The 51055-nt window shown below is 73.5% G+C and carries 38 protein-coding genes and 1 other RNA gene; 20 read left to right on the top strand and 19 right to left on the bottom strand.

Translation table 11 applies throughout. The features are described from left to right. Positions 1–431 precede the first annotated feature (431 nt). Positions 432–1025 carry an ABATE domain-containing protein gene (locus AB0E62_RS05090; RefSeq protein ID WP_362188233.1) on the bottom strand — a complete coding sequence of 198 codons (594 nt, stop codon included), beginning with the start codon at positions 1023–1025 and terminating at the stop codon, positions 432–434. Between the two features lie 299 nt (positions 1026–1324). Here AB0E62_RS05090 and AB0E62_RS05085 point away from each other — a divergent pair, with 299 nt between their 5' ends. Both AB0E62_RS05085 and AB0E62_RS05080 read left to right on the top strand, forming a co-directional pair. Then, positions 1325–2695, top strand: coding sequence for a nitrate/nitrite transporter (locus tag AB0E62_RS05085; RefSeq protein ID WP_362188231.1), 1371 nt, complete (start codon positions 1325–1327; stop codon positions 2693–2695). A gap of 87 nt (positions 2696–2782) precedes the next feature. Beyond that, positions 2783–3934 carry a uroporphyrinogen-III synthase gene (locus tag AB0E62_RS05080; RefSeq protein ID WP_362188228.1) on the top strand — a complete coding sequence of 384 codons (1152 nt, stop codon included), beginning with the start codon at positions 2783–2785 and terminating at the stop codon, positions 3932–3934. Positions 3935–4203: 269 nt separating this feature from the next. Here the strand turns inward: AB0E62_RS05080 and AB0E62_RS05075 are convergent, their stop codons facing one another. After that, positions 4204–4563 carry a hypothetical protein gene (locus AB0E62_RS05075; RefSeq protein ID WP_362188225.1) on the bottom strand — a complete coding sequence of 120 codons (360 nt, stop codon included), beginning with the start codon at positions 4561–4563 and terminating at the stop codon, positions 4204–4206. Here AB0E62_RS05075 and AB0E62_RS05070 point away from each other — a divergent pair. Beyond that, positions 4554–5009, top strand: coding sequence for a Scr1 family TA system antitoxin-like transcriptional regulator (locus AB0E62_RS05070; RefSeq protein WP_362188222.1), 456 nt, complete (start codon positions 4554–4556; stop codon positions 5007–5009). The genes AB0E62_RS05075 and AB0E62_RS05070 overlap by 10 nt on opposite strands. Before the next feature lie 64 nt (positions 5010–5073). Then, a complete protein-coding gene (locus AB0E62_RS05065; protein WP_362188219.1) occupies positions 5074–5409 on the top strand; it encodes a hypothetical protein in 336 nt (111 codons plus the stop codon). Here the strand turns inward: AB0E62_RS05065 and AB0E62_RS05060 are convergent. Beyond that, on the bottom strand, positions 5324–6376 hold the full coding sequence (locus AB0E62_RS05060) for a LysR family transcriptional regulator (RefSeq protein WP_362188217.1): 1053 nt from the start codon (positions 6374–6376) through the stop codon (positions 5324–5326). The two genes, AB0E62_RS05065 and AB0E62_RS05060, sit on opposite strands and share 86 nt — an antisense overlap. A gap of 83 nt (positions 6377–6459) precedes the next feature. Between AB0E62_RS05060 and AB0E62_RS05055 the strand changes: the two genes are divergently transcribed. Further along, on the top strand, positions 6460–7677 hold the full coding sequence (locus tag AB0E62_RS05055; RefSeq protein WP_362188214.1) for an MFS transporter: 1218 nt from the start codon (positions 6460–6462) through the stop codon (positions 7675–7677). Positions 7678–7741: 64 nt separating this feature from the next. On the opposite strand, the gene ssrA is transcribed toward AB0E62_RS05055, so the two are convergent. The 5 genes from ssrA to ftsE all read right to left on the bottom strand — a co-directional run bounded on the left by ssrA (position 7742) and on the right by ftsE (position 11743). Further along, positions 7742–8111, bottom strand: a transfer-messenger RNA (tmRNA) gene (ssrA, locus tag AB0E62_RS05050). Positions 8112–8221: 110 nt separating this feature from the next. Next, positions 8222–8761 (bottom strand): SsrA-binding protein SmpB, encoded by a 540-nt coding sequence (smpB, locus tag AB0E62_RS05045; protein ID WP_362189147.1) that lies wholly within the window; start codon positions 8759–8761, stop codon positions 8222–8224. A gap of 82 nt (positions 8762–8843) precedes the next feature. Next, entirely contained in the window at positions 8844–10031 is a 1188-nt protein-coding gene (locus AB0E62_RS05040) for a S41 family peptidase (protein WP_362188212.1), read from the bottom strand. 68 nt (positions 10032–10099) lie between these two features. After that, positions 10100–11017 carry a permease-like cell division protein FtsX gene (ftsX, locus tag AB0E62_RS05035; RefSeq protein WP_362188209.1) on the bottom strand — a complete coding sequence of 306 codons (918 nt, stop codon included), beginning with the start codon at positions 11015–11017 and terminating at the stop codon, positions 10100–10102. A 36-nt stretch (positions 11018–11053) separates the two neighbouring features. After that, complete coding sequence (ftsE, locus tag AB0E62_RS05030) at positions 11054–11743, bottom strand: cell division ATP-binding protein FtsE (RefSeq protein WP_030610589.1); 690 nt, start codon at positions 11741–11743, stop codon at positions 11054–11056. A 272-nt stretch (positions 11744–12015) separates the two neighbouring features. Between ftsE and AB0E62_RS05025 the strand changes: the two genes are divergently transcribed. Continuing rightward, positions 12016–12216: a hypothetical protein gene (locus tag AB0E62_RS05025; RefSeq protein WP_362188206.1), complete on the top strand. Its 201-nt coding sequence runs from the start codon at positions 12016–12018 to the stop codon at positions 12214–12216. A gap of 82 nt (positions 12217–12298) precedes the next feature. Here AB0E62_RS05025 and AB0E62_RS05020 read toward each other — a convergent pair whose 3' ends face one another. The 4 genes from AB0E62_RS05020 to AB0E62_RS05005 all read right to left on the bottom strand — a co-directional run bounded on the left by AB0E62_RS05020 (position 12299) and on the right by AB0E62_RS05005 (position 17774). Next, positions 12299–13234 carry a hypothetical protein gene (locus tag AB0E62_RS05020; protein WP_362188203.1) on the bottom strand — a complete coding sequence of 312 codons (936 nt, stop codon included), beginning with the start codon at positions 13232–13234 and terminating at the stop codon, positions 12299–12301. Between the two features lie 301 nt (positions 13235–13535). Further along, on the bottom strand, positions 13536–14642 hold the full coding sequence (gene prfB, locus AB0E62_RS05015) for a peptide chain release factor 2 (protein WP_362188200.1): 1107 nt from the start codon (positions 14640–14642) through the stop codon (positions 13536–13538). 60 nt (positions 14643–14702) lie between these two features. After that, on the bottom strand, positions 14703–15929 hold the full coding sequence (locus tag AB0E62_RS05010) for a serine/threonine-protein kinase (RefSeq protein ID WP_362188197.1): 1227 nt from the start codon (positions 15927–15929) through the stop codon (positions 14703–14705). Between the two features lie 111 nt (positions 15930–16040). Next, positions 16041–17774 carry a protein kinase gene (locus AB0E62_RS05005; RefSeq protein ID WP_362188194.1) on the bottom strand — a complete coding sequence of 578 codons (1734 nt, stop codon included), beginning with the start codon at positions 17772–17774 and terminating at the stop codon, positions 16041–16043. A gap of 415 nt (positions 17775–18189) precedes the next feature. Between AB0E62_RS05005 and AB0E62_RS05000 the strand changes: the two genes are divergently transcribed. The 6 genes from AB0E62_RS05000 to AB0E62_RS04975 all read left to right on the top strand — a co-directional run bounded on the left by AB0E62_RS05000 (position 18190) and on the right by AB0E62_RS04975 (position 30501). After that, positions 18190–21831: an FtsK/SpoIIIE domain-containing protein gene (locus AB0E62_RS05000; protein WP_362188191.1), complete on the top strand. Its 3642-nt coding sequence runs from the start codon at positions 18190–18192 to the stop codon at positions 21829–21831. 178 nt (positions 21832–22009) lie between these two features. Continuing rightward, the gene (locus AB0E62_RS04995; RefSeq protein WP_362188188.1) at positions 22010–23389 is read left to right on the top strand and encodes an ABC transporter substrate-binding protein; all 1380 of its coding nucleotides are present in this window, start codon (positions 22010–22012) and stop codon (positions 23387–23389) included. A 7-nt stretch (positions 23390–23396) separates the two neighbouring features. Further along, positions 23397–24740, top strand: a complete 1344-nt coding sequence (locus AB0E62_RS04990) for a sugar ABC transporter permease (protein ID WP_362188185.1) — start codon at positions 23397–23399, stop codon at positions 24738–24740. After that, positions 24737–25645: a carbohydrate ABC transporter permease gene (locus AB0E62_RS04985; RefSeq protein WP_362188182.1), complete on the top strand. Its 909-nt coding sequence runs from the start codon at positions 24737–24739 to the stop codon at positions 25643–25645. The genes AB0E62_RS04990 and AB0E62_RS04985 overlap by 4 nt, the downstream gene beginning before the upstream one ends. Before the next feature lie 449 nt (positions 25646–26094). After that, entirely contained in the window at positions 26095–28296 is a 2202-nt protein-coding gene (locus tag AB0E62_RS04980) for a CDP-glycerol glycerophosphotransferase family protein (protein ID WP_362188179.1), read from the top strand. Positions 28297–28302: 6 nt separating this feature from the next. After that, complete coding sequence (locus AB0E62_RS04975) at positions 28303–30501, top strand: CDP-glycerol glycerophosphotransferase family protein (RefSeq protein ID WP_362188176.1); 2199 nt, start codon at positions 28303–28305, stop codon at positions 30499–30501. 6 nt (positions 30502–30507) lie between these two features. Here AB0E62_RS04975 and AB0E62_RS04970 read toward each other — a convergent pair whose 3' ends face one another. After that, a complete protein-coding gene (locus AB0E62_RS04970; protein ID WP_362188173.1) occupies positions 30508–30921 on the bottom strand; it encodes an organic hydroperoxide resistance protein in 414 nt (137 codons plus the stop codon). Between the two features lie 104 nt (positions 30922–31025). Here AB0E62_RS04970 and AB0E62_RS04965 point away from each other — a divergent pair, with 104 nt between their 5' ends. Beyond that, positions 31026–31484, top strand: coding sequence for a MarR family transcriptional regulator (locus AB0E62_RS04965; RefSeq protein WP_362188170.1), 459 nt, complete (start codon positions 31026–31028; stop codon positions 31482–31484). Here the strand turns inward: AB0E62_RS04965 and AB0E62_RS04960 are convergent. Further along, a complete protein-coding gene (locus tag AB0E62_RS04960; protein WP_362188167.1) occupies positions 31438–32931 on the bottom strand; it encodes a glycosyltransferase family 39 protein in 1494 nt (497 codons plus the stop codon). The two genes, AB0E62_RS04965 and AB0E62_RS04960, sit on opposite strands and share 47 nt — an antisense overlap. Before the next feature lie 219 nt (positions 32932–33150). On the opposite strand from AB0E62_RS04960, the gene AB0E62_RS04955 reads away from it, so the two are divergent. Further along, entirely contained in the window at positions 33151–34422 is a 1272-nt protein-coding gene (locus AB0E62_RS04955; protein WP_362188164.1) for a glycosyltransferase family 87 protein, read from the top strand. A gap of 34 nt (positions 34423–34456) precedes the next feature. Here AB0E62_RS04955 and AB0E62_RS04950 read toward each other — a convergent pair whose 3' ends face one another. Then, positions 34457–35092, bottom strand: a complete 636-nt coding sequence (locus AB0E62_RS04950) for a TetR/AcrR family transcriptional regulator (RefSeq protein WP_362188161.1) — start codon at positions 35090–35092, stop codon at positions 34457–34459. Between the two features lie 200 nt (positions 35093–35292). Here AB0E62_RS04950 and AB0E62_RS04945 point away from each other — a divergent pair, with 200 nt between their 5' ends. From AB0E62_RS04945 to AB0E62_RS04930, 4 genes are all read left to right on the top strand, one after another. Next, positions 35293–36207, top strand: a complete 915-nt coding sequence (locus AB0E62_RS04945) for an ABC transporter permease (protein WP_362188158.1) — start codon at positions 35293–35295, stop codon at positions 36205–36207. Next, positions 36200–37009, top strand: coding sequence for an ABC transporter ATP-binding protein (locus AB0E62_RS04940; RefSeq protein WP_362188155.1), 810 nt, complete (start codon positions 36200–36202; stop codon positions 37007–37009). The genes AB0E62_RS04945 and AB0E62_RS04940 overlap by 8 nt, the downstream gene beginning before the upstream one ends. A gap of 110 nt (positions 37010–37119) precedes the next feature. Further along, on the top strand, positions 37120–39333 hold the full coding sequence (locus AB0E62_RS04935) for a CDP-glycerol glycerophosphotransferase family protein (protein ID WP_362188152.1): 2214 nt from the start codon (positions 37120–37122) through the stop codon (positions 39331–39333). Continuing rightward, a complete protein-coding gene (locus AB0E62_RS04930; RefSeq protein WP_362188149.1) occupies positions 39330–40979 on the top strand; it encodes a glycosyltransferase family 2 protein in 1650 nt (549 codons plus the stop codon). The genes AB0E62_RS04935 and AB0E62_RS04930 overlap by 4 nt, the downstream gene beginning before the upstream one ends. 116 nt (positions 40980–41095) lie before the next feature. Here the strand turns inward: AB0E62_RS04930 and AB0E62_RS04925 are convergent, their stop codons facing one another. Together AB0E62_RS04925 and AB0E62_RS04920 are read right to left on the bottom strand one after the other, a co-directional pair. After that, complete coding sequence (locus AB0E62_RS04925) at positions 41096–42610, bottom strand: hypothetical protein (RefSeq protein ID WP_362188146.1); 1515 nt, start codon at positions 42608–42610, stop codon at positions 41096–41098. A 94-nt stretch (positions 42611–42704) separates the two neighbouring features. Beyond that, positions 42705–47651: an NAD-glutamate dehydrogenase gene (locus tag AB0E62_RS04920; protein WP_362188143.1), complete on the bottom strand. Its 4947-nt coding sequence runs from the start codon at positions 47649–47651 to the stop codon at positions 42705–42707. Positions 47652–48325: 674 nt separating this feature from the next. On the opposite strand from AB0E62_RS04920, the gene AB0E62_RS04915 reads away from it, so the two are divergent. Further along, the gene (locus AB0E62_RS04915) at positions 48326–48892 is read left to right on the top strand and encodes a DJ-1/PfpI family protein (protein WP_362188140.1); all 567 of its coding nucleotides are present in this window, start codon (positions 48326–48328) and stop codon (positions 48890–48892) included. A gap of 15 nt (positions 48893–48907) precedes the next feature. Here AB0E62_RS04915 and AB0E62_RS04910 read toward each other — a convergent pair whose 3' ends face one another. Further along, a complete protein-coding gene (locus AB0E62_RS04910; protein WP_362188137.1) occupies positions 48908–49576 on the bottom strand; it encodes an HAD family hydrolase in 669 nt (222 codons plus the stop codon). Positions 49577–49624: 48 nt separating this feature from the next. Further along, on the bottom strand, positions 49625–50137 hold the full coding sequence (locus AB0E62_RS04905) for a hypothetical protein (protein WP_362188134.1): 513 nt from the start codon (positions 50135–50137) through the stop codon (positions 49625–49627). A 330-nt stretch (positions 50138–50467) separates the two neighbouring features. Between AB0E62_RS04905 and AB0E62_RS04900 the strand changes: the two genes are divergently transcribed. Further along, positions 50468–50947, top strand: a complete 480-nt coding sequence (locus tag AB0E62_RS04900) for an Rv3235 family protein (RefSeq protein WP_362188131.1) — start codon at positions 50468–50470, stop codon at positions 50945–50947. Positions 50948–51055 lie beyond the last annotated feature (108 nt).

Genomic DNA, 51055 nt, shown 5'->3' with positions numbered 1-51055 from the left:
AAGGCCGGTGCCCGCGCGTGCCCGAGTCCGCGCGTGCCCGGGGTCCGCGCGTGCCCGGAGTCCGCACATGCCTGCCCCCATCCGCGCGTGACCGGTGCCCGCACATGCCTGCCCCCATACGCACGTGACCGGCGCCCGCGCCTGACCGCCATCCGCACGAGGCCGGTGCCCGCGCCTGACCGGCGTCCACACGAGGCCGGTGCCCGCACATGCCCGCCATCCGCACGGGGCCGGTGCTCGCGCGTAACCGGCGTCCACACGAGGCCGGTGCCCGCGCCTGATCGGCGTCCACACGGGGCCGGTGCCCGCGCCTGACCGGCGTCCGCACGGGGCCGGTGCCCGCACATGCCCGCCATCCGCACGGGGCCGGTGCTCGCGCGTAACCGGCGTCCACACGAGGCCGGTGCCCGCGTGTGACCGGCGTCCGTACGTCAGGGGCGGGCGTGCGCGGCCCGTCGCCGGTGCCGGGCGACCCGTTCGCGGTTGCCGCACACCTCGCTGGAACACCAGCGCCGGCGCCGCCCCCGGGAGGTGTCGAGGTACACGAGGGGGCAGTCGTCCCCCGCGCACTGCCGTACCGCGGCCCTCGCGACGGGATCGGTGAGCAGTTCCACGGCGTCCCGGGCGACGACGGCGAGCAGCGCGGCACACCCGGGCGGTCCGGCCAACTCCCGCCTCAGGCACCCGTCTCGTCCGGGTACGGCGACGGGCGCGGGCGGCACGGCCCGGGCCGCCTCGTTGACCCGCCCGAGCACACCCCCGTACCCGACCGCCTCGCCGCGCAGCAGCCCCCGCACCAAGTGACCGACGTCCGCGCGCAGTTCCCGGAAGGCGGCCGGCCAGGAGGCGTCGGCGTGCCCGAGCGGCGTCCCGGCCGGCACCAGCCCCGCACCGGCGATCCACGCGCACAACTCGCCCACCGTGCCCAGGCGTTCGGCCGGATGCGGGGTGCCGAGCAGGTCCAGACACACCCGCCCGGCATCGAACCGCAGCGGGTGCGCGGGCGTGCCTCCACCGAGTGCCATGTGCCAGTCACCGCCTAGGCAGAAACCGCGCGGAGGGTACGACCCCGGGCGCGGACGGCATACGGGACCACCACGTCCCGCGTCCTCCACAGTGCCTGGCGCGGGGTGGGGCCGGAAGCCCCTGTACCGGGCGAACGACGCGCGCGCGATCCCGGCCCCCTCACCGGCCACCCCCCGCCCGAGTGAGAGCAACGTTCCCTTCCGGTCACCCGCTGCCACAGGGCGGAAACGCGCCCTTCCTACCTTCGGACCGAGTCAGTGGTCGGCAGACCGAGCAGCCGGAGCACCGTGGAGGCGTGATGACAGCCCCAGCCCCAACCCGTCGAGGCCGCTGGATCGAGCGCTGGGATCCGGAGGACGAGGCGTTCTGGAACGCGGCCGGGCGGCGGATCGCCCGCCGGAACCTGTGGTTCTCCGTGCTCTCGGAGCACATCGGGTTCTCCGTGTGGACCCTGTGGTCCGTGCTGGTGCTGTTCATGGGCCCCGAGTACGGGCTGACCCCCGCCGACAAGTTCCTGCTCACCTCGGTGGTCACGCTGGTCGGCGCGGTCGTCCGGGTGCCGTACACCTTCGCCGTGGCCGTCTTCGGCGGCCGGAACTGGACGGTGATCTCGGCGAGTCTGCTGCTCGTCCCGACCCTCGCCGCGTTCGCGGTGATGAAGCCGGGCACCTCCTTCTCCACCTTCCTCCTGGTGGGCCTGCTGGCCGGCATCGGCGGCGGCAACTTCGCCTCCTCCATGACCAACATCAACGCCTTCTTCCCCCTGCGGGAGAAGGGATGGGCGCTCGGGCTCAACGCGGGCGGCGGCAACATCGGCGTCCCCGTCATCCAGCTCGCCGCGCTCGCCATCATCGGCGCGAGCGGCGGCCCGCGCGTGTTGCTCGGCATCTACATCCCGCTGATCGTCCTGGCCGCGGTACTCGCCGCGCTGTGCATGGACAACCTGGCCACGGTGAAGAACGACACCGGCGCGGCCAAGGACGCGGCCCGCGACGGCCACACCTGGATCATGGCCTTCCTCTACGTCGGCACCTTCGGCTCCTTCATCGGCTACAGCTTCGCCTTCGGCCAGGTGCTGACCAGCCAGTTCGGCCGGACCCCGCTCCAGGCGGCCTACCTCACCTTCATCGGCCCGCTGCTCGGCTCGCTGATCCGCCCGGTCGGCGGCCGGCTCGCCGACCGCTACGGCGGCGCCCGCATCACCCTGTGGAACTACGTCGGCATGGCCGCCGCCACCGCCGTGCTGATCGGCGCCGGGATGCGCAGGTCGCTGCCGCTGTTCGTGTCCGTCTTCGTCGTGCTGTTCGTGCTCAGCGGCCTCGGCAACGGATCGACGTTCAAGATGATCCCCGGCATCTTCCAGGCCAAGGCGCTGGCCCGGGGGCTCCGGGGCGAGGCGGCCGTCGCCCACGGCCGGCGGCTGTCCGGCGCGGCCATGGGGCTGATCGGCGCGGTCGGCGCGCTCGGCGGAGTCGCCATCAACCTCGCCTTCCGCCAGTCCTTCCTCTCGTACGGCTCCGGGACCGGCGCGTTCGTCGCGTTCCTCGGCTTCTACGCTGTCTGCTTCGTGATCACCTGGTCCGTATACCTTCGCCGCCCGGCCGGGCAGGTCACGGCCACGGCGACCCCATCCGAGGAGAAGGACCGGCTCAGCTATGCCGAGGTGTGACGTAACACCGGTGACATAGAGCCGAACCGAGCCTGTCACGCAGGGTTGACAGGCTCGTCCGGCGCGCCGGTCAGCTAGGAGAGCCTCATGTACGACGAAGAGCAGCAACCCGAGCACGGACCCCTCGCCGGGTTCACCGTGGGCGTCACCGCCGCGCGCCGGGCCGAGGAACTGGGTGCCCTGCTCCAGCGGCGCGGCGCCACCGTCCTGCACGCTCCCGCGCTGCGGATCGTGCCGCTCGCCGACGACAGCGAACTGCTCGCCGCGACGAAGGAGATCATCGACCGGGTGCCGGACGTCGTCGTGGCCACCACCGCGATCGGCTTCCGGGGCTGGGTCGAGGCCGCCGACGGCTGGGGCCTCGGCGAACAGCTGGTGGGCCGGCTGCGCGGGGCACGGCTGCTGGCCCGCGGCCCGAAGGTCAAGGGCGCGATCCGGGCGGCGGGCCTCACCGAGGAGTGGTCGCCCTCCTCCGAATCCCTGGCCGAGGTGCTCGACCGGCTCCTGGAGGAGGGCGTCGACGGCCACCGGGTCGCCGTACAGCTGCACGGCGAGCCCCTTCCCGGCTTCGTGGAGTCCCTGCGGGCGGCCGGGGCGGAGGTGCTGCCGGTGCCGGTCTACCGCTGGATGCCCCCGGAGGACACCGGCCCGCTGGACCGCCTGCTGGACACGGCCGTCGGCCGCGGACTGGACGCCCTCACCTTCACCAGCGCCCCCGCCGCCGCCTCCCTCCTGTCCCGCGCGGAGGAGCGGGGCCTGCTGGACGAGCTGCTGTCGGCGCTGGCCCACGACGTCCTGCCCGCCTGTGTCGGCCCGGTCACCGCGCTGCCGCTCCAGGCCCGCGGGGTGGACACGGTCCAGCCGGAACGCTTCCGCCTGGGCCCCCTGGTCCAGCTGCTCTGCCAGGAACTCCCGGCCCGCGCCCGGGCGTTCCCCGTCGCCGGGCACCGGATGGAGATCCGCGGCCACGCGGTCCTGGTCGACGGCGAACTCAAGCCGGTCCCGCCGGCCGGCATGTCCCTGCTGCGCGCCCTGTCGCGCCGCCCCGGCTGGGTGGTCCCCCGCGCGGACCTCCTCAAGGCCCTGCCCGGCGCGGGCCGCGACGAGCACGCCGTCGAGACGGCCATGGCCCGCCTCCGCACGGCCCTCGGCACCCCGAAACTGATCCAGACGGTGGTCAAGCGGGGCTACCGGCTGGCCCTCGACCCGGCGGCGGACACCAAGTACGCGGACATGTGAGCGGAAGCCTCCGGGGGTCGGCTCACGGATACGTGGTCTGGCGGATGTACAGGCACTCGTGCCGGGGGACGGTCAGATACAGGAAGAATCCGCCGGGGACATGCGTGACATTCCCCTTCGGTCCCGCCTCCTGGTACGAGGCCCCGTCGAGGCAGAACGCGGCCGCGGCCCGGACCAACTCATCGGCCTGCTTCTCGACCCCGGCGACGAAGGCCGGCGGCGCCCCGCCGATGACGTACCCCTCGTCCGGGTCATACTCCCACCCCAGGTCACGCGGACACCGCCTGCCGGGCCTCCGACTCGACGGCGCGGAGTTCCGCCCTGGCCGCGCGGAACTCGGGAGCGTCGCTGCCAGTCGTGCTCTGCACGGCGCCGAGGGCTGCCTGGTAGCGCGAGCGCAGGCCGGGGCGCCGTTCGATCTCCACCTGTGCCTGCCAGTAGGTCAGCCAGTACTGGAGGTGGCCGAGCTTGCCGTCCTGGAGGGCCGCCCCCAGGGCCTGCTCCTTGTGCTGTTCCATCTCGCTCAGCCGGTGCGGAGCGAGGGGCGCCAGCGCGACGCGGACCGCCGCCGGGGTGCGTTCGGGGCGGGGAACCAGCTCATGCCCGTGGTGATCCGGTTGTGTGGTCACGTCTCGGCTCCCGGGAAGCCTCTCCTCCGTACACGGGGATCGTCCATGAAGCAGCGCTCCGCACGGGGTTCGGCGGTCCGGCCGTGGCCCGTGAACAGCTCGGGCATCTGCTCGACATGAGTGAACTGGCCCACGTCACCATCCGGGTCGTTCCGTGCGGCGCGGAACACTTCCCGACCACCGGCCGGTCCTTCGATTACGTCGAAGGCCCCGTACCGCAGCTCGACACCGTGCAAGTACCGGGCCGTTCTGGACCGCATGGAGTCGTGCGCGCTCACCCCGTGGAGACAGAGACAGCCACCACGCCCACCGCCGTTCACATCCGCGACTCCACGCACCCGGCCGGGCCCCGCCTCACGCTCGGACCGGCTGCCTGGGCGGGCTTCCTGCCCTATGTGGCGCGCTCGGAATGCCCGGCCGCCGACTGCATGACGAGTTCGCGGTAGGCAACCCTCTGGATCTCCTCAAGTGGTTTGGAGGGGACGGTCCGGCCGGTTCACCATGATCGGTATGAAGGGACGCGCGGGATTCGGCAGGAAGCAGGACTGTGTGCTCGTCATCCGGGACTCGGATGTCGTTCTGGAGGCCTTGCGGGAGGCTCTGGACGGGGCCCGGGCCGAGGAGCGGGCCGGGCTGGAGCGGGCCCTCGCCGTGGTGGGGGGTGTCGCCGGAGCTGACGAGGGGCCGCTGCGGGCCACGTGGGTGCGGGAGCGGCTCGCCGGGATCGGGTTCGCCGGGGACGTCGGCTCCGTCGCAGCGATCAAGGCGCTGCGCCAGGCCGAGCCGGATCTGAGTCTGCTGGCCGCCGTGCAGTTGCAGCGGGACGCGGTCGCCCACCCGGCGTGACACCGGCCGCCATGGTCTCCTCGTCCGCCGAGGGGAGCCACGCGTCGGCCGGCCGGCGCAGCCAGCCCTCCGACCGGGCCGTCCGCGCCGCCGCGCGCCTCAGCGCCGTCAGGCCGGGGTGGACCAGGCCCTTGCGCCAGACCAGGGAGACGGGGGACAGCGGGACGGGGGCCACGAGGGGGCGCAGGACCGCGCCGGGCATGGGCGGGAAGTCCACCACCGCCAGCACCGGGTGCCCGGTCTTCCCCATGACGCGGGCGAACTCCTCGTCGCCGACGGCCAGCGGCAGCGGCGGCGCGAGCCGGATGTCCCGGCCCTCGAACAGGCGCAGGGCCAGGTCGGTCCACTCCCGGGTGCGCGGGTTGCCCGCGCCGGCGTACACCGTCTCCCCGGCCAGCGCGGACAGCGGTACCTCGGGCAGGGGCGCCAGCGGGTGGTCCTCGGGCAGTACGACGGCCATCGGCTCGTACCGCACGGGCTGCTGTGCGAGGCCGGAGCGCAGGGCCGGGTCGAGGCCGGCGAAGCGGCCGAAGGAGGCGTCCAGCCGGCCGGCCAGCAGGTCGGCGGCGGCTCCGGTGAGACCGCTCTCGTAGCGGGCCATCAGCTCGCAGTCGGGGGCGAGTTCGCGGGCCCGGTACAGCACCCGTCGGCCGGTGGCCAGGCCCGCCGAGTTCAGGTCGACCAGCAGCGGGCGGGTCTGGCCGGCCGCGAACGCGGCGAGCAGGTCGTCCTGGGCGGCGAGGACCCGGCGCGCGTACGGCAGCAGGCGCTCGCCGTCGGGGGTGAGGGCGACCTGCCGGGTGGTGCGTACGAACAGCTCGGCGCCCAACTCCCGCTCCAGTCGCCGTACATCACGGCTGAGCGCCTGCTGGGCGACGTAGAGGCGGGCCGCGGCCCGGGTGAAGTGCAGGTCTTCCGCCACGGCCACGAAGGCGCGCAGCAGGCGCGGGTCCAGGGAAGCGGGCACAGAGCGAACTTACAACGCGGGTGCGTCAATCGGCGCCCGGCCGGTGTTGGACCCGGTGGCCGGCTCCGGGTGACCGTGGAGCCATGGCGCAACAGACCACCCAGGACCGCCGGGTACGGAAGAGACCGGCCCGCTTCTCCGCGTACCGGCGGATGTTCGGGCTTCCCGGTGCCCGGGCCTTCACCGCCGGCAACCTCCTCGCCCGCCTTCCCATGGGCATGTTCAGCGTGAGCGCGGTCGTGATGATCGCCGGTGCCCGGGGCTCGTACGCCCTCGCCGGTGCCGTCACCGCGACCGGGCTCGCGGCGACCGCGCTGGCCGGGCCCTTCCTCGCCCGGCTGGTGGACCGGCACGGACAGGCCCGGGTCGCGCTGCCGGCCACGGTCGTCTCCGTGCTCGGCAGCCTCGCGCTACTGCTGTGCGTCCGCTGTGACGCCCCCGACTGGACCCTGTTCGCGGCCTACGCCGCCACCGCGACCACCCCGAACATCGGCGGCCTCTCCCGCGCCCGCTGGGCCCATCTGCTGCGCGAGGAGCCCGGCACGCTGCACGCGGCGAACGCGTTCGAGCAGGCCGCGGACGAGCTGTGCTTCATGCTCGGGCCGGTCCTTGCCGCCTTTCTGACCGGGACGTTCTTCCCGGAGGCGGGCACGCTCGCGGGGGCGGTGCTGCTGCTCGCCGGAATGCTGCTGTTCACCGCGCAGCGGGCGACCGAGCCGCCGACGGCGGCCCGTTCCCAGGCGCCCTCGCCACTGCTCAGCCCGGGCATCCGGCCGCTGCTGGTCTGCTTCCTCGCGACCGGAGCCGTGTTCGGTGCCATGGAGGTCGTCACGATCGCCTACGCCGACGCGCGGGGACAGCGCGCGGCGGCCGGTGCGGTGCTCGCGCTCCAGGCGGCGGGCTCGTGCGTGGCGGGGCTGGCGTACGGGGCGCTGCGGCCGGCCGGCCCGCGGCTCGTCCGGTGCCTCGCGGCGATGGCCGCCCTGATGACGCTGCCCTGGGCGGCGGCCGGCACCGGCTCGCTCCTGGTGCTGGCCGGCGCGCTGCTGGTCGCGGGCATGGCGACCGCGCCGACCATGGTGACGGCGATGGCCCTGGTGCAGCGGCGCACCCCGGCCGACCGGCTGAACGAGGGCATGAGCCTGATGGTGACGGGCCTGCTCACGGGGATCGCGTGCGGCTCGGCGACGGGCGGCTGGGCGACCGAGCGCCTCTCCCCCGTCGTCGCCTTCGCCGTACCGGCCGCGGCGGCCTTCCTGGCCCTGCTCGCCGGCCTGGCGAGCGGACGGGAGCGGGCATGACGAAGGCCCCGCCGCTGCTGCGACGGGGCCTTCGCCCACATGGGGCCGGCCCCCCTCGGGGGCCTCGTGGAGATGGCGGGAATCGAACCCGCGTCCAACGGTGCGGAATCAGGGCTTCTCCGTGTGCAGTCCGCTGCGATTTTCTCGGCCCCGGAGATCACGCGGACAAGTCTCCGACGGGCTCAGTCACTGTTTGATTTCCCTCTACACCCCGTGACCGGGTCTAGAGGTTTAGTTCCCTAGCTGATGCCAGGATCCGGGTCGGGAACAGCCCCGGGCTGACACTTCGCAAGTCGCTGATCAGGCAGCGAGGGCGAAGGAATCGCGCTTGGTGTTGGCGATTATTTTTTGCGACATATGGTTTACGAGATCATTGCCGCTTCCTCGACACGCTTCCCCTGCTTCGACAGCCGCTGTCGAAACCGATCATCCCCATGTTGTTTTTTCAATCCCCTCCGTGGAGGGTTCCCGCACCCTCTGAGGGATGCAGGCCCATCGTACGTGACCAACGCCCGACGATGCCAGCCTATTCCCGTCCGGCCGGCTAGGCGCCGCGCTGCCTGCGCTTCGCCGCCGCGATGGCCCGGGCCGCCTCCCGCCGGTCCTGCTGCTCGCGCAGCGTCTGCCGCTTGTCGTACTCCTTCTTGCCGCGCGCGAGAGCGATCTCCGCCTTCGCCCGGCCGTCCTTGAAGTAGATGGCGAGGGGCACGATCGTGTGTCCCGTCTCCTGGGACTTCGACTCCAGCTTGTCGATCTCCTCGCGGTGCAGGAGCAGCTTGCGCTTGCGGCGCGCGGAGTGGTTGGTCCAGCTGCCCTGGTGATACTCGGGGATGTGGGCGTTGTGCAGCCACGCCTCGCCCCGGTCGATCTGGACGAAGCCGTCGGTCAGCGAGGTCCGTCCCTCGCGCAGCGACTTGACCTCGGTGCCCATGAGCACGAGCCCGGCCTCGTAGGTGTCGATGATCGCGTAGTCGTGCCGGGCCTTCTTGTTCTGGGCGACGATCTTGCGCTTGCCGCCCTTCTCGCCGTCCCTGGCCTTGGCGGCCCCGCCGTGCTTGGGCTGGGACTCCTTCGGTACGTACATTCCCTTGCTCATAGTGCCGACCATTTTCGCACCACACAGGGGAGGTGAGTACAGCCGATTTCCCGTGGCCGCGCGGGGCCGGCTACGACGGGTCGCCCAGCCCGGTGAGCACCCTCCGCGCCCGTGGCAGGGCCTGCTGGGGCCCCGCTTCCAGGTCCGGGGTGATGCCCCGGCCGTCGACGGTACGGCCGGACGGGGTGCGGTAGTGGCCGACGGTCAGCTCGGCCACCGAGCCGTCGGGCAGCTTCACCGGCATCTGGACGGAGCCCTTGCCGAAGGTGCGCGAGCCGATCACCACCGCGCGCCCCCGGTCCTGGAGGGCGCCGGTGAGCAGCTCGGCCGCGCTCATGGTGCCCCCGTCGACCAGGACGACCAGGGGCCGGGCGGTGTCGCCGCCCGGGTCGGCGTGCAGGGCGCGCTGGGCGCCGTCGACGTCGTAGGTGGCGACCAGGCCGCCGTCCAGGAAGGCGGAGGCGGTGTCCACGGCCTCGGTGACCAGGCCGCCGGAGTTGCCGCGCAGGTCGAGGACGGTGCGGCCGTCGGCGGGGGCGGCGCGCAGGGCCGCGCGGACCGCGTCGGCGGAGCCCTTGGTGAACGCGGAGACCCGCACGGCGGTGACCCCGCCGGGCAGCCGGCGCACGGTCACGGAGTCGGTGGACAGCCGGGCCCGGTGCACGGTCCTCGTCCACGCGCGGGTGCCGCGCTGGAGGCCGAGCGTGACCGTCGTGCCGGCCTGCGCGTCCGCCGTGCCGTCGCCGGACGCGTCGCCGCGCAGCAGGGCGATCACCTCGGTGACCGGCCGGCCGTCGGTCCGGTGGCCGTCGACGCTGCGCAGCCGGTCGCCGGTGCGGATCCCGGCGCGGTCGGCGGGCGAGCCGGGCCGCACGCGGGTGACCTCGATCCGGCCGTCCGGCCGCTGCCGTGCCCACAGGCCCACGCCGGTGTAGCGGCCGTCGAGCGCGTCCCGGAACTCCTCGTACTCGCCCTCGGTGTAGACCGCGGCCCAGCGGTCGCCGCTGCGGCTGACGGCCCGTTCGGCGGCCTCCGTCGGGGACTTGCCGGCGGCCATCGCCTCGGCGGCGGCCTCGCGCACGGCCTCGGGCCGGCCGGCCGGGCCCGCCGGTGCGGCGACGGCCCTGCGCGGTGCGGTGCCGGATCCCGGGAAGGCCCCGGTGACGGCGCCCGTCGCCAGCACCCCGGCGAAGACCAGTGTCAGGGCGGCGCCGCGGCGGGCGCGGCGGGTATGACAGAGGGGGTCACGGCCTGACATGGCGGTGAGTCTAGGACAACGCGAAGGGCCGTACGGACGGTTGCCCGTACGGCCCTTCTTGGTGTGCGTCACACCTTCAAGTACTTGCGCAGCGCGAAGAAGGCCGCCAGGGACGGCATCAGCACGCTGGTCGCCAGGATCAGCGGCAGCTTGGTCAACACCGCGTCCCAGCCCACGAAGTTGATGAGGGTGAGCTTGTGGGAGAGGTCCATGCCGTGGTCGATGGTGAAGTACCGGCCGAGCACGAGCGCGACGCAGGCCAGGCCGCCGCCGATGAGTCCGGCGACCGCGGCCTCGGCGATGAACGGCGCCTGGATGTAGAAGCCCGAGGCGCCGACCAGGCGCATGATGCCGGTCTCGCGCCGGCGGCTGAACGCCGAGACGCGCACGGTGTTGACGATCAGCAGCAGGGCGACGATCAGCATCATCGCCATCACGCCGAGCGCGCCCCGGTTCATCAGGTTCAGCAACTGGAAGAGGTTGTCCAGGATGCCCTTCTGGTCCTGCACCGACTGCACGCCGTCCCGCCCGTTGAACGCGCTCGCGATCACCTGGTACTTCTGCGGGTCCTTGAGCTTGATCCGGTACGACTCCTGCATCTGGTCCGGCGTCAGCGAGCCGACCAGCGGGGAGTTGCCGAACTGCTCCTTGTAGTGCTTGTACGCCTCGTCCTGGGACTCGTAGGTCACCTTCTCGACGACCGGCATCTGCTTGAGGTCCGCGAGGATCTGCTTCCTCTGGTCATCGGTGACCGCGCCCTTGGCGCAGTGCACGTCGGTCTCCGCGTCGTGCTTGTTGCACAGGAAGATCGAGACGTTGACCTTGTCGTACCAGTAGCCCTTCATGGTGCTGACCTGGTCGCTCATCAGCAGCGAGCCGCCGAACAGGGCCAGGGACAGGGCGACGGAGACGATGACGGCGAAGGTCATCGTCAGGTTGCGGCGGAGACCGACACCGATCTCCGACAGGACGAACTGGGCGCGCATGGCTACTTCTTCAGGCCTTTCGGGAACTGGGTGCGGTCAGTGCTGGTAGCCGTAGACGCCGCGGGCCTGGTCGCGGACGAGGCGGCCCTTCTCCAGCTCGATGACGCGCTTGCGCATCTGGTCCACGATGTTCTGGTCGTGCGTCGCCATGATGACGGTGGTGCCCGTCCGGTTGATCCGGTCGAGCAGCTTCATGATGCCGACGGAGGTCTGCGGGTCGAGGTTGCCGGTGGGCTCGTCGGCGATGAGCAGCTTGGGCCGGTTGACGAACGCGCGCGCGATGGCGACGCGCTGCTGTTCACCGCCGGACAGCTCGCCGGGCCTGCGGTCCTCCTTGCCGCCGAGTCCGACGAGGTCGAGCACCTGCGGCACGGACTTGCGGATCTCGCCGCGGGACTTGCCGATCACCTCCTGGGCGAAGGCCACGTTCTCCGCCACCGTCTTGTTCGGCAGCAGCCGGAAGTCCTGGAAGACGGTGCCCAGCTGGCGGCGCATCTGCGGCACCTTCCAGTTGGACAGCCGCGCGAGGTCCTTGCCGAGCACGTGCACCTGGCCGTGGCTGCACCGCTCCTCGCGGAGGATGAGCCGCAGGAAGGTGGACTTTCCGGAGCCGGAGGACCCCACGAGGAAGACGAACTCGCCCTTCTCCACCTCCAGGGAGACATCCCTGAGTGCGGGGCGGGTCTGCTTGGGGTAGACCTTGGAGACGTTGTCGAATCGGATCACGGATGCACCACGGGTCGCCGGGGGTAGATGAGCGTGACCATACGCGAACCGGGTGTGCGAGCGCAGGCACAGGTTGAGGTTGGGCAAGACTTGTACGTTTTTGTACCGCCCGATGTCCCCACCCCCCGTGTCCCCCCGCGTGCGGGCCCCGCGCACGCTCCGCGGGAACCTGGCACAGTGGAAGGAAGACGAAGGGCGACGGGAAGGCCGGGGAACGTTCCCCTTCCCGCGAGCGTTGGACATGTGATGGCCGGTGCAAGGAGGGCGAGCGCATGACGTACGACCGGTTGGTGTGCGCGAACTGCGCGGCGCCCGTGAGCGAGGGCCGGTGCCCGGTGTGCCGTGCCAACCGCGAGCGACTGCAGCAGGAGGGCTTCTTCGGGGGCCTGAACGGGCTGAACCCGATGGCGCTGATCGCGCTGCTGGCGGTACTGATCGCCGCGCTGGCGCTGCTGGCGCACCAGACGGTGTGAGAGCGCCGCAAGGGCCCGGAGCGCCGAGCTCCGGGCCCTTGCGCATGCGCTGTGCGTGCGGTGGGTGAGCGTACGGCTACGCTCAGGCGGCGGCGCCGCCCCGGCCGCTGACCAGGCGCGGCAGCATACGGAAGCCGATGCCGCCGGCGATCATGGTCGCGGCGCCGACCAGCAGGAACGCGGTCTGACCGGCACCCGTCTCGGCGAGCTGCTTGTCGCCGCCCTGGGCCACGGTGTCGGAGCCGGTGTCGGTCAGCGCCGCGGAGCCGGCGTCCTGCGGGACGGTGTTGTTGCCGCCGCCGTTGGGCGTGTTGTTGTTCCCGCCGGTGCCGGTGCCGCCGTCGGTGGAGCCGGTCGAGCCGGTGGAACCGGTCGAGCCCGTGGAACCGGAGCCGCCGTCGGTCCCGCTGTCGCCGCCCGAGTTGCCGGAGCCACCGGAGTTGCCGTTGCCGCCCGAGTTGCCGTTGCCGTTGCTCCCCGAGTTGCCGTTGCCGCCGGTGGTCGGGCCGCCCGTGGTCGGGTCACCGGTGGTCGGACCGCCCGTCGTCGGGTCACCCGTCGTCGGGCCGCCCGTCGTCGGGCCGCCCGTCGTCGGGCCGCCCGTCGTCGGGCCGCCCGTGGTCGGGTCACCGGTGGTCGGACCGCCCGTCGTCGGACCGCCCGTCGTCGGGTCACCCGTCGTCGGGCCGCCGGTGGTCGGACCGCCCGTCGTCGGGTCACCCGTCGTCGGGCCGCCGGTGGTCGGACCGCCCGTGGTCGGGTTACCGGTGGTCGGGTCACCCGTGGTCGGGCCGGCGTTCGTGTTGCCGCCGTCGGTGCAGATGGCGACCGGGCAGGGCTCGCCCCCGCCCGTGTTCCCGCCGTCGGCGCCCACACCGCTCACGCCGAGGCTGATCGGACCCGCCTGGACATCGAGGTCCAGGGCGGAAGCCGCGCCCGCCGCGGTCAGCGAGGCACCGGCCGCGATCACGGCGCCGGCGGCTATCCGCGCGACCCGGATCCGCGTCTTCTTCGTCATATGGTTGCTACCCCCAGTAGCTGTTCGTCAATGAGGCGGCGCTTGGGCGGGCGTGCCGTGATCGACGGAGGCAGCTGGTGACGAAGAGTGCGTCAACTCGATCCCCCGGTTCACATGCGCCCCGCGAGTGCGCATGCCGCCGCCCCACCCTTCCGATTTTTCAAAGCAACGTCAAGGGCGTTGCGGGCGCATTGTCCGAAGGGGTGGCGTTTACGGGGAATTGAAGCGTGTGACTGTGATGTAAAACCCGGACAAAAGAACAACTGCCGCCCAGTGGACGGCAGTTGTCATGTCGACAAAGTTACTTCTCCTGCTGCTTGCGCCAGCGAATTCCGGCCTCCAGGAACCCGTCGATCTCGCCGTTGAACACGGCCTCCGGGTTGCCCACCTCGTGCTCGGTGCGCAGGTCCTTGACCATCTGGTAGGGGTGCAGCACGTAGGACCGCATCTGGTTGCCCCAGGAGTTGCCGCCGTCGCCCTTGAGGGCGTCCATCTTGGCCTGCTCCTCCTGCCGGCGCCGCTCCAGCAGCTTGGCCTGGAGGACGTTCATCGCGGTCGCCTTGTTCTGGATCTGCGACCGCTCGTTCTGGCAGGAGACCACGATGCCGGTGGGCAGGTGGGTGATGCGGACGGCGGAGTCGGTCGTGTTGACGCCCTGGCCGCCGGGGCCGGAGGAGCGGTAGACGTCGATGCGCAGCTCGGACTCGTCGATCTCGACGTGGTCGGACTGCTCGACGACCGGCAGCACCTCGACACCGGCGAAGGAGGTCTGGCGGCGGCCCTGGTTGTCGAAGGGCGAGATGCGCACCAGGCGGTGCGTGCCCTGCTCGACGGAGAGGGTGCCGTAGGCGTACGGCGAGTGCACGGCGAAGGTGGTCGACTTGATGCCGGCCTCTTCGGCGTACGACGTCTCGATCAGCTCCGTCTTGTAGCCGCGCTGTTCGGCCCAGCGCAGGTACATGCGCTGGAGCTTCTCGGCGAAGTCGGCGGCGTCGACGCCGCCGGCCTCGGCGCGGATGTTGACGAGCGCCTCGCGGGAGTCGTACTCGCCGGACAGGAGGGTGCGGACCTCCATCTCGTCCAGCGCCTTCTTCACGGAGACCAGCTCGGACTCGGCCTCGGCGCGGGTGTCCGGGTCGTTCTCCTCCTCGGCCATCTCGAAGAGGACCGCGAGGTCGTCGATCCGGCCGCGCAGCGCCTCCGCCTTCCGGACCTCGGCCTGGAGGTGGGAGAGCTTGCTGGTGATCTTCTGCGCCTCGTCCGGGTTGTCCCACAGGGACGGGGCCGCCGCCTGCTCCTCGAGCACGGCGATATCTGCCCTCATCTTGTCGAGGTCCAGGACGGCCTCGATCGACTCCATGGTCGAGGAGAGGGACTTCAGCTCTTCGGATACATCGACGACTGCCACGCCTTCCAGCGTAACGGCTGTGGCAAGCGTCCTCGGCCGGGCCGTGTCCGGGGCCGGGGCTCAGGGGGCCGACGTGCTGTGCGTGTCCTGGGGTGTCCGGTCCTCCCCGTCCGCGGAGGCGAACCACGCGCCGACGCCCACGGCGGCCGCGACCACCACCCCGGCCACGCCCAGGGTCACCCGGCGCCGCCGCACCGCGGCCCGGTGGCGGGCCGAGCCCGGCCGGGGGGCGCCGGCGGCCCGGGGCGCGCGGGCGGTGCCGTGGGCGCCGCCGGCCAGCTCGTCCGGCGCGGGCACCCGCATCGACGTGTGCGTGTCCCGGTTGGAGTCCGGCTTGGCACCGGGGACCAGGGACACCGCACCGCGCCGCCGTACCGGCTCGCCCTGCGCGACGGCCGCCGGCGCGGGCTCCTCGCCCTCCTCCTCGGCGGGGCCCGGCTCGTCCACCTCCAGCGGCGGCAGCCCGGCCAGCGTGGGCAGCTGCTCGCGCAGCCGCGCCGCCAGCTCCGAGGCGCGCAGCCGGGAGGCGGGGGCCTTGGCCAGGCACTGCACGAGCAGCTGCCACAGCTCCTCGGGGATGCCGGGCAGCGGTACGACGGTCTCGGTGACGTGCCGGCGCAGCACCGCGCCGGGGTGTCCGCCGCCGAAGGGCGTGAAGCCGGCCAGCAGCTCGTACAGCACCGTCGCCAGGGCGTAGATGTCCACGGCGGCGCGCGGCGGCAGGCCCTCCACGATCTCCGGGGCCAGGTAGTCCGGGGTGCCGATGATCTTCGTGGCGCGGGTGCGCCTGGGCGAGTCGATCAGTTTGGCGACGCCGAAGTCGGTGAGCAGCGCGGGGTGGGCGCCGCCCGGGCCGAGCGGGCCCCGCATGTCCAGCAGGATGTTCTCGGGCTTGACGTCCCGGTGGACGACCCCGGCCGCGTGGGCCGCGGCCAGCGCGTCGGCGACGTCGGCGGCGATCGCGACGGCCGCCTCGGGGGCGAGCCGCCGCTCCCGCTCCAGCCGGGTGCGCAGGTCGGTGCCGCGCACCAGGTCCATGACCAGGGCCAGGTCGTTGCCGTCGACCACCAGGTCGCGCACGGTGACGATGCGCGGGTGCTCCAGGCCGAGCAGCGCGGTGCGCTCCTGCACGAAGCGTCCGACGAGCTCCTGGTCGGAGGCGAGGTCCTCGCGCAGCAGCTTGATGGCGACGGGGCCGTCCGGTCCCTCGCCGAGCCACACCGTCCCGGCGCTCCCCCGCCCCAGGATCTGGTTCGCGGTGTACCGGCTGCCGATCTTCCGTGCCAAGACTGCTCCTACAGACGCGTGTTGTCGTCAAAAGTACGCGTCAGGCGAGCCAACCTCCTCAGTGGAGGCGGAAATCACCCGGGAGATGTCGACAAATCTCCAACCTGGCGGTCAGTTCCCGGAGGAGCCGCCCAGGTCCTCGATCCAGCCGCCCACCTTGCCGGCCCAGTCGGTCAGCTGGTCCCAGTAGCCCTTGCCGGTGCCGATCCAGTCCTGGAGCGGGGTCAGCTCCCAGATCAGCCAGCTGACGACGACCAGGATGACGATCGTGAACAGGCAGCCCTTCAGACAGCCGAGTCCGGGGATCTTCATCGGGTTGGCGCCGCGCTGCCGCGGCGCCCGGGGCTCGCGCGCGGGCCGCTGCGGCTCGGGCGGGGCGGGCGGCGCGTACCGCTGCGGCTGCTGGGGCTGCGGCGGCTGGGGCGTGGCGTACCGCTGGGGCTGCTGGGGCGGGTAGCCGTGGCCCGGGTCCTGCGGCGGACGCTGCCGGCCGCGCGGCTGGGGCTGCTGCGGGCGGGGCTGCGGGGCCGGGCGCGGCTGCTGCTGGGGCCGGGGGGCGACCTGCCGCTGGGGGCGGCGGCGCAGCGGGTCCTCTTCCGGGTCCAGGTACTGGATCTGCGTCTGGTCGTTGCGGTCGCGGGCGGCGCGCAGCTGTGTCTGCCAGGGGTGCGGCTGGTCGGGCTGCCCGCCGCCGTACTCCCCCTGCTGCCCCTGTTGCCCCTGCTGGTGCGGCGGGACGGGCGGCAGGACGGCCGTGGGGTCCGCCGCGCCCGTGTGCGGCAGGACGGCGGTGGGGTCGGCGGCGCCGGCCGGGCCGCCGGTGTGCGGCAGCACGCTGGTCGCGGCGTTCGGGTCGTACGCCCCCGGGGGCGCGTTCGCCGGCAGCACCTGGGTGGGGTCGGCGGCGCCCGGCGCGTCCGGGACGGCGGTCGGGGCCGGGTCCGGGGCGAGGAGCGCGCCGACGTCGTCGGCGGCGGCGATCTGCGCGGCGTTCGCGTGCACGCCGACGCCCTCGGCGACGACCCGCAGGGCCCGGGCGAGGTTCCCGGCGCCGGGCCGCTCGTCCGGGTTCTTGCGCAGGCAGCGCTCTATGACCGTCCACAGCGGGTCCGGGACGGTGGAGGGGCGGCGCGGCTCGGCGCTCAGGTGCTGGTGCAGCACCTCCAGGGCGGTGGACCCGGCGAACGGCGGACGGCCGGTGACCAGCTCGTACAGCAGGATGCCGGCGCCGTAGACGTCCACGGCGGAGGTCTGCGGGCGGCCCTCGGCGGACTCCGGGGCGATGTACGCGGGCGTGCCGACGAACTCGTGGGTACGGGTCAGGCCCGGGGAGTCGGCGAGGCGGGCGATGCCGAAGTCGGTCAGCATCGGGTGCATCTCGCCGCCGTGCTGCATGAGCAGGACGTTGGCGGGCTTCAGGTCGCGGTGGACGACCCCGTCGGCGTGGCTCGCGGCGAGGGCGTCGGCGATCTGCGCGGTCAGCAGGGACGCGGCGACCGGGGTGAGGGGTCCGTTCTCGCGCAGGTAGCGGTGCAGGTCGGGGCCGTCGACCAGGTCCATGACCAGGGCCAGCAGATCGCCCTCGACGACCAGGTCGCGGACCCGGACGATGTTCGGGTGGGTGAGCCGGAGCAGCACGGAACGCTCGCGCAGGAAGCGCATCACGATGTCCGGGTCGCTCGCCAGCTCCTCCTTGAGGACCTTGATCGCGACCGTCTCTCCCGGCTGCCCGGGCACGGCGGCCTCCGCGCCCGCCGTCTCGCGCTGGCGGGCACGCCAGACAGTGCCTGTGGCGCCGCGTCCGAGCGGCTCCTCAAGCAGGTACTTGCTGCCGACTGGCCGCACGTCACGCGCTCCCTGCTGGTTGCTGTCGCTTGCTCTCCGGTCCCGGTGTCCCGGTGTTCCGCCCCACTGTAGTGCCGTGCTACGGGGCACCACCCACGCGTTCCCGGGCATCCTCGGGGCGCCCGGGGCGGGGTCCGACGGAAAGACGCGGGTCGCGGCCCGCCGGTTGCCCGGGGCCGGACGTGACCGATCTCAACTGATCGCCGGCGGGGTCCGGGTCCGGCACTTTTGGGGGCAGAGCCGACCAATCAAGATCACTTGTCATCGGGTTCCGGGCGCGTTGCCGACGGCAGGTGCGAGGATGCCTCCAGCAGTCCGCCGGGACGGTTCCGGCGGCCGCTGGCCGACGTGCTCGTGTGGGGTGGGGGGAAGTCCGCGCCCGCGCAGACCCGCGCAGAAGGGACCGCTGACGCCGATGCAGATCCGGCTGACCGTCGTAGACCCGCTCGGTCCGCCCCCGCACCGGGGCGCCGCCGTGTGCCGCGACGTGCTGGTCACGGCGCCCGTGGGCACGGAGCTGGGCGCGGTGGCGTCGGCGCTGGCCGGGGCGGTCGCGGGCGAGGGCGGCACGGGGCGGGAGGCCGGCGCGTCCGTGGTGCTCTACGCGGGCGAGGAACGGCTCGACCCGCGCCGGTCGACACTCGGCGAACCACCCCTGGTCGACGGCGCCGTGCTGTCCCTGGGCGGGCCGGCGGCGCCCGAACCGCGGCCCGGGCTGGACGACGCCCCGGCGCAGCTGCACGTGGTGGCGGGACCGGACGCGGGCGGGGTGCATCTGCTGCACGGCGGGCGGATCACCGTGGGCCGCTCCGCCGACGCGGACGTCCCGCTGGACGATCCCGATGTCTCCCGGCTGCACTGCGCGGTCACCGTCGGCGCGGACGGCCGGGTCTCGGTCGCCGACCTCGGCTCCACGAACGGCACGTCCCTGGACGGCACCCGGGTCACCGACCGGCCGGTACGGGTCCCCGCGGGGGGCCTGCTGCGGATCGGCGAGTCCGCCCTGCGGGTGACTCCGCCGGACGGGGCGGCGATACGGGTGCGGGCGGTGCCGGACGGCGAGGGCCGCGTACGGGTCGCCGTGGGCGGCGACGCACCCGGGACGGCTCCGGGTGCGCGGGCCGGTTCGGCCCCGGACGTCCCGCCGGCGCGGGAGGCGGCACCGGGCGCGCTCGCGGGGGGTACCGGTGCGGGCGTGACGCATGACGCGGGGGGTCCCGACGGCTATGGGGGCGCGGGGGCGTCCCCGGCGGGGGACGGCGGCCGGGGTTTCGCCCCCTCCGGGGAGGCCCAGCACGGCTACGGCTCCTACGACCCCGCGGCACGGGGCGCCGGCGGCGCGGCCCGGGAGCACCGGCGCGGGCAGTCCCCGGTGGTGCCGGGGCAGGCCGGGGCGCCGAGGGCGGAGCGCGGGAGCGCGGGCTCCGGCGTGCCGGGCACGGTGTCCGGCGGCGCCACCCACGCGGGACGCTCCGGGATCGCCGGCGGACCCGGCGGGGCGGCGTACGCCGGGGGAGCCGGCGGCGAGGACCCGCGTCCGAGCGGGCGCAAGGGCACCCCGGTCAGGGGCACGGAGCTGCCCGGAGGCAGCCTTTCCGGACCCGCCGACGTGACGTACACGGAGTACGGCGACCACCCCGGGTACGCCGGCGCGCCGTACGGCGCCCAGCCCGCCCGGACCGACGCGCTCCACGGCACCCCCGCGGCGCCGGGCGGCGCCCCCGCCCGCCCGGCCGGTGCCCGGCGGCGCGGCTTCGGTGCCTGGGCCCGGCGGCTGACCGGCGGGCGGGGGGAACAGGCGGGCACCGCCGTGCCGTACGACGGCTCCCCCGGGGCCGCCGCCGACGGGGACCCGGCCGCCGGTGCCGTACCGCGCCCGGACACCTGGCCGGATCCGGCGGCGCTGCTGCTGACGGCGCTGGGTCCCGGGCCCCGCCTGTGGGAGCGCGGGCCGGGCCATCCGGAGGCGCTGACCGTGCGCCTCGGCACGGCCGACCGGAGCGCGCCGGACGGCTCGGGGCTCCTGCCCTCCGTACCCGTGACCGCCGCGCTGCGCGAGGCCGGCGCGCTGGGCCTGGCCGGTCCGCGCCCCCGGCTGTCCGGGCTGGCCCGCGCGGTGCTGGCCCAGCTCGCCGCGCTGCACTGCCCCGACCTGCTGGAGATCGTGCTGATCAGCGCGGACCACGCCCGGCCGGTGGCGGAGCGCACGGCCGAGTGGGCCTGGCTGGGCTGGCTCCCGCACGTGCGGCCGGGCCACGGCCAGGACTGCCGCCTGCTGCTGGCCTACGACCGCGAGCAGGCCGCGGCCCGTACCGAGGAACTGCTGCGCCGGGTGGAGGACCGGGCCGCAGCGGCCGGGGTGCTGCCCGGACCGGCCGGGACGGTGACCCACGGAACAGGGACCGGCCCGGCCGGGATGGCCGTACCCGGACCGGGCGCCCCCGCCACCGCCCCCCTCCCCCGACCCGCCGCCACCGCCTCCCTCCCCGGCCCCGCCGTCACCGGCGGCCACCACGGGCCGTTCACCGTCGTCGTCGTGGACGGGGACCCCGGGGGCTCCGCCCTGCGGGACGCCCTCGCGCGGCTGGCCGCGGCCGGGCCGCGGGCCGGGATCCACCTGGTGTGCCTCGCCGAGACCGAGCCCGCCTCGCCCCTCTCCCCGGTGGCCCGGACGTACGAGACCGCCTGCGCGGTGACGCCCGTCTTCCGGCACTGCGGTGCCGTCGCGCTGCTCAGCGGGGACGTCGCCACCGGGCTGCAACTGCTGCGGGTCGGGCCGGGCGGCCCGGTCGGCCCCGGCACGCACGGCACCGTGGACGCCGTCTCCGCCGCCTGGGCGCAGCGGTTCGCGCGGGCGCTGGCCCCGCTGCGCCCGGACGGCCCGGACGCCGAGCCGCAGGCGCGCCTGGCCGTGCCGCTGCCCCGGTCGGCCCGGCTGCTGGACGAGCTGGGGCTGGCCCGGGCCACCCCGGCGTCGCTGATGGCGCGCTGGGCGGACGCGGCGGACGACACCGAGTCCCCGGGCGGCCGGGCCCGGGCGGTGCTCGGCGCCGGGCCGCGCGGACCGGTCACCGCCGATCTCGTGGCGGACGGGCCGCACCTGCTCGTCGAGGGCCCGGCCGGCAGCGGCCGTACCGAGCTGCTGCGGACCGTGGTCGCCTCGCTGGCCGCCGCCGAGCGGCCGGACCGGCTGGCCATGGTGCTGCTCGACGGCCGGGACGGCGTGGGCACGGGCGCCGGGCGCGGCGAGGGCCTGCGCGTGTGCACGGACATCCCGCACGTGACCACCCACCTGATCGCGGGCGACCCCGTGCGCATGCGGGAGTTCGCCCAGTCGCTGAGCGCGGAGCTGAAGCGCCGGGCGGAGCTGCTGGGCCGCACGGACTTCGCCCGGTGGCACGCGGGGCGGGAGGTGTCCGGCCGGATGGTGGCCCAGCGCGCCTATGCCCCGCATCCCGCCTCCGGGGACATAGAGGCGCCGCCCAGCTCCACGATCCGGCTGCGGCCGGGTGCGGCGGCCCGCCGGCGCGCCGCGGCCACGCCGCCGTTGCCCCGGCTGGTGGTGGTCGTGGACGACCTGGACGCCCTGGTCTCCCCCGCGCTCGGCTCGCCGGGCCGGCCCGCCGCCGGCTCGGTGGTACGGGCGCTGGAGGCGGTGGCCCGGGACGGCGACCGGCTCGGCGTGCACCTGGTCGCGGCGGCCGGGGCCGACGGCCGTACGGCCCAGTCGGAGCCGGCCCGCCGGGCGGCCCTGCGGGTCGTGCTGGAGGCGCCGCAGCCGGGGCCGGACCAGCCGGCGCCGGGGCGGGGGCGGCTGACGTGCGCGGACGGGTCGGCCGTGGGCTTCCAGGGCGGCCGGGTGACCGGGCGGATCCCGCGCACCGCGACCCAGCGGCCCACGGTGGTGCCGCTGGACTGGCAGCGGATGGGCGATCCGCCGGCCCGCCGGCCGGTGCGGGAGCTGGGCAACGGCCCGACCGACCTGGCCCTGCTGGCGAGCGCGGTGGAGCGGGCGGCCCGCGAGGTCGCGGCGGCCGAGGTCCCGTCCCTGCTCTAGGCCTTCTTCCCCGCGAACTCCCCCGCATACGTGCCCGGTTACGAGCCGATCACGATACGCCGGTCCGGCCCCCGGGTGCTCTTGCCCGTGCGGAGCGGCCCGGCGTACACCGGACCGCACGGGACAGAGTTCTTACGTTCAACGCGCGTTCAACGAGGAACGAACGAACGGGGAAGTGATGCACAGCAAGAGCAGCACATTCCGGCCCCACCGGGCCGTCACCGCACTCGCCGCCCTGCTCGCGGGGGCCCTCGCGCTCTCCGCCTGCTCCAGCAGTGACGGCGACAAGGAGGGCACCGGGGACAGGACCGGGGCGAGCACGGGTGCCACCGTCAGCCTGCCGAAGCTGGACGGCGCCAAGCTGGAGGTGGCCGCCGTCTGGACCGGCGGCGAGCAGGCCAACTTCAAGAAGGTCCTCGCCGAGTTCGAGAAGCGCACCGGCGCGTCGGTCACCTTCGTGCCCGCGCAGGACCCGATCATCAACTTCCTCGGTTCGAAGATCGCGGGCGGCCAGCCGCCGGACGTCGCGCTGCTGCCGCAGCCCGGCGCCATCAAGCAGGCCGTGCAGAAGGGCTGGGCCAAGCCGCTGGGCGCTCAGGCGCTCAAGGAGCTGTCGGAGAACTACTCCCAGGGCTGGCAGGACATCGGCAAGGTCGACGGCAAGCAGTACGGCGTCTACTACAAGGCCGCCAACAAGTCGCTGATCTGGTACAACACCCAGGTCTTCGAGGGCGCGGGCGCGAAGGAGCCGAAGACCTGGCAGGAGCTGCTGACCGCCTCGCAGGCGGTGTACGACTCCGGGGTCACGCCGTTCTCGGTGGCCGGCGCGGACGGCTGGCCGCTGACCGACTGGTTCGAGAACATCTATCTGTCCCAGGCGGGTCCGGAGAAGTACGACCAGCTGGCCCAGCACAAGATCAAGTGGACCGATCCCTCGGTGAAGCGGGCCCTGACCACCCTCGCCCAGCTGTGGGGGAAGAAGGACTATCTGGCGGGCGGTCAGAAGGGCGCGCTGCAGACGGAGTTCCCGCAGTCGGTCACCCAGACCTTCACCGGCGGCGACCAGCCCAAGTCGGCGATGGTGTACGAGGGTGACTTCGTGCAGGTGAACATCGGCGAGACCAAGGCGAAGGTGGGCACGGACGCGAAGGTGTTCCCCTTCCCCGCGGTCGGCGACAGCGCGCCGGTGGTCTCCGGCGGTGACGCGGCGGTGGTCCTGAAGGACTCCAAGGCGGCGCAGGCCCTGGTCACCTTCCTCGCCTCCCCGGACGCGGCCACAATCCAGGCGAAGCTGGGCGGTTACCTCTCCCCGAACAAGAACGTGCCGTCCTCGGCGTACCCGAACGCGGTGCAGCGGAAGATCGCCGAGGCGCTGGTCGCGGCCGGTGACGACTTCCGCTTCGACATGTCCGACCAGGCCCCGCAGGCCTTCGGCGGCACGCCCGGCAAGGGCGAGTGGAAGGACCTCCAGGACTTCCTGAGGAACCCGCGGGACGTCGCGGGCGCCCAGGCGAAGCTGGAGCGGGACGCGGCGGCGGCGTACGGGAACGGGGGCTGATCCGGACATGGCGTCGGCAGCGGCGGCCGGGGCCGCACCGGGCCCCGCCGCGCCTCGCGGTCGCAAGAGCGTGACCGGCACCCGCAGGACCGTGGCAGCGCTGTTCCTGCTGCCCGCGCTGGTGCTGCTCGGCGCGCTCGTGGTCTACCCGATCGGGTACTCGGTCGTCCGCAGTTTCTCGGGCAACTCCGGCGGCGGCTTCGTCGGCTTCGACAACTACGAGACGCTGTTCACCGACGACGGCATCCGCACCGCCCTGAAGAACAACGTCCTGTGGGTGGTGTTCGCGCCGACGGTCGCCACCGCGCTGGGCCTGGTCTTCGCGGTGCTCACCGAACGGGTGCGCTGGGGAACGGCGTTCAAACTGGTCGTCTTCATGCCGATGGCGATCTCGATGCTGGCCGCCGGGATCATCTTCCGGCTGGTGTACGACCAGGACCCGGACAAGGGGGTCGCCAACGCGGTCTGGGTGGGCGTGCACGACACGTTCGCGCAGTCCTCGGCGTTCCCCAAGGCGCACCCGGGGCGCCGGTCGCCGCTCGTGGCGGACGGCGGGGGCTTCGTCACCGAGGAGGCCGTGCGCGCCGGGCAGCCGGTCGCGCTGCCGCTGGTCGGCGTGGCCCCCGACCAGTTGCCGGACGGGGTGCAAAAGGCCGTCGCCGCGAAGCCGGAGCCGGGCAGGGTCACCGGGACCGCCTGGCAGGACTTCACCCGCGGCAAGGGCGTCGGAAGGCTCGGGGCACCCGATCCGAGCGAGGTGGGGTACGCCGGGATGCGGATCGAGGCGGTGAAGGACGGCAAGGTGGTGGCCTCCGCCACGGCGTCCGGCGACGGCACGTTCACCCTGCCCGCCGCCGCGGACGGGGCCCGGCTGCGGCTGCCGGCGGACAACTTCCGGGAGCCGTACAACGGGGTCTCCTGGCTCGGCCCGGCGCTCGTCACCCCGGCGATCATCGGGGCGTACGTGTGGATGTGGGCGGGTTTCGCGATGGTGCTGATCGCGGCCGGACTCGCGGGCGTGCCCCGGGAACTGCTGGAGGCCGCGCGGGTGGACGGCGCCTCCGAGTGGCAGGTGTTCCGCAAGGTCACCGTGCCGCTGCTGGCGCCGGTGCTGGCGGTCGTCGTCGTCACGCTGATGATCAACGTGCTGAAGGTGTTCGACCTGGTGTTCATCATCGCGCCCGGCTCCTCCCAGGACGACGCGAACGTGCTGGCACTGGAGCTGTACCGCAAGGGCTTCTCGGAGGGCCGGCCGGGGGTCGCGAGCGCCATCTCGGTGTTCCTCCTGCTGCTGGTGATCCCGGTGATGCTGTTCAACATCCGCAGGCTGCGGCGGGAGGTACGGCGATGACGGTGACCGCCTCGGGCGTCCGGAAGGCCGAGCCGGTCCGGGCGGCCCCCGTCCGGCCGTCGGCCGGCTCCCGGATCGTGGAGAAGCTGGGCGGCGGACTGGTCCGCGTGGTGCTGATCGTCGTGGGCCTGTTCTGGCTGGTGCCGACCATCGGCCTGCTCGTCTCCTCGCTGCGCTCGCCGCAGGACATGAGCGCGAGCGGCTGGTGGACGGTGTTCACCGAGCCGTCCCGGCTCACCGTGGACAGCTACGAGAAGCTGCTGGAGAACTCCGACATCACCGACTCCCTGGTGAACACCGTGCTGATCACGGTCCCGGCGACCCTCCTGGTCGTGGTGATCGGGGCGCTGGCCGGGTACGCGTTCGCGTGGATGGAGTTCCCGGGCCGGGACTGGTGGTTCCTGGGCGTGGTGAGCCTGCTGGTGGTGCCCGTGCAGGTGGCGCTGATCCCGATCGCCGAACTGTTCGGGAAGATCGGGCTGTTCGGGTCGATCCTCGGGGTCATCCTGTTCCACACCGGGTTCGGACTGCCGTTCGCGGTGTTCCTGCTGCGGAACTTCTTCGCGGAGATCCCGCGCGAGCTGCTGGAGGCGGCCCGGCTGGACGGCGCCGGCGAACTCAGGCTGTTCGCCCGGGTGGTGATGCCGCTGGGCGGTCCGGCGATCGCGAGCCTCGGCATCTTCCAGTTCCTGTGGGTGTGGAACGACATGCTGGTCGCGCTGGTGTTCACCAAGTCGGGCACCCAGCCGATCACGGTCGCCCTCCAGACGCAGGTACGGCAGTTCGGCAACAACATCGACGTACTGGCGCCCGGTGCGTTCCTCTCCATGGTGATCCCGCTGGCCGTGTTCTTCGCGTTCCAGCGGCAGTTCGTGACCGGGGTGATGGCGGGCGCGGTGAAGTAGCCGTACACACGCGTCACTCCAGGGGGCGGGCCCGTCGCGGCCCGCCCCCTTCGCGTCGGCCGGATGTCGCCCGAATGCCGTACCCGCCGTAACCGATTCACCCCTTCGGCCGTTCCCGGACCACCACGCCCGCGCCGAGCGACCCCTGGATGTGCCGTGCCCCGGTTCCGTCTCCTCGTCCCCGCGTACCCGGACCGGGCGTCCGCGTCCACGCCCGGGGAGCGTGTGCCCGCGCCACCGGCCCGCGCGTTCGCCCCGGCGCGCAGGGAGCCGGACACCGTGCCGCGACCCGCCGGTCTTCTCCCCGTCACCGGGAGCCGCTGAACGCCGTTGTTCCTCCCGGGAGTTCCCATGCCCCTCGGCTCGACGCGGCCCGCCCCGGGCCGGCCGTCCACGCGGCGTCCGGCGGGACGGCCCGGCCGCGTCCGCACGACGACAGAGAGAACAGAATGCCCCGCTTCAGCATCATCGTCCCGTCCCATGGGGTCGCCGGACGGCTGTCCCAGGCGCTGGACTCGGTCCTCGGCCAGTCCTTCGGCGACCTCCAGCTGATCCCGGTCTGCGACGCCCCCGACGCCCCGGCGGCCGAGGTCGCCGCCGGGTACGCCGGGCGGGACTCCCGGGTGACCGTCGTCCACTCACCGCCGTCCGATGGGCTGAGCGGGGCCCGCAACGCCGGGATGCGGGCGGCCACCGGCACGTACCTGCTCTTTTTGGACGGCGACGACCTGCTGCTGCCGGGGGCGCTGGCGGCGGCGGACGCCCGGCTGTCCGAGGTCGCCGGGGTGGACGTGCTGTACTGCGAGCACGAGCGCGCCCCCTGGTGGGAGGGCGAGCCGGCGGTCCCGGCCGGGCTGCTGCCGGAGAAGGCCCCGCGCGGCGCCTTCGCCCCCGCCGAGCTGCCCGGGCTGACCGGCGTCCCGTTGCCCGCGTGGAGCGCCGTGTACCGCAGGGCGTTCCTCACCGAGCGGGAACTGGTCTTCCCCGACGGGCACTTCACCGACCTCGGCTGGGGCGGGCTGGTGACCGTCGCCGCCGGGCGGATCGCGGTGCTGCGCCGGGCCGTCGTACGGCACCGGCCGCGCCGTCAGGGCAGCCGGCTCCGGCGGCCCGGTCCGCACCAGCACACCCTGCTGGACCAGGCGGAGCGGGTGCTGACCCGGGCGGCCGGGGCGGGGCTGCCGGCCGAGCGGACCGGGCCGCTGTTCGACCAGGTGTTCGCGGTGGTGCTGAGGACGGCGTCCCGGCCGGAGCTGCTGCCCTCGGGACACCGGGCGTTCTTCCGCCGCGCGGCCCGGCTCTACCGGCTCCACCGGCCGGCCGGCCACCGGGTGCCGGACGGCCGCCTCGGTGTGCAGCACCGGCTGCTGGCGGCGGGTGCGTACGGCGCGTTCCGCGCGCTGCGCGGCGCCCGCCGGGCGGCCGGCGGCGCCGCCCGGCGGCTGCCGCGCCCGCGCACGGCCCGCACCCGGCTGCGCTACGCCCGCGACCTGCGCCGCCCGATCGATCCGGACCTCGCCGTGTACTGCGCCTACTGGGGCCGCGGTTACGCCTGCAACCCGGCCGCGATCCACGCCAAGGCCCGGGAACTGGCCCCGCACCTCCGCTCGGTGTTCCTGGTGGAGGCCGGCCAGGAGCACACCCTGCCGGACGGCGTCGAGTACGCGGTGCTCGGTTCGCGCCGCTCCTGGGAGGTGCTGGCCCGGGCCGCGTACCTGATCAACAACGCGAACTTCGCCGAGGGCGTGGTCAAACGGCCGGGAAGCGTGCACCTGCAGACCCAGCACGGCACGCCGCTGAAGACCATGGGTGTGGACCAGTCGGTGTACCCGGTGGTGGCGGCGCGGTCCGGCAGCTTCACCAGGCTGCTGGGCCGGGTCGACCGCTGGGACTTCAACCTGTCGTCCAACCGCCACTCCACCCAGATGTGGGAACGCGCCTTCCCGGGCTCCTACGAACAGCTGGAGTACGGCTATCCGCGCAACGACGTGTACTACACGGCGACCGCCCGCGACGTAGCCCGGATCCGCCGTGAGCTGGGCGTCCCGGAGGGCCGGACGGCCGTGCTGTACGCGCCGACCCACCGCGACCACCACACCGGCTTCGAGCCCGGCCTGGACCTGGAGGCGTTCTGCCGGGCGGCCGGGGAGGATGTCGTCGTGCTGCTGCGCGCCCACTACTTCTACGACCGGGGCGGCTCGCACGGCTCGGACCGGATCATCGACGTCACCGCGCACCGCTCGGCGGAGGACGTGTGCCTGGCGGCGGACGCCCTGGTCACCGACTACTCGTCCATCATGTTCGACTACGCCAACCTGGACCGGCCGATCGTGGTCTACGCCGACGACTGGGAGGTGTACCGGGAGACCCGGGGCGTCTACTTCGACCTGATGGCCGAGCCGCCGGGCCTGGTCGCCCGGACGCCCGGGGAGCTGGCCGCCGTGTTCCGCGACGGCTCGTACGCCGGCCCCCGGGCCCGGGAGCTGCGGGCCGCGTTCCGGGAGCGGTTCTGCGAGTTCGACGACGGGCGGGCCGCCGAGCGGGTCGTCCGCCGGGTGCTGCTCGGCGAGCCGCCTCAGGCGCTGCCGCCGGTGCTCCCGCTCGCGGAGCGCGTCCCCGCCCCCGCCGCCGCGACCCTCGTGAGGAGCTGACCCGCCGTGCCCCGCTTCAGTGTGATCGTGCCCTGCTACAAGGTGCAGGGCTTCCTGCGCGAGTGCCTGGACTCGGTGCTCGGCCAGTCCTTCGAGGACTTCGAGCTGATCGCCGTGGACGACCGCTCCCCGGACGGCTGCGGCGCGATCCTCGACGAGTACGCGGGCCGGGACCCGCGCGTGAAGGTGCTGCACCTGCCGGAGAACGTGGGCCTGGGCATGGCCCGCAACGCCGGGCTCCCGCACGCCACCGGCGACTACCTGCTCTTCCTGGACAGCGACGACACCCTCACCCCGGGCGCGCTGCGGGCGGTGGCCGACCGGCTGGCGGAGACCGCCGACCCGGACGTGCTGGTCTTCGACTACGCGCGCACCTACTGGTGGGGCGGCACCCGGCGCAACGTCCTCGCGCACCTCCTGGCCGAGGAGCAGGTGTTCACGGCCGCGGAGTACCCGGGGATCCTGGACCTGCTGATGGTGGTCTGGAACAAGGCCTACCGCCGGGACTTCGTCACGGAGCACGGGTTCGTCTTCCCGCCGGGCTACTACGAGGACACCCCCTGGACGTTCCCGGTCATGCTCAGCGCCCGCCGGATCGCCGCCCTGGACCGGATCTGCCTGCACTACCGGCAGCGCCGGCAGGGCAACATCCTGTCCACCACCAGCCGCAAGCACTTCGACATCCACGACCAGTACGAGCGGGTCTTCGCGTTCGTGGCCGGGCGGCCGGAACTGGCGTCCTGGCGGCCGTACCTGCACCGCAAGATGGGCGAGCACTGCCTGGACATCCTGGCCAAGCCGGACCGGCTGCCGCCCGCCGACAAGGCCGAGTTCTTCCGGCGGACGGCTCGGATGTTCCGCGCCCACCGGCCCGAGGGCGTCCGGGTGGACGGCGAGGTCGCCGTGCTCACCGGTTCCTGGACCGGGTACCGGCTGCGGCGGCAGGCGGGGCGGGCCGGGCGGGAGGCGGCCCGGCGGGCGGGCCGGGCCCGCCGGGCCGCCGCCGCGCGGGCCGGCGGCGCCTGGGCCGCGCTGCACGCCCGCCGCCCGCTGGACGAGGGCCTCGTGGTGTACTCGGCGTCCTCGCACCGGGGCCTGCTGGGCGATCCGGCGGCGGTCTACCACGCGGCCCGCGAGATCGCGCCGCGGCTGCGCGGGGTGTGGGTGGTGCGGGACGAGGAGACGGCGGCGGGGCTGCCGGACGGCGTGGAGCACGTGGTCGTGGGCTCGCGGCGCTATCTGGAGGTCACCGCGCGGGCGAAGTTCTTCGTCAACGACGTGAACTGGCCCGGCACCCTGGCCAAGCGGCCCGGCAGTGTGCACATCCACACCCATCAGGGCACCCCGCTGAAGTACGTGGGCGCCGATCTGCGGGACAAGCCGGGTGCCCGGCTGGGCTTCGACGTGCCGCAGATGCTGCGCCGGGCCGACCGCTGGGACTACAGCCTGGTGGCCAGCCGCCACGCCGAGCTGGTGTGGGAGCGGGCCTACCCGTGCCACTTCACCTCGGTGCGCACCGGCAGCCCGCGCAACGACGTGCTGGTGCGCGGCGGACCCGGCGGCTTCCGGGAGCGGCACGGCATCCCGGCGGACCACACGGTGGTGCTGTACGCGCCGACCCGCCGGGACTACCGCCGCGGCGGGTACGTGGACCGGCTCGACCTGGCCCGGTTCGCGGCCGGTCTCGGCGAGGGGCACACGCTCGTGGTCCGGCTGCACCCGTCGCTGGCGCACGGGCCCGCCCGGGGCATGGGCCTCGCGGAGCTGGCCCGGCGCCGGATCGTGGTCGACGCGACCGACGAACCGCACCTGACGGACGTCCTGCTGGCGGCGGACGCGCTGGTCACCGACTACTCGTCGGTGATGTTCGACTACGCCGTCCTGGACCGGCCGATCGTCGTGTACGCCGACGACTGGCCCGCGTTCACCGCGAGCCGGGGCACCTATCTGGACATCACCGCCGAGCCGCCGGGCCGGGTCGCCCGCACCTACGGGGAGCTGGCCCGGCTGTTCGACTCCGGTGACTGGCGGGACGAGGAGTCGGCGCGGTCGCGTGCCGCGTTCCGGGGCCGGTTCTGCGAGTTCGAGGACGGGCGGGCCGCCGAGCGGGTGGTGCGGACCCTGCTGCTGGGCGAACCGATGCCCGCCCCGGCGTCCCGGATCCCGGGCCAGTCCGGTTCCCGGGACGCGCTGTCGCCGGCGTAGCGGCCGCTACTCGATGACGAGGTCGACGTCGATGTTGCCGCGGGTGGCGTTGGAGTAGGGGCAGACCTGGTGGGCGGTCTCGACCAGCTTGCGGCCGGTCGCCCCGTCCACCGTGTCGGGCAGTTCGACGCGCAGGGTGACCTTCAGCCCGAAGCCCTCGCCCTGCTTGCCTATGCCCACCTCGGCGGTCACCGCGGCGTCGCTGACGTCGACCTTCGCCTGGCGGCCGACCAGGCCGAGGGCGCTGCCGAAGCAGGCGGCGTACCCGGCGGCGAACAGCTGCTCGGGGTTGCTGCCCTGTCCGTCGCCGCCCAGTTCGACCGGCATGGCCAGGGCGAGGTCGATCCGGCCGTCGGAGGAGACGGCACGGCCCTCGCGGCCGTGGGTCGCGGTGGCGACGGCGGTGTAGAGCGCGTCCATGGAAGACCATCCCTCTCGGATGCGGGGTGCGTTGACGCCACAAGTAGAGCACACAATTAAATTGTGCACAATCAAATGCCTCGCAAGGCGGCTACCCTGGAGCCATGACCGACACGGAGTGGCTCCGCCTGGACCGCCAGATCTGCTTCTCCCTGCACGCCGCGTCCCGCGCCTTCAACGGCGTCTACCGCGCGCTCCTGAAGAACCTCGGGCTCACCTACCCGCAGTACCTGGTGATGCTGGTGCTGTGGGAACAGGGCGACCTGCCCGTCAAGAAGCTCGGCGAGCGGCTGCGCCTCGACTCCGGCACACTGTCCCCGCTGGTCAAGCGGCTGGAGACGGCCGGCCTGGTGCGGCGCGAGCGCAGCGCCGAGGACGAGCGGTCGGTCCTCGTCCAGCTCACCGCGGAGGGCGACGCGCTGCGCGAGCGGGCCCTCGAGGTGCCGCGCCGGATCTTCTCGGCGACCGGCTTCGACCTGACGGAGATCGGCGAGCTGCGCGAGCGGCTCGACCGGCTCACCGCCGCCCTGGACGCGGCGGCGGTGACGGAGGCCACGCGCTGACGGGCCGGACGTAGAGCCGTACGGTCGCCACGCCCCGTACGGCCTCCTCGCGGCCGGTGAACTGCTGCCAGAGCACGGTCACCTTCGCCCGCTCCACGGGGTCGCGCGGCACCCAGCGGGCGCCGAGCAGCCGGCGGTCCCCGACCACCCACACCCGGTCCAGCCGCGCCAGCCTGCGGCGCAGCTCCGCCACGCCGGCCTCCCGCCCGTACAGCGTCCCGGACTCCGCCGCCCCCGCGACCCGCAGCACGTCCCGGGTGCCGCGGAACGGCCGGGGGTAGGTGAGCGCCACGTTCCGCATGGCCGCCGGCACGAACACCACGGCGTCCCCGGCCGCCAGTTCCCGCCCCGCGGCCCGGGACACGGCCCCCAGGTCGTCCGCCCGGGCGCCGGGTTCGCGGTCCAGCTGGAGGAGGGGGAACCGGGGCAGCACCGAGAGGGCGACCGCGAAAACCCCGAGGAGGGCGAGGGAGGGGCGCGGAACCGGGCGCCCGGCCGGCTGCCCGGACCACACCCGCGCCACCGCCCCCATGACCCGCTCCGCCCCGCAGGCCACCAGCAACGGCGCCCCCGACAGGGCGTACAGCACGTACCGGTCGACGTACAACGGCGACGCCTGGGACACCAGCATCAGCACCGCCGGCGGCACCACCGTCACCGGCAGCGCCACCCCGGCGCACGTCAGCTCCCCGCGCCGCCCCACCAGCCGCAGCAGCCCCAGGCACCCCAGCACGAGACACACCCAGTACACCGAGTCGGCCGGGCCCAGGAACTTCCGCAGCAGCCCCCCGGCCGTCTCCGCCGTCGGCGCCCGCAACCACGCCAGCTGGGCCGACTGGCCCCGCGACACCAGCACCATCGGCAGCAGCGCGAGGACGACCGCCGCCGCCGCGCGCCCCCAGCCCCGCCACACCCGGCCCCCGGTCCGGGCCAGCGCCAGCGACACCGCGTGGGCGAGCAGGAGCAGCACGGCGAACTCGTGCAGCCAGCAGGTGAGTGCGAGGACCACGCCGTACGCCCGCCAGGAGCCGTCCCGCACGGCCCGGACGAACAGCAGCGTGGCCGCGGTGGCGCCGGCCGCCACCAGGGCGTAGGAGCGGCCCTCCTGCGCGTAGTGCCCGGCCATCGGCGTGACGGCGTAGAGCAGTCCGGCCCACAGCCCCACCCGCGGCCGGACCAGCCGGCTGCCGAGCGCGGCCACCAGGGCCGCCGTGCCGGCCGCCGCGCACACCGACGGCAGCCGCAGCGGGACCTCCCCGGGGTGGACGGCGAGGACGGGGTGCAGCAGCAGGTAGTACAGGCCGTGCACCGCGTCCACGTCGTGCAGCAGGCGCCAGATCTGCGGCACCGTACGGCGCCCCACCTGGAAGCTGACGGCCTCGTCGCGCCACATGCCGCCCCGGTCCAGCCGCCACAGCCCGAGGACCAGCATCACCAGCGCGGGCACGCCCGGCACGGCGGCCCGCCGCAGCCGTTGCCGGACGGCCGGCCGGCTCGTTGTACCGGCCGGTGCGCCCGTGGGCACACCGGCCGCCCGGCGCGATCGCGGTTTCGCAGGAAGCCCGACGTTCACCATGGCCCGATCTCTTGCGATTAGCCAACATTTGTGACTGTTGACGGCGTATCAGCAGGGATACACCATCCGCACCGCTTAGGCTCCCATGCGATGAAGCGTCTCCGTGTCACCCCCGGACCGATCGTCACCCTCACCGCCCTGTGGGTCCTCACCCGCGCCCTGATGCTGTGGCTGACCGCGCACAGCGGCCCCTGGCTGCCGGGCGGGGACGGGGTGACCCGGGAGGTGTGGCGGCTGTACTTCCACTGGTACGGCGTGCTCGCGCACGGCTCCTTCCCGGTGCACGACACGCTGTGGCAGTACCCGCCGGGCGCGGGCGCGGTGCTGCTCGCGCCGGGCCTGCTGCCGGGCCTGACCTACTTCCAGGCGTTCGTGCTGCTCACCGTGGCCGTGGACGCGGTGACGGTGGCGGCGCTGCTGCGCGCGGGCCGCCGGCCCGGCCGCAGCCTGCGCGGCGCGGCCCTGTGGACCGGCGGCCTGCCGCTGCTGCTGCACCTGCCGCTGGCCCGTTACGACGTCCAGGTCACCGGCCTGGCCGTGCTCTCCCTGCTGGCCGTGGCGCGCTCCCCGCGCGCGGGCGGCGTGTTCGCGGCGCTGGGCGCGCTGGTGAAGGTGTGGCCGGCGCTGGTGCTGCTGGGCACGCCCCGGGGCCGGCCGACGCGCACGGCGTGGCTGTCGGCGGTGTGGGCCGGGGCCGGGTGCCTCGCCGTGCTCGCGGTGTTCTTCACCCACCCGCTGTCCTTCCTGCGGGAGCAGGGCGGCCGGGGTGTGCAGATCGAGTCGCTGGGCGGTACGGCGCTCAATCTGGCCCGGCACTTCGGCTGGTCCGGCCGGTCGCGCTACCAGTACGGCGCGGTGGAACTGGTCGGCCCGTACGTGCGCGCGGTCGCCGTCGCCTCCCTCACGCTGACGGTGCTGTCGTTCGGGCTGCTGGTGCTGTGGCGGGTGCGGGCGCGGCACTGGAGCGAGGCCACGCCGTTCGACGCGGCGCTGAGCGCGGTGCTGCTGTTCACGGTCACCAGCCGGGTCATCAGCCCCCAGTACATGATCTGGCTGATCGGGCTGGCCGCCGTCTGCCTGACCTCCCGGCACACCAGCCAGCGGCCGGTGGCGGTGCTCGTCCTGGCGGCGTCCGCGCTGAGCACCGTGGCCTTCCCGATGTACTACCGCGAGGTGATCGACGGCACCTGGGCGGGCTGCCTGCTGATGCTGGGCCGCAACGGGCTGCTGACGGCCGCCGCCGTGCTGTCCTTCCTGCGGCTGTGGCGTTCCGCACGTCCGCCGGCCGCCGGCACCGGCCCCGCGACGCGCCCCCGGCCCGGTTCCGACCGCCTGCCGGACCGGGCGCTGAGCGCGCCGTAGCGGGCGGGGCCCGCGGTCGCGGGGGCCCGGCCGGTCACAGGGCCCTGAGGGCCGCCGCCGTGGCCCGGGCCAGCCGCTCCAGGTAGCCCTTGGGCGGCTTCGGGGCGCGGATCACCACCGAGCGCCAGTACAGGGGGCCGGAGATCAGGTCGAGGGCCAGGTCCCGGTCGGTCCCGGCGCGCAGTTCGCCGCGCTGTTCCGCCGCCGTCACGATCCGGCTGGCCACGCCCTCCTGGCCGTCCCGCAGGGCCTTCTGGAAGGCCTCCGCGAGGTCGGGGTTGCGGGCCGCCTCGGCCTGGAGGTCGGGGATGATCTGGGACGCGACCGGGTGGCGCAGGGCACGGGACGTGACCTCGTACAGCAGCCGTAGGTCACCCTCGAGCGAGCCGGTGTCGGGCACCGGGAAGCCGGTCACCGCCATCGCGGAGACCACGTCCAGGACCAGGTGCAGCTTCGAACGCCAGCGCCGGTACACCGCCGTCTTGCCGACGCCGGCCCGGCGGGCGATGCCCTCGATGGACACGCGGGCGTAGCCGACGGCGGCCAGTTCCTCGAAGACCGCCGTCCGGATGGCCTCGGTCACGTCCTCCCGGAGCACGGCGGCCCCGGCGGGCGCCCGGCGGCGCGGACGCGCCTGCGGCTCGTCGGCGGAGGCGGCGTTCGTCGTCATACCGGACAGCATAGGGCGTGACGACGAAACGGTTGCGTTCCGACGTCGGCGTGACCTACGCTCGCGTTGCGACGATACGGTCCCGTCCCGACGTAAGAGCACGTGAAGAGAAGCGTAAGGAAACGCCGGCCGACGGGTACCGCGGCGCACCCGGCGCGCGCCGGGCGCGGCATCCCCTCCCCCGAGCGAAAGCAGCGGATGTGAGCCAGGTCCTCCACACACCGCCCCCCACCCGGGCCCCGGCCGGCGACGATCTCGCGGCGCTCGCGGCCCGGCACGGGCTGTCGGTCAGCGGCGCCCGCCCCTCCCTGCCCCAGTACGTCCGGCAGCTGTGGGCCCGCCGGCACTTCATCGGCGCCTTCGCCACCGCCAAGCTCACCGCGCAGTACAGCCAGGCAAAGCTCGGCCAGGTCTGGCAGGTCATGACCCCGCTGCTGAACGCGGCGGTCTACTACTTCATCTTCGGTGTGCTGCTCGGCACCAAGCAGAACGTGCCGGACTACGTTCCGTTCCTGGTCACGGGCATCTTCGTCTGGACGTTCACCCAGAGCTCGATCATGGCGGGCACCCGGGCGATCTCCGGCAACCTCGGCCTGGTCCGGGCCCTGCACTTCCCGCGCGCCGCCCTGCCGATCTCCTTCGCGCTCCAGCAGCTCCAGCAGCTGCTGTTCTCGATGTGCGCGCTGGCCGTCATCCTGCTCGTCTTCGGCGTGCCGGTCGCCGCCTCCTGGCTGCTGGCCGTCCCGGCGCTCGTCCTGCAGTTCACCTTCAACGCGGGCGTGTCCATGATCGTGGCGCGGCTCGGCGCCAAGACCCCGGACATCGCCCAGCTGATGCCCTTCCTGCTGCGCACCTGGATGTACGTGTCCGGTGTCATGTGGAGCATCGACAAGATCGCCGCGCACGACGACCTGCCGCGCCTCGTCACGGTCCTGCTGCAGATCAACCCGGCCGCGGTCTACATCGACCTGATGCGGTTCGCGCTGATCGACAGCTTCCAGGCGCACCAGCTGCCCCCGCACGTCTGGGCGGCTGCGGCCGGCTGGGCCCTGCTCGCCGGCGCCGGCGGCTTCATCTACTTCTGGAAGGCTGAGGAGACCTACGGCCGTGGCTGAGCACACCGCAGAGAAGATCCCCACCGTCGTCGCCGACCGCGTCGACATCGTCTACCGGGTCAACGGCACCGGCGCGGGCCGCGGCTCCGCCACCGCCGCCCTGAACCGGATCCTGCGGCGGGGGCAGGCCGAGAAGGCGGCCGGCGTGCGCCGGGTGCACGCCGTGAAGAAGGTCTCTTTCGTCGCTTACAAGGGCGAGGCGATCGGGCTCATCGGCACCAACGGCTCGGGGAAGTCGACCCTGCTGAAGGCGGTCGCCGGCCTGCTCCCGGTGGAGAGCGGGCACATCTACACCGACGGCCAGCCGTCCCTGCTGGGCGTGAACGCGGCCCTGATGAACGACCTCACCGGAGAGCGCAACGTCTTCCTCGGCGGGCTGGCCATGGGGATGTCCCGGGAGCAGATCAAGACGCGATACCAGGACATCGTGGACTTCTCGGGCATCAACGAGAAGGGCGACTTCATCACCCTGCCCATGCGCACGTACTCTTCCGGCATGGCCGCGCGGCTGCGCTTCTCCATCGCCGCGGCCAAGGACCACGACGTACTGCTCATCGACGAGGCGCTGGCCACCGGCGACCGCTCCTTCCAGCGGCGCTCGGAGGAGCGCATCCGCGAGTTGCGGCAGCACGCCGGCACGGTCTTCCTGGTCAGCCACAACAACAAGTCGATCCGTGACACCTGCGAGCGGGTCCTGTGGCTGGAGCGCGGCGAACTGCGGATGGACGGGCCCACGGAGGAGGTCATGAAGGAGTACGAGGCCTTCACCGGCGAGCGGAAACCGGCGGCCTCGAAGGCGTAGGCCATGGCCGTGCGGCCGGGGATGACCCCAGCGTTATCCCATTTATATGTTCTTTAAATATTGTTGAGGAAGATGTGCCGGGAAGTACCGAGCTGAAGGAGTCCACCACGATGCCCCAGTTGAGCCTGATCGTCTATGGGCCGAACGCCCAGGGGCATCTGACCGAGTTGCTGGACTCCCTGACGGCCCATCCGCCGCACGACACCGAGCTGGTCGTCGCCGCCGTCGGCGACTGGGCGCGGGAGACGGCCGACGGCCACGCGCCCGGGGCGGTCGTCGTACCGCTGCCGGACGGCACGAGCGACACGGACGCCCGCGCGGCCGGTGCCGCCCGGGCCACCGGCCGCTGGCTGCACTTCGTCCACGCCAAGGACGGCCTGCCGGCCGGCAGCCCCCGGCTCATAGCCGAGCGGACCGCCGAACTGGACGCGCTGGACGGCACGGACCCCGTCGACGTCCTGCTCTTCGACCACGTCGTCACCAACTGGCAGCGCACCACCAAGCCCTCCGCCGGCGGCCGCCGCCTGGCCGCGGCCGGCCGTAACGCCCGGCCCCTGGACGAGGTCGCCGACCTGCTCCGGCTCGCGCCGCTGATCGGCAACCGCGCCGTGCGCGCCGACTTCTGGCGGGCGAACGAGCACCTGTTCGGCGGCGAGGACGAGGGACGCGCCGCGCACGCCGTCCTGCTGACCGCCGGCCGGATCGCCTGCCTGAACCAGGCGGCGTACGAGCACCGCGTGCCGCGCGCGGAGAGCCTGCCGCCCCGCAAGCCCGAGGACCGGTTCAGCCTCATCGACCGGTACGAGTTCCTGCTGCCGCTCGCGGAGGGCCGCCGCGCGCCGCACAAGGTGCTGTACAGCATGATGACGCGCCAGCTCATCACCACCTTCGCCCGCGAGGACCTGCCCGACCCGGTGGCCCGCGAGTTCTTCCGCCGTTCCTCGGTGGCCGCGGTCCGCTGGCGCCCCGAGAACTTCCAGCGCCCGGCCGGCCTGGACGGCATCCGGCACGCGATGCTGGAAGAGGGCGCCTACACCCGGTACCGCGCGCTGCAGGCCGCCAACCGCACCCGCCGCGCCACCCGCAAGGCCGTGCGCACCCGCAAGAAGCAGCTGAGCGCCAAGGTCCGCGACCAGCAGTACCAGCGCGCGCTCAGCCGCCCGGTGGAGCCCCGCCTCGCCCTGTTCTCGGCCTACTGGAACCGCGGCGTGGCCTGCAACCCGGCCGCCATCGCCGCGAAGCTCGGCGAACTGGCACCGCACATCCACCCCGTGTGGACGGTCAGCAAGGCGAACGCGGCCCTGCTGCCGCCCGGCACCGACCATGTGATCCCCGGCACACGCCGCTACTGGGAGGTCATGGCCACCGCCAAGTACCTGGTGAACAACGTCAACTTCCCCAACGCGATGGTGAAGCGGCCCGACGTCGTCCACCTCCAGACCCACCACGGCACCCCGCTCAAGCGGATGGGCATGGACCAGCGGGACTACCCGGCCGCGGCCCAGGGCCTGGACTTCGCCGCGCTGATGGCCCGCGTCGACAAGTGGGACTACAGCCTCAGCTCCAACAGCCACACCACCCGCATGTGGGAGCGCGCCTACCCGTCCCGCTACGTCTCGCTGGACTACGGCTACCCGCGCAACGACGTCTACTACACGGCCACCGCCGCCGACGTCCGCGCCGCCCGCGAGCGCCTCGGCATCGCCCCCGGGCAGACCGCCGTGCTGTACGCGCCCACGCACCGTGACTACGAGGCCGGCTTCACCCCCCGCCTCGACCTGGCCGCCCTCGCCGACCAGCTCGGCGAGAACACCGTCCTGCTCGTGCGCGCCCACTACTTCTACGGTGGCGGGGGCGCCGCCCAGCTGACCGGCCTGCGCCGCTCCGGCCGGATCATCGACGTCTCCGTCTACGACCCGGTCGAGGAGCTGTGCCTGGCCGCCGACGCCCTGGTCACGGACTACTCGTCGATCATGTTCGACTACGCCAACCTGGACCGCCCGATCGTGATCTACGCCGACGACTGGGAGACCTACCGCACCACCCGCGGTGTGTACTTCGACCTGATGGCCGACCACCCCGGCCAGGTCGCCCGCACCCAGGAGGAACTGACGGAGATCTTCCGCTCCGGTGCCTGGCGCGACGAGAACGCCGCCAAGGCGCGGGCCGCGTTCCGGCAGCGGTTCTGCGAGTTCGACGACGGACGCGCCGCCGAGCGAGTCGTACGGCGGGTGTTCCTCGGTGAGCCGGAGACGGCGCTGCCCCCGGTCCTGCCCATCGAGCAGCGCACCCCCGCCCCGACGCCCGAGGAGGCCACGGCATGACGACCCAGCCCGACGTCACGGTCACGATCATCGTCCACAACGACGCCGACCGCCTGCCCCGCGCGGTCGCCTCCGTGCGGGCGCAGACCCACGCCAACATCGAGATCGTCATCAGTGACGACCACTCGACCGACAACACCCCCGAGGTGGCCCGGCGGCTGGCCGCCGAGGACCCCCGCATCCGCAACATCCGGCTGCCGGAGAACAGCGGCGGGTGCAGCGCCCCGCGCAACCGCGCCATCGAGATATCCCGCGCGCCGTACCTGATGTTCCTGGACAGCGACGACGAACTCCCGCCGCGCGCCGTGGAGTTGCTGCTCGCCGCGCACCAGGAGCGCGAGGTCGACTTCACCATGGGCGCGGTGCGCCGGGTCCGCGTCGACAACGGGCGCCGCTCCACCTGGATGCCGCACCTGGTCAAGGAGCGCCGCACCCTCGAGGGCATCGAGGACGACCCCCGGCTGTTCTTCGAGCACCTCTCGACGAGCAAGATGTACACGCGGGCCTTCCTCGACCGCCACGAACTCCGCTTCCCCGAGGGCATCCACTACGAGGACCAGCTTTTCTCCGCACAGGCGTACTGCCTGGCGAAGGGGTTCACGATCATCCCGGACCCGGTGTACGTCTGGTACATCGCGCCGTTCGCCGCCGCGGCCTCCGCGTCCATCTCGAACCAGCGGGACCGGATCTCCAACGTCCGCGACCGGGTGCGCGTCCAGCACCTGATCGACGACTTCCTGCGCAGCAGCGGACACGCGCAACTGCAGCCGGACAAGGACTACAAGTTCCTCAAGCACGACTTCCGCATGTACGCCGGCGACCTGCCCCACCGGGACGACGAGTGGGTGGCCGCCTTCGCCGAGATCATGAACCCGTACCTGGACCAGCTCTCCCCCGAGGCGTACGACAGGCTGCCCCGGCCCGAGCGGGTCGTGCTGGAGCTGCTGCGGCAGGGGCGCACGGCGGAGGTGCGGCTGGCGGCGCGCGGGCTGGGCCACGCGGTGGCGCCGCGCCAGGTCACGACCGACAGCGCGGGCGTCCCGTACTGGGGCGAGCAGCCGCCGACGACGGAGCGGGCCCGCCGTGAGCTGGACCTGTCCGAACTCGAGCTGGACACCCGGCCGTTCTCCACGGCCCAGTTCCGCCACGAGATCACGGACCTGACGTACGGTCCCGGCGCGGCCCTCACCCTGAAGATCACCACCTACGACCCGGGCCGGCGCCTGCCCGTGGGCCCCCAGCGCGCGTCGCTGCTGCTCACCCCGGGCAAGCGCCGGATGACGATGCCGTTCCGTCTGGACCCGGTGCGTCCCGGCGTCTTCTCGGGCACGGTCCGCATCGACCTCGCCTCGGCGTCGCTCCCGGTGCAGGGCTTCGACGGCTACCGCCACCCGCAGGTCCGCCTGGACCAGCAGGGCATGGCCAACTCGTCGGTGCTGCTCGCCCCGCTGGACCTGACGCCGCGCACCGTCGACGTCCCGCACCACACCGTCACCATCGAACCGGAGCCCCTGAGCCCCGGCCGCCTGCAGATCCGCTGGCAGCCGGTGGGGGCGACGGCCAAGGTGCTCCGCCCGATGGCCCGCAAGGTCGCCCACCCGCGCATCAAGAACGCCGCGCGCCTGGTGAAGAGCGTGCTGAAGTAGGGACACACCGCGCGGGCGCCGTCAGGGCGCGTCCTCGGACGGCCGGTCACGAGTCCTTCGTGACCGGCCGTCGCCGTTTCCCGCGGCCCTCCGGGGCGCCGCCGGCCGGCACCGGCTCAGGGCACCACGCGGTACAGCACGTCTCCGTCCGGTCCCACGGCCGCCTCCTGGAGCCACGGCGCCGGGGCCCCGTCGACCACCCACCGCACCCCGTACTCCCGCAGGATCTCCCGCCGCTCCGCGGGCCGGGTCCCCGCCGAGAAGTACCGTTCCACCGCCTCCTGACGCCGGCCGGCGTCCGGCAGGAACACGTCCGGGTAGCCGGGTGCCACGGTGTACGCCCCGTACGCCGGGAGCTGCCGGGCCGGGAACTTGCGGGCCATCACCACATCGCCGTACCGCACCCCCGCCCGTGCGGCCCACTCGTACCCCGCCCAGGGCGCCCGGTACCTCCCCGCGACCGCGCCGGGCAGCGCGTCCCCGCCGACCACGTACCCGATCGTCCCGGCCTGCGTCCACGCCCCCGCCAGCAGCAGGACGGTCAGCGCGCACGCCCACCCCCGGCGCGCCGCCCGCCGGGTCGCCGAGACCGCCTCCAGCGCGGCGGCGAGCTGGGCCGGGATCAGCGCGGCGGGCAGGGCGCGGCCCCAGGAGTAGTGGCCGGTCAGCCAGCCCGCCGCGGCCACCAGGGCGCCCAGGAGGAAGAACAGGACCAGCGGGTCCCGGCGGTCCCGGCGCAGCCGGACTCCCAGCGCCACCACCCCGAGCAGCACGTACCCGAACCGCCCGGCCGGGTTCCGGTACAGCGGCCGGTGGACCGCCTCCAGGTCCCCGCCCGCGGAGAACAGCGCGAAGAAGTCGTAGTACGGCCACAGCCCCAGCACCAGCACGCCGAGCAGCAGCCCGGCGCCGAGCCGGAGCAGCGTCCCGCGCGCCGGGCGGGCCGCGGCCACCAGGGCCAGCCCGCCCAGCGTCGCCACCACCCCGGTGAACTGGTGGCACAGCAGGATCACCGCCCACAGCACGCCCAGCCCGAGCCCCGCGCCCCACCCGGCCGCCGAGCGCACCGCCCGGGTGAGCCAGGCCCAGAAGTGGAAGGCGAGTCCGAGCGCGCACACGCTGGGGTAGGCCACCGTCAGCGCCAGGGACCTCAGGCCGACGAAACCGCTCCAGGTGAACGCCGCCGGGCCCCACAGGAACAGCAGGCACAGCAGGGCCACGGCGGGGGCGGCGCGGTGGGCGGTGAGGGTGCGGACGAAGCGGTGGACGCCCGTCACCAGCACGGCCAGTGCGACGACCGCCGCCAGGCGCAGGACCCCGAAGACCGGCAGCCCCGTCAGCTTGGCGACGGTGCCGAGCAGCAGCGTCCACGGCGAGTAGTACGGGCTCGGCGTGTCCGCGTCGATCAGCGGGTTGCCGGGGTGCGACAGGCTGTGCCGCAGCCGCTCGACCGTCGCCGCGTGCATGCCCAGGTCGCCCGCCCACGGCAGCCGGACGACGACCAGGAGCAGCAGCACCAGGACCAGCGCGACGGCACCCTGGGCCCAGTTCCGGCCACTGCGCGCCGCCGCCGGGTCGCGCGGCGCCGCCGCGAGCTGCTCCGGTTCAGTAGGGGTTGTCGTGGTCTGCATGATCCATCGACCCTACCGCCGACCGCGTCACCGCCGCCGGACAGGCGAAGGGCGCCCGGGGCCGCGACGGCCCGGGGCGCCCTTCGCGGGAGCGCTACGAGTGCGTGCGCAGCAGCGTCCGCATCGTGCGCATCGCCACCGACAGGTTGGCGAGGTCGAACGAGTCCGAGCTGCGGATCTCGTCCAGCGTGGTGCGGGCCCGGCTCAGCAGCGCCGCGTTCTTCTGCTCCCAGGCCGCGAACCGCTGCTCGGGCGTCGAGGTGCCGTTGCCCACCGCGAGGATGTCCGCGGTGAGGGCCGCGTGCGCCGCGTACAGGTCCTCGCGGATGGAGGCGCGGGCCATCGACTGCCAGCGGTCGGTGCGGGGCAGTTCGATGATGCGGTCCATGAGCTGGGTGATGTCCAGCCGGTCGGCGAGGTCGTAGTAGACCTCGGCGACGTCCAGCGGCTCCTTGCCCATGCGGTCGGCCACCGACACGATGTCGAGCGCCGGGAAGGCGGAGGAGAACCCGGCCACGCGGGTGGCCAGCTCGTCCGGGACGCCGGCCGCGGACAGCTCGTCGTACACGTGCTGGTACCACTCCAGGTCCGCGCCGCGCAGCAGCTTGGGCAGCTCCTGCCAGACCCGCTCGACCCGCTCGGCGAAGAACTCCACCGTCTCGGCGAGCTGGACCGGCTGCGGCCGGTTGTTGAGCAGCCAGCGCGTGCCGCGCTCGACCAGGCGGCGCGAGTGCAGCCGGATGCGGGTCTGCACGGCCGCGTCGACCTTGTTGTCCAGGGCCTCGACGGCGTCCCACACCGGTGCCGCGCAGAAGATCACGCGGGCCGCGGTCTGGGCCCGGACGATCTCCTCCAGGGAGGCGCCGGTCTCCTCGCGCAGCCGGTGCAGATACGTCGTGCCGCCCGTGTTGACCGTGTCGTTGACCAGCACGGTGGTGGTGATCTCACGGCGCAGCGGGTGGTGGTCGATGGCGTCGGCGAACCGCTCGCGCAGCGCCGTCGGGAAGTAGGCGTGCAGCAGACCGCGCAGATACGGGTCGTCCGGCAGCGAGGTGCCCAGCAGCTCCTCGGCCACCGTGATCTTCGTGTACGCCAGGACGACGGCCGTCTCCGGGCCGGTCAGGCCCTGGCTCTGGGCCAGGCGCTCACGGATCTGCCGGTCGGTCGGCAGGAACTCCAGCGCCCGGTCCAGGTGGCCCTCGCGCACCAGGTGGCGGATGAACCGCTGCTGGGCGTGGAGCATGTCCTTGGCCTGGGACAGGGCGTTGGCCAGGGCGGTGTTCTGCGCGTAGTTGTTGCGCAGGACCAGCGCGCCGACCTCGTCGGTCATCTCGGCGAGCAGCTTGTTGCGCTGCTTGACGGTCATGTCGCCGTCCGCGACCAGGCCGTTCAGCAGGATCTTGATGTTCACCTCGTGGTCGGAGGTGTCCACGCCGGCGCTGTTGTCGATCGCGTCGGTGTTGATCTTGCCGCCGAGCCGGGCGAACTCGATCCGGCCGAGCTGGGTCAGGCCCAGGTTGCCGCCCTCGCCGACGACCTTGGCCCGCAGGTCCTGGCCGTCGACGCGGATGGCGTCGTTGGCCTTGTCGCCGACGTCGGCGTGGGACTCCGTCGACGCCTTGACGTAGGTGCCGATGCCGCCGTTCCACAGCAGGTCCACCGGCGCCTTGAGAATGGTCCGCATCAGGTCGGCCGGGGTCATCTTGGCGACCTTGCCGTCGATGCCGAGGGCCTCGCGGATGTGGCTGTTGAGCGGGATCGACTTGGCGGTGCGCGGGAAGATCCCGCCGCCCGCCGACAGCAGGCTCGTGTCGTAGTCGGCCCAGCTGGAGCGGGGCAGCTCGAACAGGCGGCGGCGCTCGGCGTAGGAGGTGGCCGCGTCCGGGTTCGGGTCGATGAAGATGTGCCGGTGGTCGAAGGCGGCGACCAGGCGGATGTGCTCGGAGAGCAGCATGCCGTTGCCGAACACGTCACCGGACATGTCACCGATGCCGACGACCGTGAAGTCCTGGGTCTGCGTGTCCACGCCCAGTTCGCGGAAGTGCCGCTTGACGGACTCCCAGGCGCCGCGCGCGGTGATGCCCATGCCCTTGTGGTCGTAACCGGCCGAGCCGCCGGAGGCGAAGGCGTCGCCGAGCCAGAAGTCGTAGCTGTTGGCGACGTCGTTGGCGATGTCCGAGAAGGTCGCGGTGCCCTTGTCGGCGGCCACCACCAGGTAGGTGTCGTCGCCGTCGTGCCGGACCACGTCCCGCGGCGGGACGACCTCGCCGGCCACCATGTTGTCGGTGATGTCGAGCAGCGCCGAGATGAACGTCCGGTAGCTGGCGATGCCCTCGGCCAGCCAGGCGTCGCGGTCCACGGCCGGGTCGGGCAGCTGCTTGGCGACGAAGCCGCCCTTGGCGCCGACCGGCACGATGACGGTGTTCTTCACCATCTGCGCCTTGACCAGGCCGAGGATCTCCGTACGGAAGTCCTCGCGCCGGTCGGACCAGCGCAGGCCGCCGCGCGCGACCTTGCCGAAGCGCAGGTGGACGCCCTCCACGCGCGGCGAGTACACCCAGATCTCGTACGCCGGGCGCGGCGCGGGCAGGTCCGGGATGGCCTGCGGGTCGAACTTCATGGAGACGTAGTCGTGCGGCTCGCCGCCCGGCCCCTCCTGGAAGAAGTTCGTGCGCAGGGTCGCCTTGATGACGGTCAGGAACGACCGCAGGATGCGGTCCTCGTCCAGGCTGGCCACCTGCTCCAGGGCCGCGTCCAGCTCCTCCAGCAGGGCGTCGGTGATCTCCACGCCGGCCTGCTGCCGCTCCGGGGACATCCGGGCCTCGAACAGGGAGACCAGGAGCCGGGTGGTGTGGACGTTGTTGCGGAGGGTGTCCTCCATGTAGTCCTGCGAGAAGGTCGAGCCGGCCTGCCGCAGGTACTTGGCGTAGGCGCGCAGCACCATCGCCTGCCGCCAGGACAGCCCGGCGCTGAGCACGAGGGCGTTGAAGCCGTCGTTCTCGGCCTTGCCGGTCCAGGTCGCGGCGAACGCGTCCTGGAACCGCTCGCGGCCGTCGTCGCCCAGGTAGTCGCCGTTGCCGCCGCCGAGCGACTTCGGCATGCGCAGACCGAAGTCGTAGATCCAGGCGGTGCTGCGGTCGGCGCAGCGCATCTCGTACGGCCGCTCGTCGGTGACCTCGACGCCGAGCCGGCTGAGCACCGGCAGCACCTTGGACAGGGAGACCGTGCCGCCCTTCTGGTAGATCTTGAACCGGCGCTCGTCGGGCGCGGCGCCCACCGGCTCGTACAGGCTCAGCGAGAAGGCCTTGTCCTCGCTCAGCCGCTCCAGGTGGACCAGGTCGGCGACGGCGGCCCGCGGGCTGTGGTCGGCCTTGTAGCCCTCCGGGAAGGCGTGGTGGTAGCGGCGCAGCACCTCGGCCGCGCGCTCCTCGCCGCACTCGGCGGTCAGCGCCTCGGCGAACGCGTCGGCCCAGGAGCGGGCCGCCTCGACCAGGCGGGCCTCGATGCGCTCCTTGTCGGCGTCCGACAGCTCGGGCAGCTCGGTGCCCTGCGGGACGCGGACCACGAAGTGCAGCCGGGAGAGGATCGACTCGGTGTTCCAGGCGGTGAAGTCGACGCTGGTGCCGCCCAGCTCCTCCTTGAGGATGTCGATGATCCGCAGGCGCACGCCGGTGGTGTAGCGGTCGCGCGGGAGGTAGACGAGGGCCGAGTAGTAACGGCCGTACTCGTCCTGGCGCAGGTACAGCCGCAGCCGGCGGCGCTCCTGGAGGTAGAGCACGCTGGTGACGATGGCCTGGAGCTCCGCGACCGGCGTCTGGAACAGCTCGTCGCGCGGGTAGGTCTCCATGATCTGGAGCAGGTCGCGGCCGTCGTGGCTGTGCGGCGAGAAACCGGCCCGGTCCAGCACCTCGTCCACCTTGCGGCGGATCACCGGCACCCGGCGCACGGACTCGGTGTACGCGGCGGAGGAGAACAGGCCGAGGAAGCGGCGCTCGCCGACGACGTTGCCGTCCGCGTCGAACTTCTTGACGCCGATGTAGTCCAGGTACGACGGCCGGTGCACGGTGGCCCGGCTGTTGGCCTTGGTCAGCACCAGCAGCTTGTGCTCGCGGGCCTTGGCGCGGGCGTCGGCCGGCAGCCGCTCGAAGGAGGGGCTGACCGGGTGCTGGTCCTCCTTGGCGTGGTGCGGGTCCGAGCGCAGTATGCCGAGACCGGTGCCGGGCACGGCGGCGAGCGTGTCGTCGTCGCGCAGCGTGTACTCGCGGTAGCCGAGGAAGGTGAAGTGGTCCGCGGCCAGCCAGTGCAGCAGTTCGCGGGCCTCGGCGACCTCCGGTCCGGGCAGGTCGGCGGGGACCGGCTCGCCCTCCAGGCCGTCGGCGATCCGGGTCGCCGCGTCCCGCATCTTCTCCCAGTCCTCGACGGCCTCGCGCACGTCGGACAGCACGCGCAGCAGGTCGGCCGAGATCTGCTTCAGGTCGGCGCGGTCGGTCTCCCGGTCGATCTCGACGTGGATCCACGACTCGACGTGCGCGTCGTGCGGGAGGTCGCCGCCGGCGGGCGGGGCCGGCAGCATCTCGATCAGCTTGCCGGTCAGGTCCCGGCGGACCACGAACTGCGGGTGGATGACGACGTGGATGCCACGCCCCTGCCGGGTGAGCTCATTGGTGACCGAGTCCACGAGGAAGGGCATGTCGTCGGTGACGACCTCCACGACGGTGTGGCTGCACGTCCACCCGTTCTCCTCCACGGTCGGGGTGTGCACCCGCACGTTGGCGGTGCCCTGCGGGCGGTTCTCGGCCAGCCGGTAGTGCGAGACCGCGGCACCGAAGACGTCGACCGGGTCGCGGTCGGCGAGGTCTTCCGGGGCGGTGTGCAGGTAGTAGCGCTGGAGGAACGCGAGCACGGATTCGCTGTCCGGGGTGCCGGGGGTGCCCTCGCTCGTCGGCCCGGTCGGTAGGTGCCCCCCGACCGGGCTGTTCTCAGCTACCCGGGCGGCCCTCTCGAGCAGCTCGGCCTTGGCTTCGTCCAGCTTGGTCTGCATTGTCCTCTGGCTCCTGTCGCGCGCCGTTGCGTGACGTAGAAGGAAGTTCTGCCTCTTCCCTTGCGACACAACGCCACGTCCCGGGGTGTCCGGTCGCTTCCGACGGTATGCCGCGAGGTGAGCTGAGCGGGGAGAATTCGGCCAATTTCATGACGCCGGCCGGGTGTGACGCTGCTCTCGGCAGTGTCCTGATCCGCGTGCTCGGCGCCCAGGGGGCGTCCGCGCCCCCGTCCCGCCCGCGAAGACCAGCGACCGCCGCCCGGTCACGGAGGTAAGCCGTGCAACCCGGGCGCAGGGCAGGAGCAGGATCGCCCCCGCGGGATATCGCGCTGATCACGCCACAAGGCTATCGCCCTTGCCCGGGGTCGCGTCATGGGCCGCTTGTGTACAAAACCGAATGGTGAAGTTTGACGTTCTGCACAGCGGCGGGACGGGAGCGGGTGACGTATCCGGCCACCCGGCGGGGGTGTCCGCCGCCCCGGCGGGGGTGTCCGCCGCCCCGGCGGGGGTGTCCGCCGCCCCGGCGCCGGGCATCCGGTCGCGCCCGGGGGTCCGCCGCCGCACCCTGAGAAGCACCGGGCCCCTTGGCAAGCGCGCCCGGCGGGGGCACGGTGCCAGAGTCCACCGGGGTGCCCCGGGCCCCCGCCCGCACACGGAGTCTGCGAGGAACCGCCATGCCCACCAAGATCCTCATCGTCACCGGCGACGCGGCGGAGTCCCTGGAGGTGCTCTATCCCTACCAGCGGCTGCGCGAGGAGGGCTACGAGGTCCATGTCGCCGCCCCCACCCGCAAGACGCTCCGCTTCGTCGTCCACGACTTCGAACCCGGCTACGACACGTACACCGAGAAGCCCGGCTACACCTGGCCCGCCGACCTGGCGTTCGCCGAGGTCGACCCCGGTGCGTACGCGGCCCTGGTGATCCCCGGCGGCCGGGCGCCCGAGTACCTGCGCAACGACGCCGAACTGCGCAAGATCCTCAAGGCGTTCTTCGACGCGGACAAGCCCGTCGCCCAGATCTGCCACGGCCCGCTGCTCACCGCCGCGGTCGACTCCCTGCGGGGCCGCCGGGTGACGGCCTATCCGGCCCTGGAACCGGACATGCAGGCGGCCGGCGCGGACTTCCAGGACACCGAGGCGGTGGTCGACGGCACCCTGGTCTCCTCCCGCGCCTGGCCGGACCACCCGGCCTGGATGCGGGAGTTCCTGAAGGTGCTGCGGGCTGCCGCGCCGGCCGAGTGAGCCGCGGCCGCCGTCTCACCCGGCCATCGTCCGCGCCACCGCCACCGCCTCCGCCAGGGAGTCCACCACCGGCACCCCGACGCCCTCCAGACTGGCCCGGCTGTGCGAGCCCCCGCTGTACAGCACCGCCCGCGCCCCGACATGCCGTGCCGCGACCGCGTCGTCCGCCGCGTCCCCGATCACCACGGTCCGCTCCGGCGCCGCCACCTCCGCCAGCGCCTCGAGGTGCCGCACCATGTGCTCGGCCTTGCTGCCGCCGGACGGCCCGGTACGCCCGTCGACCCGTACGAAGTGCGCCTCGATGCCGAAGCCCCGCACCACCGGCAGCAGCTCGTCGTGGCCGTACATGCTCAGCAGGGACTGGCTGTGCCCGTCCGACCGCCACCCGGCCAGCAGTTCCTCCGCCCCCTCGGTCAGCCCGCACCGCACCCGGTGCTCGGCGTAGTGCCGGTGGAAGGTCCCATCCATCAGCTCCCACTCGGCCTCGCTCGGCAGCCGGCCGAGCAGCCGCTCGTAGAACCTCGGCACCGGTACGCAGTACAGCGAGCGGTACTGCTCCAGCGTGATCGGCGCGAGCCCCAGCTCGGCGAAGGCGGCGTTCGTCGCCCCGATGATCGCGTCGTTGTCGTGGAACAGCGTCCCGTTCCAGTCCCAGACGATGTGCGCGCGTGCGTGCGTCCCCATGCCCAAGACCGTACCCGCCGCCACCGACAATCGGGGCGTCGTTCCAGGTCAGGCCTGTCCGACCAGGTTGGGGATCTCCTGCGTGGCGTACCACAGCAGTTCGTGGTCGTCGGCCCCGTCCACGGCGAACCGGGCGTCGTCGTCCCCGCCGTCCGCCGCCTCCAGCGCCCGCGCCGCCGCGGCCACGTCCGGCTCCGCGTCCTCGGCGTCGACGTGCACGGAGGCCGCCTTCGCGAGCGGCACCGACACCGTCACGGTGACCTGGCCGAGGGCGGCGGGCTCGAGCCCGCGGTCCGGGTCGGCGCTCGCCGCGCCGTCGGGCACGTCCACCGCGACCACGACCCGGCGCCGTACCGCGTCCGGGTCGGCCGCCAGCAGCCGCAGCGAGGCCAGCGCGGCCCGGCCGAGCGCCGCGTACTCCAGCTCCTCGATGTCCTCGGAGAGGTACCACTCACGCAGGGCGGGCGTGACGGCGTACGCGACGAAGGGGCCGCTCCCCAGCTCGCCCGTCCTGTGCGCCTCGGCGAGAGCGGGGAGGGTCAGGGGGACGTAGACGCGCATACCGGCCGCTCTTTCCTGGTGTCAAAGACTCCGCTGGGCCCCGGGGGAGAGCGGCTGGCGCGTCTCCCGGCGGGCCTTCAGGATACGTGCGCCCGTCCCCTTTCGAGCCCCTGCCCACCCCCGCCGCAACGTCAGCTCCAGGCCGCCGGTTCACCCCTGCCGCCCGCTCGGCCACGGGGCCCACGCCTCCCGCCTCACCCTGATAGGTGAACTTCTCGGCCCCTGGCCGCCGGCCGTGCCCCGCTTGCCCGCGCCTCCCGCACCCCGTACAAGATCCCCACCACTTGTTACCGCCCGGTACCTCCCGGGCCCCGCCGAACGGGGTTCCCCATGAACAAGGTCATGAGCCGTGCCGTCCAGCCCCGCCCGCGGCACCGTCCGCCGACCCGCCGTGACACCCGCCGCCCCGGCGGCGCCCCGCCCCGCACGCCCAGCCGCCCGGCGGCCGGCCGCGACCGGAGCCCTCGTACGGCCCCGGGGACGGCCGCCGGGCAGCCCCGCCCCACCGACCTCTTCGCGGACCGCCTGCTCGCCGTCCTGAGCGGTCAGCGGCCCGTCCACTGGATGCTCCGCCACACGGCGGGCCGCGCCTACGACGACCTGGCCCGCCTGGCCGAACGCGGCCCCCTGCGCGCCCGCGGCACCCGCCCCGTCGTCCAGGACATCGGCTACTACGTGGCCGGCGAGGGCGCCCTGGAGGTCTTCGCCCGCATCGCCGCAGGCGACCGCCTGCGTGCCATGGCGTTCCGCCTGGAACGGGGCCAGGACCTCCGCTGGCGCTGCACGGCCGTGGAGGCGGGCCCCGTGTGATCCCCCCCGTTACCTAATGGGGGGTGAAGCCGGTGGATCGCTACCCGTTACCCGGTCCGCGAGACCTCGAAAAAGATCGCGGCCACCGGCTTCTCCTCGGTGGCGATC

It is taken from the genome of Streptomyces sp. NPDC038707, assembly GCF_040636485.1.
Classification (GTDB): Bacteria; Actinomycetota; Actinomycetes; order Streptomycetales; family Streptomycetaceae; genus Streptomyces.
Note: the sequence above shows the minus strand (reverse complement) of the source record. Positions and strands in the feature narration are given on the sequence as shown.

What these genes read in the sequence shown, in the direction of transcription:
- smpB (WP_362189147.1), bottom strand. Translation starts at nt 8,761, where the DNA reads ATGTACGTACCGAAGGAGTCCCAGCCCAAGCACGGCGGGGCCGCCAAG.
- AB0E62_RS05020 (WP_362188203.1), bottom strand. Translation starts at nt 13,234, where the DNA reads ATGACGAAGAAGACGCGGATCCGGGTCGCGCGGATAGCCGCCGGCGCC.
- AB0E62_RS05000 (WP_362188191.1), top strand. Translation starts at nt 18,190, where the DNA reads ATGCAGATCCGGCTGACCGTCGTAGACCCGCTCGGTCCGCCCCCGCAC.
- AB0E62_RS04900 (WP_362188131.1), top strand. Translation starts at nt 50,468, where the DNA reads ATGAACAAGGTCATGAGCCGTGCCGTCCAGCCCCGCCCGCGGCACCGT.
- AB0E62_RS04905 (WP_362188134.1), bottom strand. Translation starts at nt 50,137, where the DNA reads ATGCGCGTCTACGTCCCCCTGACCCTCCCCGCTCTCGCCGAGGCGCAC.
- AB0E62_RS04935 (WP_362188152.1), top strand. Translation starts at nt 37,120, where the DNA reads ATGCCCCAGTTGAGCCTGATCGTCTATGGGCCGAACGCCCAGGGGCAT.
- AB0E62_RS05055 (WP_362188214.1), top strand. Translation starts at nt 6,460, where the DNA reads ATGGCGCAACAGACCACCCAGGACCGCCGGGTACGGAAGAGACCGGCC.
- AB0E62_RS04950 (WP_362188161.1), bottom strand. Translation starts at nt 35,092, where the DNA reads ATGACGACGAACGCCGCCTCCGCCGACGAGCCGCAGGCGCGTCCGCGC.
- AB0E62_RS05065 (WP_362188219.1), top strand. Translation starts at nt 5,074, where the DNA reads ATGAAGGGACGCGCGGGATTCGGCAGGAAGCAGGACTGTGTGCTCGTC.
- AB0E62_RS04970 (WP_362188173.1), bottom strand. Translation starts at nt 30,921, where the DNA reads ATGGACGCGCTCTACACCGCCGTCGCCACCGCGACCCACGGCCGCGAG.
- AB0E62_RS05040 (WP_362188212.1), bottom strand. Translation starts at nt 10,031, where the DNA reads ATGTCAGGCCGTGACCCCCTCTGTCATACCCGCCGCGCCCGCCGCGGC.
- AB0E62_RS04910 (WP_362188137.1), bottom strand. Translation starts at nt 49,576, where the DNA reads ATGGGGACGCACGCACGCGCGCACATCGTCTGGGACTGGAACGGGACG.
- AB0E62_RS04990 (WP_362188185.1), top strand. Translation starts at nt 23,397, where the DNA reads ATGGCGTCGGCAGCGGCGGCCGGGGCCGCACCGGGCCCCGCCGCGCCT.
- AB0E62_RS05025 (WP_362188206.1), top strand. Translation starts at nt 12,016, where the DNA reads ATGACGTACGACCGGTTGGTGTGCGCGAACTGCGCGGCGCCCGTGAGC.
- ftsX (WP_362188209.1), bottom strand. Translation starts at nt 11,017, where the DNA reads ATGCGCGCCCAGTTCGTCCTGTCGGAGATCGGTGTCGGTCTCCGCCGC.
- AB0E62_RS05090 (WP_362188233.1), bottom strand. Translation starts at nt 1,025, where the DNA reads ATGGCACTCGGTGGAGGCACGCCCGCGCACCCGCTGCGGTTCGATGCC.
- AB0E62_RS04920 (WP_362188143.1), bottom strand. Translation starts at nt 47,651, where the DNA reads ATGCAGACCAAGCTGGACGAAGCCAAGGCCGAGCTGCTCGAGAGGGCC.
- AB0E62_RS04965 (WP_362188170.1), top strand. Translation starts at nt 31,026, where the DNA reads ATGACCGACACGGAGTGGCTCCGCCTGGACCGCCAGATCTGCTTCTCC.
- AB0E62_RS04980 (WP_362188179.1), top strand. Translation starts at nt 26,095, where the DNA reads ATGCCCCGCTTCAGCATCATCGTCCCGTCCCATGGGGTCGCCGGACGG.
- AB0E62_RS05085 (WP_362188231.1), top strand. Translation starts at nt 1,325, where the DNA reads ATGACAGCCCCAGCCCCAACCCGTCGAGGCCGCTGGATCGAGCGCTGG.
- AB0E62_RS04955 (WP_362188164.1), top strand. Translation starts at nt 33,151, where the DNA reads ATGAAGCGTCTCCGTGTCACCCCCGGACCGATCGTCACCCTCACCGCC.
- AB0E62_RS04930 (WP_362188149.1), top strand. Translation starts at nt 39,330, where the DNA reads ATGACGACCCAGCCCGACGTCACGGTCACGATCATCGTCCACAACGAC.
- AB0E62_RS04995 (WP_362188188.1), top strand. Translation starts at nt 22,010, where the DNA reads ATGCACAGCAAGAGCAGCACATTCCGGCCCCACCGGGCCGTCACCGCA.
- AB0E62_RS04925 (WP_362188146.1), bottom strand. Translation starts at nt 42,610, where the DNA reads ATGCAGACCACGACAACCCCTACTGAACCGGAGCAGCTCGCGGCGGCG.
- AB0E62_RS05080 (WP_362188228.1), top strand. Translation starts at nt 2,783, where the DNA reads ATGTACGACGAAGAGCAGCAACCCGAGCACGGACCCCTCGCCGGGTTC.
- AB0E62_RS04915 (WP_362188140.1), top strand. Translation starts at nt 48,326, where the DNA reads ATGCCCACCAAGATCCTCATCGTCACCGGCGACGCGGCGGAGTCCCTG.
- AB0E62_RS04985 (WP_362188182.1), top strand. Translation starts at nt 24,737, where the DNA reads ATGACGGTGACCGCCTCGGGCGTCCGGAAGGCCGAGCCGGTCCGGGCG.